46 protein-coding genes (2 of these 46 only partly in view) are annotated in these 57,671 nt (G+C 71.6%); 20 read left to right on the top strand and 26 right to left on the bottom strand.

The genetic code is table 11. From position 1 onward, the window contains the following. Both EV371_RS22365 and EV371_RS22360 read right to left on the bottom strand, forming a co-directional pair. Positions 1-70, bottom strand: the beginning of a protein-coding gene (locus EV371_RS22365) for an ATP-binding cassette domain-containing protein (protein WP_130466130.1). Its footprint begins 704 nt before the window's first position; only the first 70 of its 774 coding nucleotides appear in the window; its start codon is at positions 68-70; the stop codon falls past the left edge of the window. Between the two features lie 22 nt (positions 71-92). Next, a complete protein-coding gene (locus EV371_RS22360) occupies positions 93-989 on the bottom strand; it encodes an ABC transporter permease (protein ID WP_130463785.1) in 897 nt (298 codons plus the stop codon). 153 nt (positions 990-1,142) lie between these two features. Between EV371_RS22360 and EV371_RS22355 the strand changes: the two genes are divergently transcribed. The 5 genes from EV371_RS22355 to EV371_RS22335 all read left to right on the top strand — a co-directional run bounded on the left by EV371_RS22355 (position 1,143) and on the right by EV371_RS22335 (position 7,333). After that, positions 1,143-1,790 carry a TetR/AcrR family transcriptional regulator C-terminal ligand-binding domain-containing protein gene (locus EV371_RS22355; protein WP_130463784.1) on the top strand — a complete coding sequence of 216 codons (648 nt, stop codon included), beginning with the start codon at positions 1,143-1,145 and terminating at the stop codon, positions 1,788-1,790. Between the two features lie 108 nt (positions 1,791-1,898). Continuing rightward, positions 1,899-3,008: an aminotransferase class I/II-fold pyridoxal phosphate-dependent enzyme gene (locus EV371_RS22350; protein WP_130463783.1), complete on the top strand. Its 1,110-nt coding sequence runs from the start codon at positions 1,899-1,901 to the stop codon at positions 3,006-3,008. After that, positions 3,005-4,051 carry a Gfo/Idh/MocA family oxidoreductase gene (locus tag EV371_RS22345; RefSeq protein WP_130463782.1) on the top strand — a complete coding sequence of 349 codons (1,047 nt, stop codon included), beginning with the start codon at positions 3,005-3,007 and terminating at the stop codon, positions 4,049-4,051. Before EV371_RS22350 ends, EV371_RS22345 begins: the two co-directional genes overlap by 4 nt. 25 nt (positions 4,052-4,076) lie before the next feature. After that, positions 4,077-5,681, top strand: coding sequence for a glycosyltransferase family 4 protein (locus EV371_RS22340; protein WP_486484750.1), 1,605 nt, complete (start codon positions 4,077-4,079; stop codon positions 5,679-5,681). Between the two features lie 236 nt (positions 5,682-5,917). Next, a complete protein-coding gene (locus tag EV371_RS22335) occupies positions 5,918-7,333 on the top strand; it encodes a N,N-dimethylformamidase beta subunit family domain-containing protein (RefSeq protein WP_486484749.1) in 1,416 nt (471 codons plus the stop codon). A 51-nt stretch (positions 7,334-7,384) separates the two neighbouring features. Here the strand turns inward: EV371_RS22335 and EV371_RS22330 are convergent, their stop codons facing one another. From EV371_RS22330 to wecB, 3 genes are all read right to left on the bottom strand, one after another. Further along, positions 7,385-9,517, bottom strand: a complete 2,133-nt coding sequence (locus EV371_RS22330; protein ID WP_130463780.1) for a glycosyltransferase family 1 protein — start codon at positions 9,515-9,517, stop codon at positions 7,385-7,387. 7 nt (positions 9,518-9,524) lie between these two features. Next, positions 9,525-10,868 (bottom strand): glycosyltransferase, encoded by a 1,344-nt coding sequence (locus tag EV371_RS22325; protein WP_486484748.1) that lies wholly within the window; start codon positions 10,866-10,868, stop codon positions 9,525-9,527. 166 nt (positions 10,869-11,034) lie between these two features. Next, positions 11,035-12,123, bottom strand: coding sequence for a non-hydrolyzing UDP-N-acetylglucosamine 2-epimerase (gene wecB, locus EV371_RS22320; RefSeq protein WP_130466128.1), 1,089 nt, complete (start codon positions 12,121-12,123; stop codon positions 11,035-11,037). A gap of 433 nt (positions 12,124-12,556) precedes the next feature. Here wecB and EV371_RS22315 point away from each other — a divergent pair, with 433 nt between their 5' ends. The 6 genes from EV371_RS22315 (at position 12,557) to EV371_RS22290 (ending at position 22,010) form a co-directional block, all read left to right on the top strand. After that, complete coding sequence (locus tag EV371_RS22315) at positions 12,557-14,236, top strand: glycosyltransferase family protein (RefSeq protein WP_130463778.1); 1,680 nt, start codon at positions 12,557-12,559, stop codon at positions 14,234-14,236. Positions 14,237-14,333: 97 nt separating this feature from the next. Further along, positions 14,334-15,881: a glycosyltransferase family protein gene (locus EV371_RS22310; protein ID WP_486484747.1), complete on the top strand. Its 1,548-nt coding sequence runs from the start codon at positions 14,334-14,336 to the stop codon at positions 15,879-15,881. A 138-nt stretch (positions 15,882-16,019) separates the two neighbouring features. Beyond that, positions 16,020-17,276, top strand: coding sequence for a nucleotide sugar dehydrogenase (locus EV371_RS22305; RefSeq protein ID WP_130463777.1), 1,257 nt, complete (start codon positions 16,020-16,022; stop codon positions 17,274-17,276). A 245-nt stretch (positions 17,277-17,521) separates the two neighbouring features. Beyond that, positions 17,522-19,150 carry a glycosyltransferase family 4 protein gene (locus EV371_RS22300; protein WP_130466126.1) on the top strand — a complete coding sequence of 543 codons (1,629 nt, stop codon included), beginning with the start codon at positions 17,522-17,524 and terminating at the stop codon, positions 19,148-19,150. Next, positions 19,150-20,721 (top strand): glycosyltransferase, encoded by a 1,572-nt coding sequence (locus EV371_RS22295; protein WP_130463776.1) that lies wholly within the window; start codon positions 19,150-19,152, stop codon positions 20,719-20,721. The genes EV371_RS22300 and EV371_RS22295 overlap by 1 nt, the downstream gene beginning before the upstream one ends. 5 nt (positions 20,722-20,726) lie before the next feature. Beyond that, positions 20,727-22,010 (top strand): nucleotide sugar dehydrogenase, encoded by a 1,284-nt coding sequence (locus tag EV371_RS22290; protein ID WP_130463775.1) that lies wholly within the window; start codon positions 20,727-20,729, stop codon positions 22,008-22,010. Between the two features lie 245 nt (positions 22,011-22,255). Here EV371_RS22290 and EV371_RS22285 read toward each other — a convergent pair whose 3' ends face one another. Next, positions 22,256-22,813, bottom strand: coding sequence for an acyltransferase (locus EV371_RS22285; RefSeq protein ID WP_130466125.1), 558 nt, complete (start codon positions 22,811-22,813; stop codon positions 22,256-22,258). 45 nt (positions 22,814-22,858) lie between these two features. Continuing rightward, positions 22,859-24,610, bottom strand: coding sequence for a hypothetical protein (locus EV371_RS22280; protein WP_130463774.1), 1,752 nt, complete (start codon positions 24,608-24,610; stop codon positions 22,859-22,861). 179 nt (positions 24,611-24,789) lie between these two features. Here EV371_RS22280 and EV371_RS22275 point away from each other — a divergent pair, with 179 nt between their 5' ends. Then, positions 24,790-25,845 carry an App1 family protein phosphatidate phosphatase gene (locus EV371_RS22275; RefSeq protein ID WP_486484959.1) on the top strand — a complete coding sequence of 352 codons (1,056 nt, stop codon included), beginning with the start codon at positions 24,790-24,792 and terminating at the stop codon, positions 25,843-25,845. 63 nt (positions 25,846-25,908) lie between these two features. Here the strand turns inward: EV371_RS22275 and EV371_RS22270 are convergent, their stop codons facing one another. Next, entirely contained in the window at positions 25,909-26,262 is a 354-nt protein-coding gene (locus tag EV371_RS22270; RefSeq protein WP_130463773.1) for a metalloregulator ArsR/SmtB family transcription factor, read from the bottom strand. A gap of 140 nt (positions 26,263-26,402) precedes the next feature. Between EV371_RS22270 and EV371_RS22265 the strand changes: the two genes are divergently transcribed. Beyond that, positions 26,403-27,272 carry a PhzF family phenazine biosynthesis isomerase gene (locus tag EV371_RS22265; protein ID WP_130463772.1) on the top strand — a complete coding sequence of 290 codons (870 nt, stop codon included), beginning with the start codon at positions 26,403-26,405 and terminating at the stop codon, positions 27,270-27,272. Positions 27,273-27,484: 212 nt separating this feature from the next. Here the strand turns inward: EV371_RS22265 and EV371_RS22260 are convergent, their stop codons facing one another. After that, on the bottom strand, positions 27,485-28,006 hold the full coding sequence (locus EV371_RS22260) for a hypothetical protein (RefSeq protein ID WP_130463771.1): 522 nt from the start codon (positions 28,004-28,006) through the stop codon (positions 27,485-27,487). A 204-nt stretch (positions 28,007-28,210) separates the two neighbouring features. Here EV371_RS22260 and EV371_RS22255 point away from each other — a divergent pair, with 204 nt between their 5' ends. Then, a complete protein-coding gene (locus tag EV371_RS22255) occupies positions 28,211-28,816 on the top strand; it encodes a hypothetical protein (RefSeq protein WP_130463770.1) in 606 nt (201 codons plus the stop codon). Positions 28,817-29,024: 208 nt separating this feature from the next. Here EV371_RS22255 and glgB read toward each other — a convergent pair whose 3' ends face one another. The 4 genes from glgB to EV371_RS22235 all read right to left on the bottom strand — a co-directional run bounded on the left by glgB (position 29,025) and on the right by EV371_RS22235 (position 35,340). Then, on the bottom strand, positions 29,025-31,181 hold the full coding sequence (glgB, locus tag EV371_RS22250; protein ID WP_130463769.1) for a 1,4-alpha-glucan branching protein GlgB: 2,157 nt from the start codon (positions 31,179-31,181) through the stop codon (positions 29,025-29,027). Continuing rightward, the gene (locus EV371_RS22245) at positions 31,169-33,217 is read right to left on the bottom strand and encodes an alpha-1,4-glucan--maltose-1-phosphate maltosyltransferase (RefSeq protein WP_130463768.1); all 2,049 of its coding nucleotides are present in this window, start codon (positions 33,215-33,217) and stop codon (positions 31,169-31,171) included. Before EV371_RS22245 ends, glgB begins: the two co-directional genes overlap by 13 nt. A gap of 143 nt (positions 33,218-33,360) precedes the next feature. Further along, positions 33,361-34,587 carry an alpha-maltose-1-phosphate synthase gene (glgA, locus tag EV371_RS22240; RefSeq protein ID WP_486484746.1) on the bottom strand — a complete coding sequence of 409 codons (1,227 nt, stop codon included), beginning with the start codon at positions 34,585-34,587 and terminating at the stop codon, positions 33,361-33,363. Between the two features lie 33 nt (positions 34,588-34,620). Next, on the bottom strand, positions 34,621-35,340 hold the full coding sequence (locus tag EV371_RS22235) for a winged helix-turn-helix transcriptional regulator (RefSeq protein WP_130463767.1): 720 nt from the start codon (positions 35,338-35,340) through the stop codon (positions 34,621-34,623). A 125-nt stretch (positions 35,341-35,465) separates the two neighbouring features. On the opposite strand from EV371_RS22235, the gene EV371_RS22230 reads away from it, so the two are divergent. Then, positions 35,466-36,086 carry a dihydrofolate reductase family protein gene (locus EV371_RS22230; protein ID WP_130463766.1) on the top strand — a complete coding sequence of 207 codons (621 nt, stop codon included), beginning with the start codon at positions 35,466-35,468 and terminating at the stop codon, positions 36,084-36,086. Positions 36,087-36,117: 31 nt separating this feature from the next. Here the strand turns inward: EV371_RS22230 and EV371_RS22225 are convergent, their stop codons facing one another. After that, positions 36,118-36,726, bottom strand: coding sequence for a LysE family transporter (locus EV371_RS22225; RefSeq protein ID WP_130466122.1), 609 nt, complete (start codon positions 36,724-36,726; stop codon positions 36,118-36,120). 104 nt (positions 36,727-36,830) lie between these two features. Here EV371_RS22225 and EV371_RS22220 point away from each other — a divergent pair, with 104 nt between their 5' ends. From EV371_RS22220 to pgm, 3 genes are all read left to right on the top strand, one after another. Further along, positions 36,831-37,721 carry a LysR family transcriptional regulator ArgP gene (locus tag EV371_RS22220; RefSeq protein ID WP_130463765.1) on the top strand — a complete coding sequence of 297 codons (891 nt, stop codon included), beginning with the start codon at positions 36,831-36,833 and terminating at the stop codon, positions 37,719-37,721. Between the two features lie 116 nt (positions 37,722-37,837). Continuing rightward, entirely contained in the window at positions 37,838-39,070 is a 1,233-nt protein-coding gene (glgC, locus tag EV371_RS22215; protein WP_130463764.1) for a glucose-1-phosphate adenylyltransferase, read from the top strand. Positions 39,071-39,157: 87 nt separating this feature from the next. Further along, complete coding sequence (gene pgm, locus EV371_RS22210; RefSeq protein ID WP_130463763.1) at positions 39,158-40,804, top strand: phosphoglucomutase (alpha-D-glucose-1,6-bisphosphate-dependent); 1,647 nt, start codon at positions 39,158-39,160, stop codon at positions 40,802-40,804. 83 nt (positions 40,805-40,887) lie between these two features. Here pgm and EV371_RS22205 read toward each other — a convergent pair whose 3' ends face one another. The 10 genes from EV371_RS22205 to EV371_RS22160 all read right to left on the bottom strand — a co-directional run bounded on the left by EV371_RS22205 (position 40,888) and on the right by EV371_RS22160 (position 52,496). Further along, the gene (locus EV371_RS22205) at positions 40,888-41,349 is read right to left on the bottom strand and encodes a hypothetical protein (protein WP_130463762.1); all 462 of its coding nucleotides are present in this window, start codon (positions 41,347-41,349) and stop codon (positions 40,888-40,890) included. Positions 41,350-41,439: 90 nt separating this feature from the next. Continuing rightward, positions 41,440-42,693, bottom strand: coding sequence for a S8 family serine peptidase (locus EV371_RS22200; protein ID WP_486484958.1), 1,254 nt, complete (start codon positions 42,691-42,693; stop codon positions 41,440-41,442). A 26-nt stretch (positions 42,694-42,719) separates the two neighbouring features. Then, entirely contained in the window at positions 42,720-44,126 is a 1,407-nt protein-coding gene (locus tag EV371_RS22195; RefSeq protein WP_130463761.1) for a hypothetical protein, read from the bottom strand. After that, positions 44,119-44,595: a hypothetical protein gene (locus EV371_RS22190; protein ID WP_130463760.1), complete on the bottom strand. Its 477-nt coding sequence runs from the start codon at positions 44,593-44,595 to the stop codon at positions 44,119-44,121. Before EV371_RS22190 ends, EV371_RS22195 begins: the two co-directional genes overlap by 8 nt. A gap of 126 nt (positions 44,596-44,721) precedes the next feature. Continuing rightward, the gene (locus EV371_RS22185; RefSeq protein WP_130463759.1) at positions 44,722-45,351 is read right to left on the bottom strand and encodes an O-methyltransferase; all 630 of its coding nucleotides are present in this window, start codon (positions 45,349-45,351) and stop codon (positions 44,722-44,724) included. 123 nt (positions 45,352-45,474) lie between these two features. Further along, positions 45,475-46,602 (bottom strand): DegT/DnrJ/EryC1/StrS aminotransferase family protein, encoded by a 1,128-nt coding sequence (locus EV371_RS22180; RefSeq protein ID WP_130463758.1) that lies wholly within the window; start codon positions 46,600-46,602, stop codon positions 45,475-45,477. Positions 46,603-46,689: 87 nt separating this feature from the next. Continuing rightward, positions 46,690-47,754, bottom strand: coding sequence for a Gfo/Idh/MocA family oxidoreductase (locus tag EV371_RS22175; protein WP_165436808.1), 1,065 nt, complete (start codon positions 47,752-47,754; stop codon positions 46,690-46,692). Positions 47,755-47,927: 173 nt separating this feature from the next. Then, positions 47,928-49,829, bottom strand: a complete 1,902-nt coding sequence (locus tag EV371_RS22170; RefSeq protein ID WP_130463756.1) for a polysaccharide biosynthesis protein — start codon at positions 49,827-49,829, stop codon at positions 47,928-47,930. A 170-nt stretch (positions 49,830-49,999) separates the two neighbouring features. After that, complete coding sequence (locus EV371_RS22165) at positions 50,000-51,295, bottom strand: hypothetical protein (protein WP_130463755.1); 1,296 nt, start codon at positions 51,293-51,295, stop codon at positions 50,000-50,002. Between the two features lie 118 nt (positions 51,296-51,413). Further along, complete coding sequence (locus EV371_RS22160) at positions 51,414-52,496, bottom strand: glycosyltransferase (RefSeq protein ID WP_130463754.1); 1,083 nt, start codon at positions 52,494-52,496, stop codon at positions 51,414-51,416. Positions 52,497-52,715: 219 nt separating this feature from the next. Here EV371_RS22160 and EV371_RS22155 point away from each other — a divergent pair, with 219 nt between their 5' ends. Beyond that, entirely contained in the window at positions 52,716-54,122 is a 1,407-nt protein-coding gene (locus EV371_RS22155) for an O-antigen polysaccharide polymerase Wzy (RefSeq protein WP_130463753.1), read from the top strand. Positions 54,123-54,208: 86 nt separating this feature from the next. Further along, on the top strand, positions 54,209-55,642 hold the full coding sequence (locus EV371_RS22150; protein ID WP_130463752.1) for an oligosaccharide repeat unit polymerase: 1,434 nt from the start codon (positions 54,209-54,211) through the stop codon (positions 55,640-55,642). Positions 55,643-55,717: 75 nt separating this feature from the next. Here EV371_RS22150 and EV371_RS22145 read toward each other — a convergent pair whose 3' ends face one another. Together EV371_RS22145 and EV371_RS22140 are read right to left on the bottom strand one after the other, a co-directional pair. Then, positions 55,718-56,935 (bottom strand): glycosyltransferase, encoded by a 1,218-nt coding sequence (locus EV371_RS22145; protein ID WP_130463751.1) that lies wholly within the window; start codon positions 56,933-56,935, stop codon positions 55,718-55,720. Between the two features lie 24 nt (positions 56,936-56,959). Then, positions 56,960-57,671 carry the 3' portion of an NAD-dependent epimerase/dehydratase family protein gene (locus EV371_RS22140; RefSeq protein WP_349339052.1) on the bottom strand. It continues 278 nt past the right edge of the window, so the window shows 712 of its 990 coding nt (coding positions 279-990); the start codon falls outside the window, past its right edge — the gene reads right to left on this strand; its stop codon occupies positions 56,960-56,962.

Genomic DNA, 57,671 nt, shown 5'->3' with positions numbered 1-57,671 from the left:
GCACCCGGTAGATCAGGTGTACGTCCTCGGCGATGACCGTGGGGATGCGCTGGCCGGCGATGCTCGCCATGCCCGGGTGGACCTGGTGTTGTTCAGCCACGGCCGTACTCCTGTTCCCCGCGCCAGAAGTAGACGTATCCGGCGACGACCGACACCAGCGTCCAGCCGACGGCCAGCAGCCACAGGCGGGGTGCCGTCGAGGTGATCGGCGCGCCCTCCAGCAGGGCGTGTCGAACCAGCTCGATGAAGACGAGCAGCGGGTTCGCCTCGACGATCGTCGAGGCCCAACCCGGCAGGTTCTGGGAGAAGAACTCCACGCTGTAGAGCACGCCGGAGGCGTACATCCAGGTCCGCATGAGAAACGGCATGAGCTGCTTGAGGTCGGTGATCTTGGCGCCGAGCCGGGCCATCCCGAGCGCCAGCCCGGCGTTGAACACCGACTGGAGCAGCAACGCCGGTACCAGCATCAGCCATTCCAGGGTCAGCGGTTCGCCGGTGATCAGCACGATGGCGATCAGCACCACCATCGCGGAGATCAGGGTCTGGAACTGGGTCAGGGTCACGGCGATCGGCAGGGCGGCCCGGGGGAAGTGCAGCGCCCGGATCAGTCCGAGGTTGCCGATGATCGACTGGGTGCCGCCGGTCACCACGGTCTGGCTGAAGGTGAAGACGAAGAGGCCGACGCAGAGGTACGCGATGAAGTTCGGGACGCCCCGCTGGGTGTCGAGGATCACGCCGAAGATCAGGTAGTAGATCGCGGCGTTGGTCAGCGGCGTCAGCACCTGCCAGATCCGGCCCAGGCGGGCGTTGGCGAAGGTGGCGACCAGCCTCGCCGTCGCGTACGCCGAGATGAAGTGGCGGTAGGACCACAACTGCTTGGTGTAGGCGATCAGCGTGGGTCTCTCGCCGGCGACGGTCAGGCCGTACCGGGCGGCGAGTTGTGCCCCGGTCAGGCCCGAGTCGGGATCGGCTACCGCCGTGGGGGCCATAGCTGGGCGCTCCGATCTGTTCGGGCTGCAAGATGGGTGCGACAAAGCGACCGTGGCCGGAGGTAAGGGGCAACGGTGGTCGTCGCTTGCGTGGAACGTAGTCGATCGTACGTCGGGACGCAACCGTACCGTCGTCGCGCTATATTGGCCGACGTGGCGACCGACAACCGGCGTGCTCCAGCGGGAGCGGCGGTGCTCCGAGGGGAGATCACCGACGCGATCCGCCGAGCCGTGATGAAGGAACTCGCCGCGGTCGGCTACGGACGGCTCTCGATCGAGGCAGTCGCGCGCCGGGCGGGAGTCGGCAAGACGGCGATCTATCGCCGGTGGCCCTCGAAGCTGGAGATGGTACTGGAGATCGTGTCCCGGGTTGCGGGGCAGAGCCTACCGTTGCCGGACACCGGCACCCTGCGCGGCGACCTCGAGGTGCTGTTGCGGATCCTGGCCCGGGCCCTGCGACACCCACTGGCCTCGCAGATCATCCCCGATCTGCTGGCCGAGGCGGCCCGCAATCCGCAGATAGCGCTGACCCTGCAAGAGGCGCTGCGGGCGAACCAGCGAGACATCGGCATACTGTTGCTCGGCCGGGCGGTCGACCGTGGGGAGCTACCCGCGGGCGCGGATCCCGACGAGGCCGTGGACCTGATCGTCGGCCCGCTCTACTGGCGGCTCGCCGTCGCCCGTACCCCCCTTCCGGAGGCATACGTACCACGATTGGCCGCCGCCGTCGCGGCCGGACTCGGCGCCATCGAGCCGGTGCCGTCGGGCGACGCGGTCGCCGCGTCCGCACACCCCTCGTGACCTACCCCGCACACCCCTCGTGACCTACCCCGCACCACTCGTTCCCGCTACCCCGCAACGAGCTAGCATCGCATGCCGATTGCGATCCCCCACCGAAGGAGGATGCCCATGGCCGGGCAGAACGCAGACCTGATTCCACCCGCGAAACCAGTCATCGGAGACGCCGAGATCGAAGCGGCGGTCCGGGTGCTCCGCAGCGGCCGGGTGGTGCAGGGCCCGGAGGTGGCGGCCTTCGAGGAGGAGTTCTCCGAGCTGGTGGCCGGCCGGCACTGCGTCGCGGTCAACTCGGGCACCTCCGCGCTGCACCTGGCCCTGCTGGCGCTGGGCCTCGGCCGGGGTGACGAGGTGATCGTCCCCTCGTTCTCCTTCGCGGCCACCGCCAACGCGGTTCGGCTGGTCGGCGCCGAGCCGGTCTTCGTGGACATCGAGCCGGGCAGCTTCTGCGTGGACCCGGCCGCGGTCGAGGCGGCGATCACCCCGCGCACCAAGGCGATCATGCCGGTGCACCTCTACGGCCACCCCGCCGCGATGGACCGGCTGATGCCGATCGCGCAGCGGCACGACCTGGCGGTCGTCGAGGACGCCGCCCAGGCGCACGGTGCGGCGCTCGGCGGTACCCCGGTCGGCGCCTTCGGCATCGCGGGCTGCTTCAGCTTCTACCCGACGAAGAACATGCACGCCCTGGAGGGCGGCATGATCACGACCCCGGATCCCGAGTTGGCCCGTACCCTGCGGCTGCTGCGCAACCAGGGCATGGAGCAGCGGTACGCCAACGAGATCGTCGGCGCGAACATGCGGCTCACCGACGTGGCGGCGGCGATCGGCCGGGTGCAGCTGCGGCAGCTGCCGGAGTGGACCGAGCAGCGCCGGTCGAACGCCAAGTTCCTCGACTCCCGGATCACCGGAGTGGTCACCCCGCCGGTCGCCGACGCGGCGCGGCACGTCTACCACCAGTACACGGTGCGGGTGACCGGGGACCGGGACGCCGCCCAGCGGCAGCTGCTGGACCGGGGGGTGGGCAACGCGGTCTACTACCCGACCCCGATCCACCGGCTCCGGCCCTACCTGGACGAGAACGGCAGGCCCGGTCCCTGGGACCTGCCGGAGACCGAGCGGGCCGCCCGCGAGGTGGTGTCGCTACCGATCCACCCGGCGCTGACCGAGCACGACCTGGCGCGGATCGCGGACGCGGCGAACAGCCTGGGCGGTGCCCGGTGAACGCGGCCTCCCGTACCCTGCGGGCCGGGCTGATCGGTCTCGGCGCCATGGGGCGCAACCACGCCCGAATCCTGTCCAACCTGGACGGTGTGCGGTTCGTCGGTGTGGTGGACCCGGCCGGCGACCCCACCGGCGCGCTGCCGGTACCGGTGGTCTCCACCGTCGCCGAGCTGATCGAGATGAAGATCGACTATGCGGTGGTGGCCTGCCCCACCGCACTGCACGAGCCGGTCGGCATGGAGCTGGCCGCCAGCGGCATCGGTGCGCTGATCGAGAAGCCGCTCGCCCAGTCGGTCGAGGCGGCCACCCGGCTCGTCGAGGCGTTCGAGTCACGCGGGCTGGTCGCCGGGGTCGGACACATCGAGCGATACAACCCGGCATTGCAGAACCTGCGGCTCCGGCTGGAGGCGGGGGAGCTGGGCGAGGTCTTCCAGGTGGTCACCCGCCGGCAGGGACCGTTTCCACACCGGATCGCCGACGTGGGCGTCGTGATGGACCTGGCCACCCACGACATCGACCTGACGAGCTGGGTGACCGGACAGGAGTACACCTCGGTGTCGGCCCGTACGGTGTCCCGCAGCGGTCGGCTGCACGAGGACATGGTGGCCGCCGTGGGGCAGCTCGGCAACGGCACCATGGTGAACCACCTGGTGAACTGGCTCAGCCCGCTCAAGGAGCGGTCCACGGTGATCACCGGCGACCGGGGCTGCTTCGTTGCCGACACCCTCACCGCCGACCTGACCTTCTACGCCAACGGGGCCATCGACACCGAGTGGGAGGCGCTGCGGGCGTTCCGGGGCGTCGCCGAGGGCGACATGGTCCGGTACGCCATCCCGAAGCGGGAGCCGCTGCTGGTCGAGCACGAGCGGTTCCGGGATGCCGTCGAGGGCAAGGAGACCGACATCGTGACACTGCGGCAGGGTCTGCGTACAGTGCAGGTCGCGGCCGCCCTGCTGGAGTCGGCGACGACGGGCGCGACCGTGTCGGTGGCGCCGTTGGTGAGCGACGCGATCGACCGCGCTCCGGGCGCCGTCTCCGTCTGACGACAGTTCTTCAGGGGGCTTACAAATGCACAACGAGGGCGTCCAGGATCCCCGATCCGGCCGGGGCCGCGTGGTGATGCTTGTCGACAACGCCGTGCAGGGCGACTCCCGGGTGCAGAAGGAGGCGCGGTCCGCCGCGGCGGCCGGCTGGGACGTCACCCTGCTCGGGATCCTCAGCAACGCGTCGCCGCAGGAGACGTGGACCATCGGCGAGGCGACGGTCCGGCTCGTCCGGGTGCCCCGGCCACTCGGCCAGCACCCGATGCTGATGCGGCGCTCGCTGCGCCGCCCGCTGGCCTACCGGCCTGGCCGGTACGCCACGCAGCGGGTCAACGCCGTCAAGGCCTGGCGCTGGGAGATCCAGCAGCGAAGGGCGGCCCTGGACGCGGACCGACGGGCCGGTGGTAGCCGGGTCCGACACGCGATCGGCAGATTGCTGCTCCTGCCGCCCCGGGTCGCGGCCAAGGTCCTCGCGCTGTGGGTGAGGTTCCGTGCGGGCGAACTGCACCGGCTCCAGCAGGGCCGGCAGAACCCGGAGACCCTGATCACCCGGATGTCCATGGGCTTCTGGCAGAAGCTCATGGGTCATCGGAGCTGGCGCCGGCTGGACCCGGGTCTGTGGGACTACGAACTCGCCTTCGGACGCGTCATCGACTCGTTGCGACCGGACCTCATCCACGCCAACGACTTCCGGATGGTGGGTGTCGGCGTTCGCGCCGCGGAACGGGCCCGGGCCCGGGGGCGCGAGGTCAAGGTCGTCTGGGACGCGCACGAGTACGTCGCCGGTGTGACCGGCCGGGCGGACAACCCGCGCTGGCTGCCCGCGCAGATCGCCTACACCGCGGAGTACGCCCCGCGGGCCGACGCGGTCGTCACCGTCTCCTCGACCCTGGCCGAGCTGTTGCAGGAGGTGCACGGGCTGCCCGAACGACCGGCGGTCGTGCTCAACGCGCCGGACGGTGCGCCGCAGGACGTTCCGGGCGACGGTTCGACGCCGGATCTGCGGGCGCGGTGCGGCATCGGCCCGGACACGCCGGTACTGGTCTACTGCGGGGGGGTGAACCCCTCGCGCGGAGTCGACCTGATGGTCGACGCGCTGCCGCACCTGCCCGACGTCCACATCGCACTGGTCACGCTGCATCCGAGCGGCAACAACTCCGCCTCGGAGGAGCTGCTGGCCCGGGCGGTGGAGATCGGCGTTGGTGATCGGGTGCACCTGCTGCCGTACGTGCCGCACTGGCAGGTCTCCACGTTCCTGGCCACGGCGAACGCCGGGGTGGTGCCGATCCACCACAAGCCGAACCACGAACTCGCACTGATCACCAAGTACCTCGAGTACTCGCACGCCCGGCTGCCGATCGTCTGCAGCGACGTCCGGACCATGGCGGAGACGACCCGGTCGACCGGGCAGGGTGAGGTGTTCCGGGCCGGTGACCTGGCCGACTACGTCCGGGCGGTCCGGGCGGTACTGGCCGACCCCGAGCATTACCGGGCGGCGTACGACCGGCCGGGCCTGCTCGCGGGATGGACCTGGGAGGCACAGGCGGAGGTGCTCGACGGGGTGTACCGGCGGTTGCGACCGGACGTCGCGCCGAGGCCGGCGGTGCGGGAGCCAGCGGTGCTCGGCTGACGGGGCAGCGCCACTTGCCACGGTGATTTAGGGTGCAGTCCTCTACGCATCCGCCTGCCGGCACCATCGGTGTCGCGCTGGGCTGGTGGCGCTGACTCTGGCAGAAAAAGAGGAAAGAGATGTCGCATGTCTCGCGGCGATCAGCGCTTGGCATCCTGGCGGCCGGTCTACCGGTCACCGCCCTGGCTCTCGCAGCCTGCCAGGGGTCGAGACCAGGACCGAAGGGTGCGGCGAAGTTGACGTACCGGGACGACGTGGTGCGGGTCGAGAACAAGCGTGCCGGCACGGACGCCTGGCGGTCCGGGAGTGGAGGCCTGCGCGACTCCGACGACGAGCGGATTCAGGTCCAGGGGTACGCCTCCACGACCAGTGTCGCACCCGGCGAAGTCATCGACTTCCACGTCACCGTGGACGTGCCGCAGAGCGTCACCATCTCGATCTACCGACTCGGCTGGTACGACGGCCAGGGTGGCCGGCTCGTGTACACCAACCCTCCTCTTGCCTGTCAGGTCCATCCGGTGCCGCCGGCCGATCCGCTGACCGGGACGATCGAGTGCCGTTGGCCGCCGATCCTGCGGCTCCGGGTGCCCGCCGACTGGGTGTCCGGACTCTACGTCGCGACCTTCACCAGCCAGAGTGGCACTCGCGGCTGCACGCCGTTCGTGGTTCGGGACGACCGGAATCCCGCGGAACTCTGCGTCGTGTTGCCGTTCTCGACCTACCAGGCCTACAACCAGTGGCCCAAGGACGGGCGGCGGGGCAAGAGCCTCTACTACGGATTCCCGTCGCCGGGCGCCCCGATCGACCCCGACGCCCGCGCCTTCCAGGTCTCCTTCGACCGTCCGTACTCCGACCGGGGGTGGCCGAAGCAGTTCGACCGGGACCACGACTTCGTGCAGTGGGTCGAACAACGCGGTTACGACGTGACCTACGCGTCCACGGTCGACATCCACACCGGCCGGATCGATCCGGGGCGCTACGCCGGGCTAATCTTCTGCGGTCACGACGAGTACTGGTCGGCGGAGATGGTTCGGGCGGCGGACCAGGCGGTGCAGCGGGGCGTGAGCCTGGCGTTCCTGGCCGCCAACAACGTGTACTGGCGAATCCGGCTGGAGCCGTCCACCGACGGGCGCGAGAACCGCATCGTGACCTGCTACAAAACCGCCCCGGATCCGACGGCCGGCGTCGACGGTCTCGGCGCCACGATGCGGTGGCGAGATCTCGGCGGCCAGGGCGAGCACGCCGAGCAGCGGCTGCTCGGCGTGCAGTACAACGGCATCGTCGCGGCCCCGAGTCCGCTCGTGGTGCGCAATGCCGACCACTGGTTCTGGGAGCGTTGCAGGGTGACCGACGGCCTGGAGCTGCCGCGGTTGGTCGGCGGTGAGGCCGACGGCTACGATCCGGCGATGCCGGCACCGGTCGGGGTGAACTCCACCATCCTGTCCGCCTCGCCCTACCGGTTGCGCAACGGCACCGTGCACGAGCAGAACACCCACCTGTACGAGACGCCGGGCGGTGCGCTGGTCTTCGACGCGGGCACGCTGCACTGGACTCTGGCGCTCAACCGGCGGGGCTTCCGCAACCAGAAGATCCAGATCGCCACCCGGAACCTGTTCGACCGCATCGTGCGGCAGAAGTCCAGCGGCCGATAGCCCAGGCCGGGGCAGGGCGGTCGACCCGGCCCCGGCAGATGGTCTGTGTGCTCAGTGCACCGGGTGGCGCAGTGGAATCCGGAGCACCTCGGCGAGGCGCTGGCCGCCGCTGCGCCAGTCCCAGGTGGCCCGGGCGTAGGCGGCCACCTCCGCACCGTTGGCCCGCCAGCTCTCCTCGCTGGCGGTCAGCTCGCGGATCCGGTCCGCCGCCTGCTGCGGCGTGTCCGCGACCCACTCCGTCGGCACGAGTGCCCGGACACCGTGCACCGAGCCGGCGAGGGACGATCCGCGCAGCACCGGTACGGCGCCACCGGCCGCGCCCTCGACGTGTGCGTGCCGGAAGGTCTCCCGGATCGGGCTGCTCAGGATCACCCCGACGCCGGACAACGCCTCCGGGAACTCGTCGGGAACCCGCTCGACCCGGGCCACCGCTCCGGACCGTTCCAGCTCGACCAGCTCGGCGAGGAGTTCCTCGTGGTAACGCCGGACCACCATGCCCGGCTCGGGGGTGAGTTCGGTACCGATCAGCACCAGGCGGTACCGGGTGTCGCCGGCCCGAAGCTGCCGGAGGACCTCGACGGCCCACCGGGTGTCGACGGCGTTCACACCGAGCAGGCCGAGGGTGAAGCGACTCTGCGGCTCCTTGGGACGAGCGGGTGCGCGTAGGTCGAGCGCGTCGCCGACGACCGACAGCGTCGGTGCCGTCTCCGTGCCGAGCTGGGGCAGCACCGCGGTGGCCAGCTCCCGCACGGCCTCCGCGGCGACGACCAGTTCGTCCACTCGCGAGTAGTCGACCAGGTGCGCCCATGGACGCAGCAGGTCGGCCGGGTGCGTGCGTACCACGATCCGGGTGGTGCCCGGGTCGAACAGCGTCACCGCTGCGGCGGGCTCGGTGCCGTCGGCGAGGAGGACGTCGGCCCACTCCAGCCGGGGCTGCAACCACTCGCGCATCCGGTTGCCGTACTCGCTCGACCCGGCGAGCAGGTGACCCACCTGCGCGGCCGGATCGGTGCGTACCGCCCCGGCGTCCGTCTCGTCGCCGAGGTCGACGTACTGGACCTCGACGTCCGGCCGGTCGTCGTAGCGACCCCGGATCGTCCGGGAGCGTCGCGCTTCGCCGTCGGTGAGGACCAGCAGCCGCAGCGCCCGGTCGGTCGGCGGTGGCTCGGCCGGTGTGGCCCGGCCACGCGGGGTGGCGAGAGCGCGACCGACGGCGCTGTCGCGCAGCGGCGCCAGGAACTCCGCCGGGCGTTCGGCGAGTGGGGAGCAGGGCTGTTCGAAGTGCGCCACCCGATGGAACAGCAATTTCAGCGCCCTGTGCGTCGACTGGGTCGCCCGGGCGGTGTTCTTCTTGCGGAGCCATCCGTCGGCGACGGCCAGTTCGGTGGCGACCGCCGCGTGCAGGGCGACCGGGACGCGGCCGATGGCCAGTTCCCAGGTCGCCTCCCTGGTCAACAGGTTGGCCCGGGAGGCGACGTCCTCCAGCCGGGCCGAGGCGGCGGCCGAGGCGGCGGCCGCCTGCTGCGGGCGGTCCGCTTCGATCGCGCGTTGGTGCACCCGGTACGCGACACCCGTCCGTACCCGGTCGGGCAGGGCCGGCACCGCCACCGCGGTACGCCAGAACCAGGCCCCGGCACCGCTGCGCATCACGGCCGGGGCCATGCCGATCCGCATGGCCCGGCGTACCTTGCCCTGCGCATCCCGGCGGGTTGCCCGGGCGACGATGCCGGCACGGGTCGCGACCGCCGCACGTAGCCCTCTCCTTGGCCGGGGCGCCCCGGCGAGGCGGGCCTGGACCGCCCGGGCAGCCGGACCGAGGCCGTGGCAGGCGTCCGCGTCGAGCTGCCGCTGTGCCATCTCCCACACCGCGTAGACGGCGACCATGTCCATCGACACCAGCACGTCGGCCTCGCGGACCCAGCGCCGGACCACCTCGTCGTGCCAGGCACGGACCCAGATTGCGCGGGACGGCTCGCCGCCGAGGGACCGGCGCAGCCGGTCGTCCGGTTCGGTCTCGCGGAGCCCGCGCACCTGCGCCGGGGCCGGATCGAAGGTGAGCCGGCTCAGGTCGAAGTCGCAGACCAGGCGAACCTGGACGCCCTGCTTCCGGAACCGCTCCAGGGCCTCAACCAGCACCGTCTCCTGCCGGGGCACCGTGCCCGCGACGAGAAGTACGTTGATCATAAGGAATTTACCTGCCTCGGTCGGCGTAGGCGGGGGTCGGTTTCCCAGTGGCGGGATTCGAGGCCAGCCGGGCGGCCTCGGCGACGGCGGGGGCGAGTTGGGCGCCTCGGGCGAAGTGCTCGGCGTGGACCCGGGCGGCCTCCCGCTGGGCGTCGGTCGCCTCGACCGCCAACCGGGCGGCCTCGCGGAAGGCGGCAGCCAGCGCCGCCACGTCCAGGCCGACAGCTCCGGTCCAGAGCGGATGTCCGGCGAGCACGTTCGCGGCGTCGTGGTCCACCTCGTGGGCCGACATCACCGGCAGCCCGCTGGCGGCGTACTCGTAGACCTTCCCGGAGGTCACGTACTTGCCGCCGACGAGCATGAGTACCAGCGCGTCCCACCGCCCGAAAACGGCGGCGACCTCGGCCTTCGGCACCGGACCGCCGAACTCCACGTCATCGGGGGCGGCCGCGCGCAGCAGTTCACTGTGCGCGTTGGCCTCGCGCAGCGCACCGGCACCGATGTGTCCGCGTACCTCGAACCGGCTGCGGGCGAGTACCGGGTCCACCCGGCGAGCCATCCGCCAGGCGGTGAGCACCGAGTCGAGCAGGGCCGGCGCGAAGTTGATCGAGCCGAGGTAGCCGAACGTCAGTCCGGCGGCGGGATCCGCCCGGTGCGGCGCATCCGGTACGCAGTCGGGGTCGTAGCCGTTGCGGACCACCCGGACCCGGTCGGCGACCACCGGATACCGGTCCCGGTAGAACTGTGCGATCGGCTCGTTGACGCACCAGATCGCCCCGGCCTGCTCGAGGACCCGCTTCTCCCACTGCCCGGCGGGGGACTTCTCCGGGAACGCCGTGCCGCCGCCGATCACGTCGACCGACCAGCCGTCCCGGAAGTCCACCACGTACGGCACCCGGTGCTCCTGCCACAGCCGCCACGTCGCGGCCAGGTTGACGTACGGCGCGCAGGTCGTCATGAGCAGGTCGGCGGCGTGTGCCCGGTGCTCCCGCAATACCGCCTTCTCCAGGGCGTACCGCCAGCCGCCGAAGACCGGCTCCGGGAAGATCTTGAGTTCCTGCCTGCGCTGCCGCTCGATCCACTCCCGAGGGCGCAACGCCCGCGCCTCGGAGAAGTTGCGGATGTCGGTCTCCAGGTCGACGCGCATCAGCGGCAGCTCGACCACCTTGACCCTCGGGTCGACGCCGGCCGAGAGGCTGTGGTCCAGGCCGTACTCGCGCTCCCACGCCTCCTGGCAGATGGTGATGACGGTGACGTCCCAGCCGATCGCGCAGAACTGGTTGGCGGTCTCGCGCAGCCGGTAGGCCGAGCTCTTCGCGGCGGGCGGAAACCCGATCGCAAGGTAGATCACGTGCGGTCGATCGCCGGGGCGAGGCCGGGGACGGATCGCGCGGGTCAGGTTGGTGAGCGAGGACGGGAGAGGGTTATGCATCCTGCTGCTGCCGATCTTCCTTGCGTCGGGGCTGGTCAGGGAAGCGTTCGCGGAGCGCGTCGGAGGTCGTTCGCCGGGCGGACGCTCAGGTCGAAGTGCTGGCCAGTGCCTCCACCACCCGCTGCGCCGCCCGTCCGTCGCCGTAAGGTTCGCTCCGCGCGGTGGTCGGCGCGTCCCGGGTCGCGGTGCGGACCCACTCGTCCGCGACGATGGCGCGAGGGTCCGGGACGAGCCGGTTCCAACCGCCGTCGAGGGTCTCCGACCACTCGGTCTCGGTCCGCAACGTGGTGCACGGGCGACCGAGCAGGTAGGCCTCCTTCTGGAGGCCCCCGGAGTCGGTGATCACACCTGCCGAGCCGAGCACCGCGGCCACCATGCCGGCGTAGGGCAGCGGTCGGCCAACCCGGATCGCACCCTGAGCCAGCTTCACGCCGTGCTCGTCGGCCCGGGCCAGCAGCCTCGGGTGGGCGAGCAGCGCCACCGGCACCGGCAGCACGGCGAGCGCGTCGACCAGGGCGGCGAGCCGATCCGCGTCGTCGGTGTTCTCGGCCCGGTGCACGGTGGCGAGCAGGTACGGTGCGTGGACGTCGATGCCCTCGGGCAGCTCGCCGGGGTGCTGCTCGCCGGCCAGCACCGAGTCGCGTACCCGCAGGCAGACGTCGACCATCACGTCGCCGACCATCCGCGCCCGCGCCGCCAACCCCTCGTCGGCGAGATGCCGCATGGCCTCCTCGGTCGGGGCCAGCAACAGGTCGGCGGCGTGGTCGGTGAGGACCCGGTTGTGCTCCTCCGGCATCGCCCGGTTGAACGAGCGCAGCCCGGCCTCCAGGTGCGCCACCGGCAGGTGCTGCTTCACGGCGCTGACCGCACCGGCGAGGGTCGAGTTGGTGTCCCCGTAGACCAGGACCCAGTCCGGGCGCTCGGCGGCGAGTACCGGGTCCAGCGCCGCGAGGGTCCGACCGGTCTGTACCCCGTGCGTGCCGGAGCCGATTCCGAGGTGTACGTCCGGTTGCGGGATGCCGAGTCCGGAAAAGAACACGTCGGAGAGGTCGGCGTCGTAGTGCTGGCCGGTGTGCACGATGACGTGCCGGTGTTCGGTTCGCGCGAACGCGGCGGCCACCGGCGCCAACTTCACCAGTTGGGGGCGGGCCCCGACGATGCTTACGACCTTCACGTGGCGATACTCCAGGTTGTCGACGGAGAACGCCGGCGAACCGGCGGTGGCGCGACGTACCGGACCCGCTGCGGCCGGCGGTTGGAGTGTAGCCACTGGCGGGGCGAGGCTGTCGTGAGCGGCAGGGTACGGCAATCGGCGTCCGGGGGATTATGGGGGATATCGTTTCGCCCGTCCTGTTGCGGCCGGCGCCGCCCCCGCCATTGAGTGAGTGCCTGGTCACGGACCGCAGGTTTGACGTGCCCGCTGAGGTTTGCCGGCGCTTTGTTCGTTGTGGCAGACTCCGACGCGCTCAATACCATGGGATCGCCGTCGAAACGCCAGCATCAGGGGGCCATGCCGCAATGATCCTCGATCCTTCGCGGGTACCGGTGACCCGGTCCGAGGTCCGGCGATGACCCTGGGGCGCACTGCCGCCCGGAGGGTCCGGCGGATGGCTGCCCGCTCCGCATCGGCCGGGCTGGGCTGGACGATCTCGCCGGCGTTCGTGCGCCTCCGACTCGGTTCCGGACTCTGGGGTGCGGTGCTCGCAGTGCCGGGCCTGCCCGAGCGGGCCCGTGGTCGGCTCGCCGGCAAGGTCCAGGCGAGCCTGCTGCGGGCCGGTCGCCCGGAGCAGGCCGCGCGGACCTCGGGCGTCGCGCTGCGCCGGATCCAGAACCGTCGGCTCCGGGCCGACCTGCTGATGCGCCAGGTGAGCGCCGAGCTCGACTCCGGCACTCCGCCGAGCCTGCCCGCCGCCGTCGCCGCCGAACTGGCGATCGCCGACAGCGTGCTGACGAAGGGGAACGCCCGGGCGGCGGCCGCCTCGCTGCAGACCGCTCACCGACAGTTGTTCCATCGCCGCCTCCAGTTCGACCGGATGACGTCGCCGCTCGCCGACGATCCGGCGGGCTACCTCGCCCAGTGGCACGCGAGCGCGGCGGTCGGGGCGCTCTCGGCACCGCGCGGCCGGAGCGGGACCCCGGGGCCGGTCCCCACCGACCGGCCGTTGCGGCTGTTGATCGCTACCTACGGCAACCATGGTTTCCTCGCCGCCATCCGGCGGCACTTCACGGAGCGACCGGACGTCGAGGTGCGGTTCCTGGACCCGGGGGAGGACGGCGGCACGCACGTTCCGCTGCTCAACAACAGCCGGGCGATGATGGAACACGTCCTGTCCGGGCGCTCCAGCTACGGCGACCGGGTCAGGGAGTGGCTGAGGCCCCAGCTGGAGTGGGCCGACGTCGTCTTCGTCGACTGGTGCGCGGCGATGGCCGTGCTCTTCTCGCTGCTGGATCCCGGGTCGACCCGGGTCATCGTCCGGCTGCACAGCTTCGAGGTCTTCGCGCACTGGCCGCACCTGGTCGACTTCTCCCGGGTCGACGACCTGATCTTCGTCTCCGACCACCTGCGCGACCTCGCGGTCGCCGCGGTGCCGGCGATGACGACGGCCGGAACCCGGCTGCACGTGATCAGCAACGCGATGGACCTGCGGGCGTACCGGCGGCCGAAGAACCCGGACGCCCGGTTCACCCTGGCCGTGGTGGGGATCAAGGCGGTGGCCAAGGACCCGGGCTGGGCGGTGCGGGTGCTCCGGCACCTGCGCGCGTCCGACGACCGGTACCGGTTGGCACTGTTCGGTCAGGACCTCAACGCGGACGCGAGCCCCGACGCCCGGCGGTTCTGGGACGAGTTGCTGGCCGAGATGGCCGATCTCGAGGCGACGGGCGCGGTGGTCCGGATGGGGCAGACCGAGGACATGCCGGAGGCGTTCCGGGACGTCGGCGTCATCGTCAGCAGCTCGGTCCGGGAGAGCTTCCACTGCGCACTGGTGGAGGGTGCGGCCAGCGCGGCCGTACCGGTGGTCCGGGACTGGCCGTTCTTCGCCGGACGGCCGGCGAGCGCCCGGACCCTGTTCCCGGTGGACTGGGTGGTCGACTCCCCGGAGGAGGCCGCCGAGCGGATCCGTTCGGTCACCGCCACCGAGGAGGCCTGGCGGTCGGCCGGTGAGGCCGCCGCGGACCACGCCATCGCCACCTGGGACTGGGAGATCGTTAAGCACCAGTTCGATGAGGTCGTGTACGGTATGGCCGTCGCGGCGACGGGCAGAGGCCCGAGCAGCAGCGCGAAATAGCGCGGTACATCCAACTCTTGCACAGCGTGGGCGTACCAGGTCGCGCCCCGTCCGCACATCGGCGCGGTGGTCGACCTGCATGAAGAGGAGAGGGCCAATGGTCGCGACGGGGACGAACGAGCCGGCGGGGCCCGCACGCATCGTGATGCTCGTCGACAATGGAGTCAACGGTGACTCGCGGGTACAGAAGACGGCGCGGTCGGCCGCCGAGGCGGGGTGGGATGTCATCCTGATCGGCCGGTCCCCGAACGGTCAGCCGCAGAGCTGGCAACTGGGTGATGCCAAGGTCCAGCTCGTGCGGATGCCAAGCCCGCTCCGGCAGCGGCGGCACGAGTTCCGGCGCCGCTGGATCATCGGGCCGCTGGCCTATCCGCCCACCGGCATCGCGGCGCACCGCGCGCAGGCGGTCAAGGCGTGGCAGGCGGACCTGGCGGTCAAGCGGGCACTGCTGGCCACCGACCGGTCCGCCGGGGTGGCGGTGCGACGGCGGTTGCTGCGGGTGCAGGAGCTGGCCGCCAAGGGCGCCAAGAAGTGGGTGTCGTTCCGCTACTGGCAGCTGACCAGGGCGCAGGGATACCGCGGCAAGTTGCGCAGCCCGTGGGACCGCGCGTACACGGTGTTCTGGCGGCGGCTGCTCGGCGACCGGTCGTGGCGCAGGCTGGAGCCGCAACTGTGGGACTACGAGCTGGCCTACGGTGCGACCGTCGACCAGTTGAAACCGGACATCATCTACGCGAACGACTTCCGGATGCTCGGCGTCGGCGCCCGCGCGAAGATCCGGGCCCGGAGCAAGGGTCGGACGATCAAACTCATCTGGGACGTGCACGAGTACCTGCCCGGGGTGAAGCCGAGGGCGGACAACGCCCGGTGGATGACGGCCAACCAGGCGCACGAGCACGAGTTCGCGCCGTACGCCGACGCCGTCATCACGGTCTCCACCCAGCTCGCCGAGCTGCTGAAGCGGGATCACTCGTTGCCGGAGCTGCCGTCTGTCGTGCTCAACACGCCCAACGCCGGTGACGTCGAGTGGGATGCGACGGCTCCCGACATCCGCAGCACGTGCGGGCTCGGTCCGGACGTGCCGCTGCTCGTCTACAGTGGAGCGGCGGCGGTCCACCGCGGGATGGGCGTGATGGTGGAGGCGATGCCCCAGCTACCCGAGGCGCACGTGGCATTCGTGGTGAACGACCCGCAGAGCGCGTACCTGAAGAGCCTGATCGCACGGGCCCGGGAGCTCGGTACGGCGGACCGGCTGCACGTCCTGCCCTACGTCGCGCACTCCCAGGTGGTCGGTTTCCTCTCCACGGCGGATGCGGGCGTGATCCCGATCCACCACTGGCTCAACCACGAGATCCAGCTCATCACGAAGTTCTTCGAGTACTCGCACGCGCGGCTGCCGATCCTGGTCAGCGATGTGGAGACGATGGCGGCGACGGTCCGGGAGAACGACCAGGGCGAGGTCTTCCGGGTGGACGACGTCGACGGGTACGTGCGGGCGGTCAGGGCGGTACTCGCCGATCCCGAGCGCTACCGCACGGCGTACAAGTCGATGGATCTCGCGGCCTGGACCTGGGAGGTCCAGGCGGAGGTACAGGCCGGCATCTATCGTCGGCTGGCCCCGGACCGGGCGCCCAGCCGAGGCTGATCGGCCCGGAACGACGTGGTGTGCGTCTCGGTCCGACCGCGATTGCGGCCATCCGGAAGCGGCGGCATCGTGGGATAGCATTCGCAGGTTGTTGTAGGCGGAGTTCGAACAGATCCACCGCGGCTTGAGGGACGAGCAATGACAGATGTCGTAATTCTGGGACTGGGCTACGTGGGACTTCCGCTTGCGCGAGAGGCGGTGCGTTCCGGGGCGTCGGTTCTCGGGTTCGACGTCAGCTCCCGCGTGGTCGAGGAGCTCAACGCCGGCAATTCCCACGTCGACGATCTTTCCGACGCCGACATCGCCGAGATGGTCGCCGGGGGATTCCGGGCCACCACGGACGAGACCGAGATCGCGACGGCGTCGACCGCGTTGATCTGCGTACCGACGCCGCTCGCCGAGGACGGTGGGCCGGATCTGACGGCGGTCGAGTCCGCCGCGCGTTCCGTGTCGCGGAACCTCCGGGCCGGCATGCTGGTGATCCTCGAATCGACCACCTATCCCGGCACCACCGACGAGATCGTCCGTCCGATCCTCGAGGAGTCCGGGCTCAAGGCCGGGGTCGACTTCCACCTCGCCTTTTCGCCCGAGCGGATCGACCCGGGCAACCGGGACTTCGGCCCGCGGAACACTCCGAAGGTCGTGGGCGGGCACACCCCGGCCTGTACGGAACGCGCTGCCGAGTTCTACGGTCGGTTCATCGAGACGATCGTCCGCACCAGGGGAACCCGCGAGGCGGAGACCGCGAAGCTGCTGGAGAACACCTACCGGCATGTCAACATCGCGCTGGTCAACGAGATGGCGCGGTTCTGCCACGAACTCGACATCGACCTGTGGGACGTGATCAGGGCCGCGAGCAGCAAGCCGTTCGGCTTCCAGCCCTTCTATCCCGGTCCCGGGGTCGGTGGTCACTGCATCCCCATAGATCCGAACTACCTCAGCCACAACGTCAGAATGCGGCTGGGATACCCGTTCCGGTTCGTGGAGCTGGCCCAGGAGATCAACGCCACGATGCCGAGCTACGTGGCGCGGCGGGCCCAGAACATCCTCAACGATGCCGGCATGGCCACCAACGGCGCCAACATCGTGCTGCTCGGCGTGACGTACAAGCCCGACATCGCCGACCAGCGGGAGTCGCCGGCCGTCCCGCTGGCCCGGCTGCTCGCCGGACTCGGCGCCAAGCTGAGCTATCACGACCCGTACGTGACGAACTGGACCGCGTCCGGGGTCGACGTGCGACGGGTGGAGGACGCGGAGACCGCCGTCGCCGAGGCGGATCTCGCCATCCTCGTGCAGAACCACCGCGGCTACGACGCGGAGAAGTTGGCGCGGCAGGCGCGGCGGTTCTTCGACACCCGCGGGGTCACCAGCGGCGAGGGCTCCTACCGGCTGTAGCAGCGGTCCCACCGGGTGCGGGGGATCGACCCGCCCGGGGTGGGAACACGCTGTCCGGAACGGGCGACCGGAGGCTGTCGCGCACGCTCGCGGCACTGGTTGCCCCGACGGTACGGGCACCGGGCAGATCGCCGGCGGTGACGTAGACTCGCCCGCGTTCGCGGCGGGACCGGAAGAGGCGGAGCATGGGCGAAACGGATTCTGGCGGCGCGGTCGAGGCGCGGAGTGTTCGGGGTCGGATCGTGATGCTCGTGGACAACGGCGTCAACGGTGACTCCCGGGTGCAGAAGGTCGCGCGCTCGGCCGCCGAAGCCGGCTGGGACGTGACGCTGCTCGGCAGGTCACCGCATGGCGCCGCGCAGACCTGGCGACTCGGTCCCGCCGAGGTCCGGCTGCTGCCCATGCCCGATCCGCTGGCCCGGCGCCGGCACGAGTTCCGGCGGGCCTGGTTGCGCTGGCCGCTGGCGTACGCGCCGAACGGCATCGCCGCGCACCGGGCCCAGTGGGCAAAGGCCTGGCAGGCTGACATCCGGCAGCGCGAGGCGGAGTTGACCCTGGCCGTCCGGGCCGGGACGACCGATCGCCGGCTGGAGCGGCGGCGGCGCCGGCTGCGGCTCGAACGGAAGGCCGCGCATCTGCTCCGCCGGTGGGTGTCGTTGCGGTACTGGATGCTGACCCGGGCCCGGAAGGGCCGCAGGCTGACCAGCTGGTGGGACCGGCTCTACACCTGGTTCTGGTCCACCGTGCAGGGTGGCCGGGCGTGGCGCCGGCTGGAGCCGGGGCTGTGGGACTACGAGCTGGCCTTCGGGCCGGTCGTCGACGAGCTGGCACCTGATCTGATCCACGCGCACGACTTCCGCATGATCGGGGTCGGCGCCCGGGCCAAGGTCCGGGCCGCCGTGGCGGGCCGGGAGCTGAAGCTGGTCTGGGACGCCCACGAGTTCCTGCCCGGGGTGCAGCCGTGGCAGGACAACGCCCGCTGGCTTCCCGCACACCGCGCACACGAGCGGGAGTACGTGCCGTTCGCGGACGCCGCCGTCACCGTCTCGGCGAGCCTCGCCGAGCTGCTGCGCCGGGAGCACGGGCTGGCCGAGTTGCCGGCGGTGGTGCTCAACGCGCCGGACGTCACGGGCGACCCGGCGGGGGAGACCGGACCGGCACCGGAACTGCGCGACCGGTGCGGGATCGGTCCGGAGGTGCCGCTGCTGGTGTACAGCGGCGTGGCCGCCCCCAAGCGGGGCCTCGGCACGATGATCGAGGCGTTGCCGCAGTTGCCCGGGGTGCACGTCGCGCTGGTGGTCAACAAGCCCGACGGCCCGTACGTCCGGGAGTTGCTGGCCCGGGCCGGGGCGCTCGGCGTGGCCGACCGGCTGCACGTGCTGCCGTACGTCGCGCACTGGCAGGTGGTGGCGTTCCTGTCCGGCGCGGATGTCGGGGTGATCCCCATCCAGCACTGGCCGAACCACGAGATCGCGTTGATCACGAAGTTCTTCGAGTACGCGCACGCCCGGTTGCCGGTGGTGGTCAGCGACGTGCGGACGATGGCGGAGACGGTCCGGTCGACCGGCCAGGGTGAGGTGTTCCGGGCCGAGGACGTCACCGACTACGTCCGGGCGGTCCGGGCGGTGCTGGCGGACCGGGAGCGATACCGGGCCGCATACCAGCAGCCGGGGCTGCTGGCGGGCTGGACCTGGGCGGCCCAGGCCGAGGTCCTGACCGGGGTCTATCGCCGGCTGCTGGACGGCACTGCCGAGCGGTCGGCGGCCGGTGCCGGCGCCGGTCCGGCCGGCCCGGTCGGCTCCGTCTCGGGGCCGACCGGTCCGGAGTCCGTCGTGAGCCCGGGCAGCCGGCCGGCCGCAGGGGTCACCGCGTGATGACGGAACCCGACGTCAGCGTGGTGGTGGCGGTCTACAACACGATGCCCTACCTCACCAAGTGCCTGAACTCGCTGGTGCGGCAGAGCATCGGCCGGGACCGGATCGAGGTCGTCGCGGTCGACGACGGCTCGACCGACGGCAGCGGCCGGGAGTTGGACCGCTTCGCCCGGCTCTACCCGGGTACGGTCAAGGTGATCCACCAGGCCAACTCCGGCGGCCCGGCGGCACCGAGCAACCGGGCCCTGGACCAGGCCACCGGCCGGTACGTCTTCTTCATCGGCGCCGACGACTACCTTGGCCCGGAGGCGCTGGAGCGGCTGGTACGGGCGGCCGACGAGTACGGCTCGGACGTCGTGCTCGGCAAGGCGGTCGGGGTGAACAGCCGCAACATCCACCAGGCGGTATTCGCCCGCAACGAGGTGGAGATCGACCTCTTCGACTCCGCCCTGCCATGGTCGCTGGCGAACACCAAGCTGTTCCGCCGGGAGTTGATCGAGCGCCATCACCTGCGCTACCCGGAGGACATGCCGGTCGGCAGCGACCAGCCGTTCACCCTGGAGGCGTGCTTCCGGGCGAAGCGGATCTCGGTGCTGGCGGACTACGACTTCTACCACGCGGTGCGCCGGCTCAACGCGCACAACATCACCTACCGGTCCCGGCACGTCGAGCGACTCCGCTGCGTCGAGTCGATCATGGAGTTCGTGGCCGGGCTGATCGAGCCGGGCGAGCGCCGGGACGCGGTACTGGTCCGGCACTTCGCCTGGGAGGTCGCCCGGCTGGTCGAGGACGACTTCCTGGGGCTGGACCGGGCGGTGCAGGAGCGGGTGCACTCGGGTGTCCGGGGCCTCGCCGACCGCTACCTCACCGACCGGATCCGGGCCCGCCTGGAGATCGAGCCCCGGCTGCGGATCGGCACCGCCCAGCGGGGCACCGTCGACGACCTGCTCGCGGTCATCCGGCAGGACGCCGAGCAGGGCGTACCGCCGACGATCATCGACGGCGACCGCTGGTACGCCGGCTACCCCGGCTTCCGTGACCCCCGGCTGGACCTGCCGGACGCCTGGTTCGACGTCTCGGACACCGCCGCCGACTGGCTCGCCCGGCTGGAGGTGGTCGCCGTCACCTGGGAGACCTGCGACGACGGTGAGCGGGCGCTGACCGTGACCGCGCGTACCCCCCGCCGGGACCTCGCGTCGCTGGCCTCCGGGCCGATCGGACTGACCGCCGGCGATGTCACGGGCACCACGCTGGAGACCACCCGGGACGGTACCGGCAGCACGGTCCGGGCCCGGTTCCGGGTGGGGCTGCTGCTGGCCGGCTCGGGGGCCGGCGGTTCGCTGCTCGGCGTCCGGTGCCAACTGCCCGCTTTCGGCGAGGTCGGCTCCGCGGCGGTACGCGCACCGGCCCGGCCGACCGTGTCACGCTTGATGTACCGCCGGGGAATGCGGTTCTTCGTGATCACCCCGACAACGAGTCACCGAGGCCAACTCGTGATCGCCATCGCACCTGTCACCCCCCGTCGGGTCCTGGCCCGACTGCGGCGCAGGTTGCCCCAGGGAGGAAAGTAGAAGGCATGAAAATCTGCGTCGTCGCTCTCGGAAAGATCGGCCTGCCGCTCGCCGTCCAGTTTGCCGACAAGGGGCACACGGTGGTCGGCGCCGACGTGTCCGAGCGGGTCGTGCAGCTGGTCAACGACGGCGCCGTGCCGTTCCCGGGCGAGACCGACCTCGACGTCAAGCTCAAGGCGGCGGTGGCGGCGGGCCGCTTCTCCGCCACCACCGACACCGCGGCGGCTGTCGCCGAGTCCGAGGCCGTGGTCGTGGTGGTGCCGCTCTTCGTGGACGCCGAGGGCGTGCCGGACTTCGGCTGGATGGACGACGCGACCCGGGCCATCGCCGCCGGGCTCAAGCCCGGCACCCTGGTCAGCTACGAGACCACGCTGCCGGTCGGCACCACCCGCAACCGCTGGGCGCCGATGCTGGAGGAGGGCTCCGGGCTCAAGGTCGGCCGCGACTTCAGCCTGGTGTTCAGCCCCGAGCGGGTGCTGACCGGCCGGGTCTTCGCCGACCTGCGGCGTTACCCGAAGCTGGTCGGCGGGGTGGACGGGGCGTCGGCCCGGCGCGGTGTCGAGTTCTACGAGGCGGTGCTGGACTTCGACGAGCGTCCCGACCTGTCCCGGCCCAACGGGGTGTGGGACCTGGGATCGGCCGAGGCGTCGGAGCTGGCGAAGCTCGCCGAGACGACCTATCGGGACGTCAACATCGGCCTGGCGAACCAGTTCGCCCGGTTCGCCGACACGGTCGGGGTCGACGTGATCAAGGTCATCGAGGCCTGCAACACCCAGCCCTACAGCCACATCCACTCCCCGGGGATCGCGGTCGGCGGGCACTGCATCCCGATCTACCCCCGGATGTACCTGTGGAACGACCCGACGGCCACCGTCGTACGCTCGGCCCGGGAGGCGAACGCGGCGATGCCGGAGTACGCCGTCGACCTGCTCGCGGCGGCCGCCGGTGACCTGACCGGCGTCGAGGTGCTGGTGCTGGGCGCCGCCTATCGCGGCGGGGTGAAGGAGACAGCCTTCTCCGGCGTCTTCCCGACCGTCGAGGCGCTGCGCCGCCGGGGCGCGAAGCCGTACGTCTCGGACCCGATGTACACCGGCGAGGAGCTGACCGCGCTCGGCCTGCCGGCGTACGCCGGTGAGCCGGTGACCGCGGCGGTGATCCAGGCGGACCACGCCGAGTACCGCACCCTCTCCAGCGCCGACCTGCCGGCGGTCGAGGTGCTGGTCGACGGCCGTCGGGTGACCGACCCGGCGCGCTGGTCCAACGTCCGCCGGGTCGTCATCGGCGGCTGAATCGGCGGCTGAGCCCGCACGGGTTGCGGCTGAGCCCGCACGGGTTCCGGGCCCGCCCGGGTCCGGTGCGGTGGTGGGGCCGCTCGGGACCTGGGAGACGCGTCGAGCCCTGACCGGACCGGAAGGGATCGGTCAGGGCTCGTCCGTCGGCACCGCGCGGCGTGGCCGAGGGGTCGGACGAGTTGTTGCTCAGGCCCGGAACACCCCGTCTACGGCGGTGGCGGCGGCCGCGTCGGCGTAACCGGTCAGCGGGGGCCCGCCTCGGCCTGGGCCGGCGGCCGCTCCGGGTCGCGCGAGACGACCTCGCCCCGGGCGTTCACCCAGCCCTTGGGCCGGGCCGGGTTCCCGACCACCAACTGGTACGGCGCGACGTCCCGGGTCACCACCGAGCCGGCGGCGATCATCGCGTACGAGCCGATCTCGACCCCGCAGACGATGGTGGCGTTGGCGCCGATCGAGGCGCCCCGGCGTACCGTCGTCGGGGTGATCTCCCATTCCGGGTTCTGGGCCCGGGGCCGGAGGTCGTTGGTGAAGACCGCGCAGGGACCGACGAAGACCTCGTCCTCGATCGTCACGCCCTGGTAGACGGAGACGTTGTTCTGGATCTTCACCAGGTCGCCGACAACGACGTTCGCGTCCACGTAGACGTTCCGGCCGATCACACAGTCGGCGCCCACCCGGGCGGTCGAGCGGACGTGGGCGAGGTGCCAGACCTTGGTGCCGTCGCCGATCCGCGCACCCTCGTCGACCTCGGCCGAGGGGTGCACGAAGACCGTGTCGGGGAGAGCGGGGGGCTCGTTCATCGCTTGAGTCACGGCTTGGCAGGATACGCCGAGGTGCCGGGCCGGTCAGCCCGGGGGACGGAGGGTCGACTCCGGCAGGTAGACCGTGTGCCGTCCGACCCGGGTCACCCGGGCCGGGACACCCGAGCGGCGTAGGTGGGCCCGGAACGCGGTGTCCGCGGGCGTGCCGGCCTCGAAGACGTAGCCGGGCCGGTCGGCGGCGGCGACCCGCCTCGGGTACGCCGGATAGCGGTCCTGTCCCGGCCGCAGGTCCGCGCCGAGCACCGCGCAGGCGACCCGTTCCCGGGTGACGAAGACCAGCCGGTTGCAGGTCCAGTATTCGGCGTACACGGCGGAGGTCCCGGTCCGTTCCAGGGTGCGGGCGAGCTGCCGCTGCTGCCGCTCCTCGGCTCGGATCGTGCCGATCTCGCCGATCAGGTGCCCGGTGGTGCCGAGCAGCAGCACGAGCAGCAGGGCGAGTACGGCGGTGCCGAGTACCCCGGCGAGCCGGGTCAGCGCACCGGTGCGCAGTCGCCCGGACCAGCGGGCGACCAGCCAGAGCGGCCAGAGTACGGCGGGCAGCGAGATCTGCAGGATCGACAGGTACCGGGCGCTGGCCAGCGGTGCGCTGCCGGCGAGTGAACTGCGGGCGTACGCCGCCACGGTGAGCGCGGCGCCGAGTACCAGGGCGAGCCGGCCGGCCTGGCTGATCCGGGCGGCCCGGACCATGTCACCGGCCTGGACTTCCTCCGGCGTGCCGCCGGACCCGGCGCTGCCCGGCGTCTCCCGGCGCCCGGCGCTGCCCGGAGTTCCACGGTGCCAGGCGTCGCCGGACGGTGCGGCGGGTCCGGTGCCGTCACCCGGCACCGTAGGCGCTCGACCGGCCCGGACCAGTCCGACCACCGCCAGCGCCCCGGCGGCGAGCAGCAGCGCCAGGTAGAGCCCGGCCCAGGACATCTCGACGGCGTCGCAGCCCTCCGGGCGGCACAGGCCGCTGGCGAGCGGGATGCCGACCAGCAGCGCGCCGTGCAGCCGGCTACCCGGGGTCGTCTCCGCCTCGCCCTCGCTGACCTGCCGCAGTACCGAGATCGAGTCCTGCCCGGCCGGTGCGGTCAGGTTGTCCACGAGCAGCGGCGCGACCCCGAGCAGGAATCCGGCGACCAGTACCGCGCCGGCCGGGCCGAGCAGGTCCCGCCAGCAGCCGACCAGCAGGACACCGAATGCGACCACCAGGTAGGGCAGGACCAGCCAGTCGTCCCAGACGCAGACCCCGGTGACCAGGCCGAAGAGGCCGAACGCCAAGAGCCGGTGCCGGGTCCGCCGTTGGCCGAGGGCGAGCGCGATCAGCAGCAGGCCCAGTACGGCGGGCTTGACCTCGGGGCGGCCGCCGACGGCGGTGATCTGGTCCCGGATCACGCGTTCGCCGCCGAGCGCGAGTACCCCGACGGTGAAGGTGGCCAGCCAGGGGGAGTAGAGCCGCCGGGTGAGTCGGTACGCCAGGTAGAGGAAGGCGGCGTACAGGAACAGCAGGGGTATCCGCAGCGGAATCCAGCCGGCGCCGAAGAGCAGGAAGATCGGCGCGGCGAGATAGCTCTGCACGGTGCCCATGTAGTGCTGGCCGTAGAGGAAGACCGGCAGTTCGCGGCCTTCGGCGATGTGCAGGGCGGCGAGCCCGAAGGTGGCCTCGTCGCTGTTGGAGCCGGGTACGGTCAGCAGGACCAGCGCCAGCCGGTAGCCCAGGGCGAGCAGGCCGAGGCCGAGTGCCACCGCGCCCGGCCGGTCGAGTGCTCGCCACAACCGCCGCCCCCTGCGGGGCACCGCCACCGACACCCCCGTGCCCCCGTCGCCGTCCCGCCTCGAAGTCTCGCACGGCCTTCCGGGTCACGGGCTCGGATCGGCGCAGGTCGGGGCGGTTCCGCCCCCGCCGCGGGCGGGCCCCGGAGGGTCAGTTGATCTGTCTCGTAGCCGGACCGGGCGTGCTGTGGCAGGGTGGCAAGGTGTCGCTGATACCCGCCGGTCCAGCGCCCGCGCCCCGGCTGCACCGAGCGGCCCGGATCGAGGACGCGGTGCACCAGTTCATCGAACGCCGCCTGGGGCAGGGTGGATGGGATGTCACGGTCGTCCCGTACGCCGGCTACGGTGCGCCCGGCTGGACCCGGGTGCTGGGTCGGGTCCTGCTGACCCGGTTGGGTCGCCGTCCCCGCCGCCGGCCGGAGAAGGTGCGTGGCTGGCGCAGTTTCGCCACCCTGCCGGTGCAGCACGCTCCGGTGGTGATCGAGGCGGGTGGTCGCCGGCACGAGGCCCTGGCCGACCGGAGCGGATTCGTCGACCTCGTCGTCGAGGCCGACCTGGCACCCGGCTGGCAGAGCGTACGCCTGTCCAGTCCCGGTGCCGAGCCGGTCGACGCGCCGGTCCGGATCGTCGACCCGGCGCTGCGGATCGGCGTGCTCTCCGACATCGACGACACGGTGATGGTGACGGCGCTGCCCCGGCCGCTGCTGGCCGCGTGGAACACCTTCGTGCTGGACGAGCACGCCCGGATGGCGGTACCCGGGATGGCGGTGCTCTACGAGCGCCTGGTCAACGCGCATCCCGGCGCACCGGTACTCTACCTGTCCACCGGTGCCTGGAACGTCGCTCCGACCCTGACCCGGTTCCTGTCCAGGCACCTCTATCCGGCCGGCCCGCTGCTGCTGACGAACTGGGGCCCGACGGCGGACCGCTGGTTCCGCAGTGGACGGGAGCACAAGCGCGCCGCCCTGGCCCGGCTGGTACGCGAGTTCCCCGAGATCCGATGGTTGCTGATCGGCGACGACGGCCAGCACGACCAGGAGATCTACGCCGAGTTCGCCGCCGAGCACCCGGACAACGTCGCCGGAGTGCTGATCCGCCGGCTGTCGCCGACCCAGGCGGTGTTGGCCGGCGGTTTCCCGGCTCCGACGGGCAGCACCGACGACAGCACCCCGGCGGCCGGGCTGCTGGGCGAGCGCTGGTTCTGCGCACCTGACGGCGCCGGGCTGTGGCGGCTGCTCCGGGACGCGAACCTCGTCTGAGCCGCAGCGCCGGATCCGGGCCGGGCCGCGCGAGCAGCGGTACCGCCGCGCCGCTGCCCCGGTTCAGTCCTCGCCGCTCGGTTCCTCCGCCCGGCGGCGTTCGCGTCTGCCCCGGGTGATCTCCGTGCCGAGGGCGTCCAGCCGTTGGGTCCAGAATCCCCGGTAGCGCTCCAGCCACCGGTCGATCTCCTGGAGTGGGGCGGGGTCCACCGCGTAGAGCCGCCGCGTGCCGGCGGCGCGTACCGTGGTGAATCCGTTCTCCCGGAGCACCCGCAGGTGTTGTGATACGCCCGGCTGGGAGATCCCGAACTCCCGCTGGACCACCGCGCTGACCTCGCCGGCCGACCGCTCCCCGTCGACGAGCAACTCCAGGATCCGTCGCCGGACGGGATCGCCGAGAACGTCGAACGCGTGCACGCCGCCACCTTTCAGCGCTCACTTATATAACTAGAGTCTACCCAACCCGGGGAGGGTCCGGACGACCCTATCGGCCCGAGCCCGCCCCGGGCCGGCCACCGGTCCCGACGACCCCGATGCGGTGCTGGTAGACAGGGGCGATGCGACTCCGCTTGATCCAGATCGATGCTTTCGCCGACCGGGTGTTCACCGGTAACCCGGCGGCGGTGATGCCCCTGCCCGGCTGGCTGCCGGACCCCGTCCTGCAGGCCCTCGCCGAGGAGAACAACCTCTCGGAGACCGCCTTCTACACCGCGGAACTGCCGACCGACGCCACCCCGCCGCCGGGTGCCGACCCCGCCTACCACCTGCGCTGGTTCACTCCGGCGGTCGAAGTGGACCTCTGCGGGCACGCCACCCTGGCCACCGCCGGGCAGCTCTTCGACGACGTGCATCCGGACGCGTCGCGCCTGCTCTTCTGGACCCGCAGTGGCTGGCTGCCGGTGAGCCGGTCCGGCCGGAAAGGCGAACTGGAGCTGGACTTCCCGGCCGGACGGCTGGGGACCGTACCGGACGGTGACGAGGTCAGCGCCGCCGCCGTGGCCGCACTCGGCATCGAGCCGGAGCACTGCTTCCAGGACACCGACCTGGTCTACGTGCTCCGCAGTGCCGCCGAGGTCCGGGCCGTCACGGCGGACTTCACCACGCTGGCCCGGCTACCGGTGCGCGGCGCGATCGTCACCGCCCCGACAGCCGCCGATGGCACCAGCGGCGCCGGAGGCGTCGACTTCGTCAGCCGGTGGTTCGGGGCCGAGGCGGGCGCCTTCGAGGACCCGGTGACCGGTTCCGCGCACAGCCAGATCGCGCCGTACTGGGCGGAGCGGCTCGGCCGGACGACGCTGAGCGCCCGGCAGCTCTCCGCCCGGGGCGGGGCGGTGCACTGCGTGGTCGACGGCGACCGGGTACGCCTGCGCGGCGGTTACCGCCGCTACCTCGACGGCACCGTCACACTGCCGGAGCCGCTCGGGTAGTTTCCGGGCGGCCGGCGGCGCCGGAGTCCAGAGCGGCTGGCGGTGCCGGAGCCCAGGGCGGCCGGCGGCGCCGGAGTCCAGTGCGGCTGGCGGTGCCGGAGAGTCCACGGCCAGCCGCCGAGAGCCGCCCGCCGGTCCGCGTGCCCGACGGCCACCCCGGGGGGCGTCGCGGACCAGCCGGACGGCGCCCCGGGGCGGTCGTCACCGGCTGGTCAGCTCCAGTGCAGCGAATAGATCTGGGGCGTCCCGCAGTATCCGGCCGGAATCGGCAGCGGGGTCGGTGCGTTCGCCGTGGCGGCCCGGCAGACCTGGACGACGAGGGTGTCCACACCGATCGACGGCTCCCGAGGGCCGAGTTGGAAGCTGTACTTCGTGATGTCGTTCTCCACCCTCGCGGCGGCCTCCGTGATGAGGCGGCCGCTGCCGTAGGCGTAGAAGGTGGCGAAGCTGAACAGCCCGTCGTCCCGGCAGACCGGGCCGGGATCGCGCTCGTAGGGGCGGTCGGCGATGGTGCCGGTGACGGTCACCGAGCCGAGCCCGGGAGGTGCGGAGATCGGAAGGAATTCGAGGGTTCCCTCGGCGACCCCGTACCGACAGCTGTCGCCGCTGTCGGCGGCGAACGGCTGCGGGGCGAGGTCGGCGTCGGTGCCGGCCCGGGCGGGGCTGGCCAGGGTGGTGAGGGTGAGCAGGGCGGCGGCGAGCAAGACCGCCGACCGGCGGATCGGTCGCGGCATGGCGATTCCTCCTGACTGGACGGACTGTGCGGGTGGCGGTGCCTGTCTCGACGATGGCGGAGCGGGCGCGGGTGCCCGGCGGCTGGAGGCCCGCACGCGGGTGGGCGGGACCTGCCGGCCGCCGGTCGGGACGAAATCTCAGCCCGGCCAGCCATCGAAAGCCATTGTCACACGTCTATCTGCTATCTCCAGGAGCTGCGCCGGATGTTGCCGCATCCGGCAGCCCGGGACGAGCGGGTACGCGGCCGGCGCCGGCACGGTCGCGGCGTGGCTCGGTCCCCGGAGCCCGGTGCGGTCCGGCCGCGGCCGGTCGGCGGTGTGCCGGACCCGGTGTCGGCCGCCACCGCTCGACGCGGAAATCTCTGGCCGGTCGCCGTGGCCGGGGTCAGCAAGCGGGAGGCGTACCTGCTGATCGAGCCCCCACCGCCGCCCGGCGCCCAGCCGATGGAGCGCGACGGCCCGTCCCAACTGCTGCAAACCACGGACGGTGGAGTGACCTGGCAGGACGCCGGAACTGATCTGCCGGCGTCGCCGGCGAACAGGCTGTTCACCATCGGCTCGGACGGCTCACTACTGGTCGCCGAGTCCGGCGCCCTGGCATCGGTGCTCACCTCGTCCCTGTGGGTGAGCCGGGACCGGGGGCGGCACTTCTCCAACCAGCACGGGCCCGGCGGGAAGGAAGGATCGGTCGGGGTCGCTCCCGGTCACGCGTGGCTCTACGGCCGGGACGACATGTCGGCGGTCGGCCCGGACCACGCCCTGATCACCGAGGACGGTCTCTCCTGGAGCCGGTTCGCACTCCCCGAGTGAGCCCGGTGCGTCGGTGCGACCGGACGGTTGCACCGACGCACCGGCGGGACATCGGGCGGCGCTGGACGGCGCGGAGCCCGTACTCCGCCCGTTCCGAGTTGACCTCAACCAAGCTCCAGGTCCGACCCTGTGTTCACGACCACCACCCGGGAACACGCCGCGACCCCGCAGCACCGTGTCGGGGCCGGTCGTGCCGGCCGGCCGGCGCTCAGCCCGGGCGGAGCCAGAGCACGCCGAGCGGCGGCACCCGCAGCGCCGCCGAGGCGGGCAGCCCGTGCCACGGCTGGTCCTCGGCGGTGACCGCGCCGAGGTTGCCCACCCCGGAACCGCCGTAGCAGTCCGCGTCGGTGTTCAGGATCTCGGACCAGCGCCCGGCCACCGGCAGCCCGATCCGGTAACCCTCGTGCGGCAGCGCGGCGAAGTTCGCCACGCAGACCAGCAACGAACCGTCGGCGGCGATCCGGGTGAAGGCCAGCGTGTTGCCGGCGGAGTCGTCCGGGACGATCCACCGGAAGCCGGCCGGCACCGTGTCCTGGGACCAGAGCGCGGAATTGTCCCGGTAGCCGCGGTTCAGGTCCCGCAGCAGCCGCTGCACGCCGGCCCGGCCGGCATCGTCGACCAGGTGCCAGTCCAGCCCGCGGGTCTCGCTCCACTCCCGGTCGTCGCCGAGTTCGCAGCCCATGAAGAGCAGTTGCTTGCCCGGGTGCGCCCACATGTACGCCAGCAGCGCGCGTACCCCGGCCAGCCTGCGCCACTGGTCGCCGGGCATCTTGCCGAGCAGCGACCCCTTGCCGTGCACCACCTCGTCGTGGCTGATCGGCAGCAGGTAGTTCTCGCTCCAGGCGTACACCAGGGAGAAGGTCAGCTCGTCGTGGTGGTGCTGGCGGTGGATCGGGTCCCGGCCGAGGTAGCCCAGGGTGTCGTGCATCCAGCCCATGTTCCACTTGAAACCGAAGCCCAGCCCGCCGGAGTCGGTCGCCCGGGTCACCCCCGGCCAGGCCGTCGACTCCTCGGCCACCATCAGCACCCCCGGATGCTTCCGGTAGACGGTCGCGTTGACCTCCTGGAGCAGCGCGATCGCCGCCAGGTTCTCCCGGCCGCCGTGCTCGTTCGGCAGCCACTCGCCGTCGGAGCGGGAGTAGTCCAGGTAGAGCATCGAGGCGACCGCGTCCACCCGCAGGCCGTCCACATGGAACTCCTCGAACCAGTAGAGGGCGTTGGCCACCAGAAAGTTGCGGACCTCGGGGCGGCCGTAGTCGAAGACGTACGTGCCCCAGTCCGGATGCTCGCCACGGCGCGGGTCGGGATGCTCGTAGAGCGGGGTGCCGTCGAACCGGGCCAGCGCCCAGTCGTCGCGGGGGAAGTGCGCCGGTACCCAGTCCAGCAGGACCCCGATGCCGGCGGCGTGCAGCCGGTCCACCAGGTGGCGGAAGTCGTCCGGGTCGCCGAAGCGCGCGGTCGGGGCGTAGTAGCCGGTCACCTGGTAGCCCCAGGATCCGCCGAACGGGTGCTCCATCACTGGCAGGAACTCCACGTGCGTGAAGCCCAGGTCGAGCACGTACGCGGTGAGCTGGTCGGCCAGTTCCCGATAGGACAGACCCGGCCGCCACGAGCCGAGGTGCACCTCGTAGACGCTGATCGGCTCCTGGTGCGGCTGCCGTCGGGCCCGTCGGGCCAGCCAGTCGGCGTCGGACCACTCGTAGCCGGACCCGTCCACCACGGAGGCGGTGCGCGGTGGCACCTCGGTACGCCGGGCCAGCGGATCCGCCTTGTCCCGCCACTGCCCGTCCCGGGACAGGATCCGGTACTTGTACCGATGCCCGGCCGCCGCCTCCGGGACGAAGATCTCCCACACCCCGCTGCGGCCCAGCGACCGCATCGGCCATCCCTGGTGCGCATCCCAGCCGGTGAAGTCGCCGACCACCCGGACACCCTGGGCGTTCGGCGCCCAGACCGTGAACGACACCCCGCCGCCGTCGGCGGGTGGTTCCCCGTCGCCGCCGGCCGGTGCCGGGCCGCCGCCCTCGGTCGGTCGGGCGCCGAGCGCCGTCCAGAGCCGTTCGTGCCGGCCCTCGGCGATCAGGTGCAGGTCGAGTTCCCCGACGCTCGGCGGGAAGCGGTACGGGTCGTCGCGCGGCTCGCCGCCGTCCACCGCCACCCGGTAGTCGAGCACCGTGCCGGGGACCGTCACCTCGAAGATTCCCTCGTCGTGTACCCGGCGCATCGGCCGCTGTTCCCCGCCGAGCAGCAGATCGACCCTGCCGGCACCCCGACGCAGGGTACGGATCACCGTCCGGTCACCGTCGGGATGGGCACCGAGCAGGGCGTGCGGGTCGTGCACCGCACCGGCGATCAGCTCGTCCATCCCGGTCCCTCCGCCCCGCCGGGGCTGCCGCTCAGGTCGGCTCCGGTCCCGGGCGCGTCGTCCGGCCGGCCGCCGTGCCGGTGCACGGTGAAGACGTGCGCGGGGGAGAGGGCCGGGTCGAGGCGTACGGTGTTGTGCTGTCCCCAGTCGTACCGGGTACCGGTCAGCTCGTCGTGCACGGTGAACCGGTCGTGCCAGTCGAAGCCGAGCGCCGGCATGTCCAGTACGGTGTTGCCCCACTGCACCTGTCCGGGGTCGACGGCGCAGACCACCAGCACAGTGTTGCCGCTCCGGTCGTCCCGTTTGGACCAGCAGAGCAGCGTCGGGTTGTCGATCTCGTGGAAGACCAGGTTGCGTAGCCAGTGCAGGGCGGGGTTGTCCCGCCGGATCCGGTTGAGCTGTGCCAGGAACGGAGCCAGCGAGCGGCCCTGCGCATCGGCCGCCGCCCAGTCCCGGGGACGCAGCTCGAACTTCTCGTTGTCCAGGTACTCCTCGGCGCCCGGCCGGGCCACGTGCTCGAAGAGTTCGTAGCCAGCGTAGATCCCCCAGGAGGGGGAGAGCAGGCTGGCCAGCACCGCGCGGATCCGGAACATCGGCGGCCCGCCGTGCTGGAGGTGCTCGGGCAGGATGTCCGGGGTGTTCGGCCAGAAGTTCGGTCGCATGTGGTCGGCGGCGGCGACCAGCTCGGCGCAGTACTCCCGCAGCTCGGTGCTGCTGGTCCGCCAGGCGAAGTAGGTGTACGACTGGGTGAAGCCGATCTTGCCGAGTCCGTGCATCACCGCCGGTCGGGTGAACGCCTCGGCCAGGAAGAGCACGTCCGGGTGGTGCCGTTTGACCTCCCAGATCAGCCAGTGCCAGAAGTCGAACGGCTTGGTGTGCGGGTTGTCCACCCGGAAGATCCGGATGCCCTGCGCCACCCAGTGCAGCACCACCCGCAGCACCTCGGCCCGGATCCCCTCCGGATCGTTGTCGAAGTTGACCGGATAGATGTCCTGGTATTTCTTCGGCGGATTCTCCGCGTACGCGATCGAGCCGTCCGCCCGGGTGGTGAACCACTCCGGATGATCGGACACCCACGGGTGGTCCGGCGCGGCCTGCAGCGCCAGGTCCATCGCCACCTCCAGACCGGCCTGACCGGCGGCGGCGACGAACGCCCGGAAGTCGTCCAGCGTGCCAAGGTCGGGGTGGATGGCGTCGTGCCCGCCCTCGGCGGCGCCGATCGCCCACGGCGAACCGACGTCGTCCGCCTCGGCGATCAGGGTGTTGTTCCGGCCCTTCCGGTTGATCCGGCCGATCGGATGGATCGGCGGCAGGTAGAGCACGTCGAAGCCCATCGCGGCGACCCCGGGCAGCCGTTCGGCGGCGCTGCGGAAGGTGCCGGAGCGGACCGGTTTCCCGTCGCCGGCCAGCACCGCGCCCTCCGAGCGCGGAAAGAACTCGTACCAGGCGGAGAAGAGTGCCCTCGGCCGGTCCACCCAGATCGACCGGGCCGGCGCGCTGGTCAGCAGCGTCCGGACCGGATGCGCCCAGAGCAGGTCGGCCAGGTCCAGCGCCGGGGAGACCCGCTCCGGCAGTGGCCGGTCCTCGTCGCGCAGCGCGGCGGCGGCCTCCCGGACCCGGTTTCGCTCCTCCCCGGGTACGCCGTCGGCGGCCCGCTCCATCAGCTCGGCGCCCTCGGCCAGATCGTTGCCGAGTTCGGCCGCCCCCTGCCCGGCGTCCAGCTTCTTGACGACCGCATCCCGCCAGGTCAGGTACGGATCCTCGAACGCCTGCACGGTGAAGCTCCAGTCGCCCACCGCGTCCGGCCGGATGCCGGCGTGCCACCGGTCGTCGAAGTGCGGGCCGGGACGCATCCGGACCACCGGACGCTCGGCGCCATCCGGACCCCGCCAGGAGACCTGGCAGCCCATCGCCGCGTGCCCCTCCCGGTACGACCGGGCGCTCACCGGCACCAGCTCGCCCACCACCGCCTTGGCCGGGTACCGACCGCAGGCCACGGACGGCGTCACGTCCTCGATCGGAATCCGCCCACTCACCCTGCCAACCTACTGTGACTGATCGACGGGCGCGCGGCGTAGCTGTTCCGACCGCGCCCCCGGCCATCCTTGCCCAGCAGCGGAGGCCATGAGCGGCGTAACGTGACGTCCGGGCCGGCCCGGGCCGGCGGGACTCTTCGGGATCACGCGAGGAGCTCGCGGTAGACCGCCATGGTGCGGTCGGCGATGGCGTCCCAGGAGAAGTGCTCGACCGCCCGGCGCCGGCCGGCCCGGCCCAGCTCGACCGCGCGTTTCGGATCGTCCAGCAGTTCGGTGATCGCGTCGGCCAGGTCGGCGACGAAGCGCTCCGGGTCCAGCGGGGTACCGGTGCCGTCGGAGGCCTGGGCGATCGGCACCAGCAGGCCGGTCGAACCGTCGGCCACCACCTCCGGGATGCCGCCGGTCCGCGTCGCCACCACCGCGGTCTCGCAGGCCATCGCCTCCAGGTTGACGATGCCCATCGGCTCGTAGACGGAGGGGCAGACGAAGACGGTGCTGTGGCTGAGAATCTGGATCACCTCGGGCTTGGGCAGCATCTCGGCCACCCAGACGACCCCTTCCCGGCTGGCCCGTAGCTCGGCGACCAGCTCCGTCACCTCGGCGGCGATCTCCGCGGTGTCCGGGGCACCGGCCAGCAGCACGAGCTGGGCGGCCGGTGGCAGTCGGCGGGCGGCCCGGAGCAGGTACGGCAACCCCTTCTGCCTGGTGATCCGGCCGACGTAGGTCACGCTGGGCCGCTCGGGGTCGACACCGAGCCGCTCCAGCACCTCCGTGCCGGAGTCGGGGGAGTACTGGTGGGTGTCGATACCGTTGTGCACCACCCGGACCCGGTCAGGAGAGACGGCCGGATAGGCGGCCAGCAAGTCCCGCATCATCCCGGCGGAGACCGCGATCACCGCGTCGGCGGCCTCCAGCGCGGTCCGCTCGCACCAGGAGGAGAGCGCGTAACCGCCGCCGAGCTGCTCGGCCTTCCACGGTCGCAACGGCTCCAGACTGTGCACGGTCACCACGTGCGGCACCCCGTGGAGCAGCTTGGCGACGTGCCCGGCGAGGTTGGCGTACCAGGTGTGGCTGTGCAGCACGTCGGCGCCGGCGGTACCGGCCGCCATTGCCAGGTCCACCCCCATGGTCCGCAGTGCGGCGTTCGCGTGGGCCAGTTCGGTGGGTTCCGGGTACGCGGTGACACCAGGCTCGGCGTACGGGGGCTGACGCGGTGCGCCGAAGCAGTGCACCCGGGTGTCGGCGCGGGAACTCAGCTCGCGGGCGAGGTATTCGACGTGCACCCCCGCCCCGCCGTACACCTCCGGGGGATACTCCCGGGTCAGCAGGTCCACCCGGAGCCGCCGGTTGCCAGGCAGAGTTTCGGTCACAGCCGGCACCCTAGTGCAGCCCACTCGGGGCTATCACCCCTCGGCGAGATGATCACCGGGGGTGGTCGGGCCGGCGCGGTCACCGTTCGTGGCGGGATCCGCGTAGGGGACTCGGAACACCGCGACAAACTCGGCGAGCAGCTTGTCGTCGCCATGCAGCGCCACCGCCCCGGCATCCACCGCTGCGTCGGGCTCGAGCTCTCCGGCGAGCAGGTCCCGAAAGTTCGGGCCGGCGACGAGGACCAGATCCGGGTCGGGGCATTCACCCGGCTCGACCGTGATCGAGGCATTGCGCACGGTAACGTGTGCAATGGCCGTGCCGGACCGCACGACGTAGACGACCTTCCGGATCGTGGACGGAATCCCGCCGGGGTTTGCGGCGGCCCGTAGTGCGGCCACCAGGGAGGCGTCCGTGACGACCTCGCCGTCACGCGGCTTGCGCATCGTGGCGGCGCCCCAGCGGCCCAGCTCGTCGAGGGCGGGGGCCAGTTGCCGGGCTCGCGGGGTCGCCCGGTAAACGACCGAACGAGGCTGCCCGGCCTGCAGCTCTCGGGTCACCAGGCCGTCGCCCTCGAGTTCTCTCAGCCGGGTCGAGAGCAGGTTGGTCGGTATGCCGGGTAGTCCGGTCACCAGGTCGGAGAAGCGACGTGGCCCCACCAGCAGATCCCGCAGGATCAGAAGCGTCCAGCGTTGCCCGAGCACTTCCGCGGCGCGTGCCAGACCGCAGAACTGGCCGTACTCCCGACTGCGCATGCCGCAACGCTACCCCGGTTGACTTTACTTTTGCAAGCGTGCTTTAGTTTGTGAAGTAAGCTGGTCGGCCCGCTGGGCCTCTCGACCCGGGTGGGTCCGACCTCGGCCCAAGGAGGGAACTCTCGATGCAGGAACTGTTGGTGGACTTCATCGTCTCGCTGGACGGCTACGGAACTGCGGAAGGCTGGCCCGGGTGGTGGGGGCTGGAGGGGCCCGAGTATCTCGGCTGGCTCGACCAGCAGCCCGAAGGCGAGTACACCGTCTTGATGGGAGCGAACACCTACCGGCTGATGTCCGGGATGTCCGCCGAGGCCGCCGCGGCGGAGGCGGACCGGCCGGGCCAGCCGAGCGACGAGGAGGCCAGCCTGACCGGGCTGGCCGCCCTGCCCAAGGTGGTCTTCTCGTCGACCTTGCAGGCACCCCTGTCGTGGCCGAACACCGAGCTGGTGAGCGGGGATGCGGTCGAGGCGGTGGCCGCGATGAAGCGGGACGGCGCCAGCCCGATGCGCACCATCGGCAGCATCAGCCTGTGCCGGTCGCTCCTCACGGCGGGGCTGGTGGACCGGTTCCGGTTGGTCGTCTTCCCGGTGATCACCGGGAAGACCGGCCGCGACCGCATTCTCGACGGTTATCCCGACGTCGCCCTCGACCTGGTGGCCAGCCGGACGTTCGACGGCAGGCTCCAGTTGCTCGAGTATGTCCCGACCGTGCTCTCCGGCCCGCCGAGCGCGCGACCCGACCGCTGACCGTGCCGGGGGTTCCGGCGCGGGCGCCGGCTCAACCGGCCACGACCAGCGCGACGCCGATGGTGAGCATCGTGGCCGCGATCAGCGCGTCGAGGATCCGCCAGGCGACCGGGCGGGCGAGGGCGCGGCCGAGCAGTCGGGCGCCGTAACCGAGCGCGGCGAACCAGGCGGTACTGGCGAGCGTGGCTCCGGCGCCGAACGACCACCGGCCGGCCGGACCGTGGGTGTTGGCGATCGAGCCGAGCAGCAGCACGGTGTCCAGGTAGACGTGCGGATTGAGCCAGGTCAGCGCCAGCATTGTGAGTAGGGCCGTGCGCGGCGTCGAGGCGCCGGCACCGTTGCCGGGCTGGAGGCTCTGGGTGCGGAAGACCCGACGGGCGGCGAGCAGGCCGTAGCCGACCAGGAAGGCGGCACCGGCCCAGCGGGTCACGGTCAGTGCTGCCGGTGCGCGTTCGACCACCGCCCCGATCCCGGTGATGCCGGCCAGGATGAGTACCGCGTCCGAGACGGCGCAGATCGCCACGATCGGCAGTACGTGCTCGGCGCGTACGCCCTGGCGGAGCACGTACGCGTTCTGGGCGCCGATCGCCACGATCAGGGAGAGGCCGACACCGAACCCGGTGGCGAGTACCGGCAGCACCCCGGTCGGGGTGGCGGTGGAGGAGAGGATCACGGACCGACCCTAGGCAGGTCCGCCGGACCACTCCAGCTAATCTTTCTTATGATTCATTAGCCTTGCTTAGCATGGACCTCCAGTTCGAGCAGCTCCGCACCTTCGTCACAGTGGTCGACCACGGCTCCTTCGAGGCGGCGGCCCGGCGGTTGCACATCACTCCCTCGGCGGTGAGCCAGCGGATGAAGGCGCTGGAGAGCGCCGTCGGTCGGGTGCTGGTCGAGCGCGGCAAGCCGGCCCGGCCCACCCCCTCGGGGCAGGTCGTGCTCCGGCTGGCCCGCCAGGTCGAGCTGCTCGCCACCGACACCCTCCGGGAGTTGGGGCAGGACCCGGCCGAACTGGCGGAGTTCAGCCGGATTCCGATCGTGGTCAACGGCGACTCGCTGAACACCTGGGTGCTCCCGGCGATGGCGGCGGCCGCCCGCGAGCGGATCTGCGTCGACGTCTACCGCGAGGACCAGGACCACTCCGTCGAACTGCTCCGCCAGGGTACGGCGATGGCGGCGATCACCTCGCAGTCCCGGCCGGTGCAGGGCTGTGCGGTACGCCCGCTCGGCCGGATGCGCTACCACCCGATGGCCAGTCCCGAATTCGTCCGGACCTGGCTGCCGGACGGTCCGACGCCGGAGGCGCTGGCCCGCGCCCCGATGCTGGTCTTCGACCGCCGCGACGACCTCCAGGAGCGCTACCTGAGGCAGCGGTCCCGCCGAGTCTGGAACCCGCCCCGCCACTACGTCCCGTCCTCCGGGGACTTCCCGGAGGCGATCCGGCTCGGGCTCGGCTGGGGGATGCTGCCGCCGCAGCAGAGCGACCGCTATCCGGCTGGCAGCCTGGTGCCGATCGACCCGGCGGCGGTGGTCGAGGTCCCGCTCTACTGGCAGCAGTGGCGACTCGACTCCCGACTCCTCGGCGTACTGGCCGACCGGGTCGCCGAGGCGGCCGCCGAGGCACTCGGCCGGTAGCGGCCCGCAGGAAGGCCGGAACCACGGAGCTGGTCGGATCGGGCAGTTGAAGATCTTGGCGGAACGAAGCAGACGAGCCCCGTGCGGTGGGCTGCCGGCTCCGTTACGGTCGGGACATGTCAGCCAAGGTGCTCGCGATCGTCCTGGCCGGGGGAGAGGGCAAGCGCCTGATGCCCCTGACCGCCGACCGGGCGAAACCTGCCGTCCCGTTCGGCGGCATGTACCGCATGATCGATTTTGTGCTGTCCAACCTGGCCAATGGCGGGTTCCTGAAGATCGTCGTGCTGACCCAGTACAAGTCGCACTCGCTGGACCGGCACGTCACCAAGACCTGGCGGATGTCGAACCTGCTCGGCAACTACGTGACACCGGTGCCGGCCCAGCAGCGGCGTGGACCGTGGTGGTTCGCCGGTTCCGCGGACGCGATCTACCAGAGCTTCAACCTGATCAACGACGAGCAGCCGGACTACGTCATCGTGTTCGGCGCCGACCACATCTACCGGATGGACCCCCGGCAGATGCTGGAGCAGCACATCTCCTCCGGTGCCGGGGTGACGGTCGCCGGCATCCGCCAGCCGCTCGCCGCCGCCGACCAGTTCGGCGTGATCGAGGTCGGCGCGGACGGCCGGCGGATCCAGGCGTTCCGCGAGAAGCCGACCGACGCGAAGGGCCTGCCGGACGCCCCCGACGAGATCTATGCGTCGATGGGCAACTACGTCTTCACCACCGGGGTCCTCTGTGAGGCGGTGGAGACCGACGCGGCCGACCGGGCCAGCAAGCACGACATGGGCGGCAGCATCATCCCGATGCTGGTCGAGCGGGGCGAGGCGAACGTCTACGACTTCCGGGACAACGAGGTGCCGGGCAGCACCGACCGGGACCGGGCGTACTGGCGGGACGTGGGGACACTGGACTCGTTCTACGAGGCGCACATGGATCTGATCGCCGTACACCCGGTCTTCAACCTCTACAACTACGAGTGGCCGATCTACACCGACCACCCGCCGTGGCCGCCCGCCAAGTTCGTGCACGGCCTGGAGGAGCGGGTCGGTCGGGCGGTGGACTCGATGATCTCCCCGGGCGTGGTGATCTCCGGCGCGCTGGTGGAGAACTCGGTCGTCTCGCCGAATGTCCGGGTGCACTCCTGGGCCCACGTGGAAGGCTCGGTGGTGATGGAGGGAGTGGAGATCGGCCGGCACGCCGTCGTCCGCAACGCCATCCTCGACAAGAACGTGGTGGTGCCGGAGGGCGCGGAACTCGGCGTCGACCTGGACCGCGACCGTGAGCGGTACACGGTCTCCGACCGTGGGATCGTGGTCGTCGGCAAGGGAGAACGCGTCGAGCCCTGACCCGTCGGCCAGCGCACGGGCGGAGCCGACGGGTTCCGCCCGCCCGTGCCCGTGCCCGTGCCCGTGCCCGTGCCAGAAGGAGGTCACATGTCGGTCCACGCCCGCGCCGGCCAGCCTGCCGAGCCCGAGGACCTGGTGGACGTGCCCCGGCTCGTCACCGCGTACTACGCCGAGCAGCCGGACCCGGCCGACCCGGCGCAGCAGGTCGCGTTCGGCACCTCGGGGCACCGTGGTTCGAGCCTGCGGGCCGCGTTCAACGAGCGGCACATCCTGGCGATCACCCAGGCGACCTGTGAATACCGGCGGGACCGGGGTGTCGACGGGCCGCTCTTCCTGGCCCGCGACACGCACGCGCTCTCCGAGCCGGCCCTGGTCAGCGCGCTGGAGGTGCTGGCAGCCAACGAGGTGACGGTGCTGGTCGACAGCCGGGACGGCTACACCCCGACCCCGGCACTGTCGCACGCCGTGCTCCGGCACAACACCGGGCGCTCCAGCGGACTCGCCGACGGGATCGTGATCACCCCGTCGCACAACCCGCCGTCGGACGGTGGGTTCAAGTACAACCCGACGCACGGCGGCCCGGCCGACACCGACGCGACCAGGTGGATCCAGGACCGGGCGAACGCGCTGCTGGCCGAGGGAGTGCGCGGGGTCAGACGGATCCCGTACGCCCGGGCGCGGGCCGCCGACACCACCGGGCGGTACGACTTCCTCGCCGAGTACGTCGACGACCTGCCCTCGGCGCTCGACCTCGCGGCGGTACGGGCCGCCGGGGTGCGGATCGGCGCGGACCCACTCGGTGGGGCGAGCGTGGCCTACTGGGGCGAGATCGCCGACCGGCACGGCCTGGACCTGACCGTGGTGAACCCGCTGGTGGACCCGACCTGGCGGTTCATGACCCTGGACTGGGACGGCAAGATCCGAATGGACTGCTCGTCCCCGCACGCGATGGCCTCGCTGATCGCCCGGCGCGCCGACTACCAGGTCGCCACCGGTAACGACGCCGACGCCGACCGGCACGGCATCGTCACCCCGGACGGCGGCCTGATGAACCCGAACCACTACCTGACGGTGGCCATCTCCTACCTGTTCGGCAACCGGCCCGACTGGCCCGCCGACGCCGCGGTCGGCAAGACCCTGGTCTCCTCGTCCATGATCGACCGGGTCGCCGCCGACCTGGGCAGGAAACTGCTGGAGGTCCCGGTCGGCTTCAAGTGGTTCGTGCCGGGGCTGCTGGACGGCTCGGTCGGGTTCGGCGGCGAGGAGAGTGCGGGAGCCTCGTTCCTGGCCCGCGACGGCCGGACCTGGACCACCGACAAGGACGGCATCCTGCTCTGCCTGCTGGCCGCCGAGATCATCGCGGTGACCGGGCGGACGCCGAGCGAACACTACGCCGACCTGGTGTCCCGGTTCGGCGAGCCGGCCTACGCCCGGATCGACGCGCCGGCCGACCGGGACCAGAAGGCCGTGCTCGGGCGACTCTCCCCGGACCAGGTCACCGCCACCGAACTGGCCGGGGAGCCGATCACCGCCACCCTGACCGAGGCACCGGGCAACGGCGCGGCGATCGGCGGGCTGAAGGTCGTCACCCAGTCCGGCTGGTTCGCCGCCCGCCCGTCCGGTACGGAGGACGTCTACAAGATCTACGCGGAGTCCTTCCGGGGGCCGGAGCACCTCGGCCGGCTCCAGGAGGAGGCGGAGACGCTGATCAGCGAGGTGCTGAAGGCCGGCTGACCTGGATGGTCGCGCCCGGAGGGCTGCTGCCGGGTCTGCCTCGGCGCTGGCCGGACCGGGCAGGGGTGTTCCGTCGGCCGGGGTCAGCCCGGCTCCGGCGGTGCCCCGGTCCCGGGCCAGCCGTCACCGGCGTCGAGCCGTTTGCGCAACAGCGCCGCCAGCGGCATCGACTGCCCGTCCGGCCCGCCCTCACCGAGGATCAGCTTCGGCGGCTGCGGCCGGGGCGTCGCACCGGTGAACCGGGCGCGTATGCTGGCCGGCATCATCAGCAGGTAGTAGTTTCCGGCGTCGTCGACCGCGTGGATCCGGGCCAGGTCCAGGTACCAGCCGGTGAGGCCGGTGCGATATCGGGTACGGCCGTTGTAGGCGAGCGCGGTCAGCCTGGCCTGCCGCAGCCCGCGCTTCCGGGCCTGCGCGACGAACGCCGCGACGAGTCGCCGGGCCTCCTCGTGCTCCGCCTCCCGACGTCGCCGGTCGGCCAGTGCCCGGGCGGTGATCGCCTGCCGTCGCTGCTCCGCCCAGTCGCCGGCCCCGTCCTGTCGCATCTGCAGGACGGTACGCCCACCCCGGTCGGCGGCGCCGGCCGAGCCCCGGCCAGCCCGTCGCCCGAGGGTGGCCCCGCCGCTGCCGACCGGCTATCCGCCGTGCGGCGGCCCGCCGGGAATCCCCGGTGGGCGCGACTGCCCAGGCGGGCGATAGCCGCCCGGATATCCACCCGACGGCGGATAGGGATCCGGCGTCCCGCCGTGGGTCCGGGGACGGCGCCGGGCGCGCACCAGCAACCAGCCGAGTACGCCGGCACCGGCCAGGACCACCAGCAGGCATAGCCCGCCGATGGCGTACGCGGCGGGGCTGAGCCGGAGTCCGGTCGGGCCGTCGCCCGGCGGGGGTACGGCCACGGCCGGTGACGTCCCGTCGGCAGTGGCCGTCGGTCCGGTGCCGGGGCTGGGCTGCGCACCGGCCGGCTCGACCTCGGCGGTCAGCGCGTCGACGAGGTCGAGCACTCCGTGGCCGTACTCGGGATCCCGTCCGGGAGCGCCCCGATCGGTGGCGGTCGCGGTGAGCCGGTGCACCACCTCGGCCGCGGAGAGGTCCGGATATCTCGCCCGGACCAGTGCGGCGGCCCCGGCCACGATCGCCGCGGAGTCACTCGTCCCGGTGGCGGACCGGTAAGCCCCGGTCCGACTGGTGGAGGCGATGTCCACCCCCGGGGCGACCAGCCCGACGGCGTCGCCGGTGACACTGACCGGGGCGAGCTTTCCGTCCCGTCCGGTGGCGCCGACGGCGAGGACTCCGGGAAACGCTGCCGGATAGCCGACGAAGGTGTCGTCCGGGCGGTTCCCGGCCGCGGCCACCAGTACGACGTCGGCGGCGAGCGCCTCCTCGACCGCCCGCTCCAGATCTTCGCCGGCACCGCCGGAGAGCGACAGCGACAGGACTCCCGCCTTGAGCCGTACCGCCTCGCGGATCGCCCGGGGCAGGTCGGCGCCGGCACCGTACTTCGTTCGCACGGCGCGGACCGGCAGGATCTTGGCCTTGGGGGCGATTCCGAGCACCCCGTCGGCATTGCCGGACCCGTGTCCGTGCCCCGCGATCAGTCCCGCCATCGCGGTGCCGTGTCCGTCGGTGTCCTGCCGACCGTCGGTGTCACCGCCGGTCACGTCGATGCCCGGCAGGACGTTGCCGGTCAGGTCCCTGTGGTCCGCCCGTACCCCGGTGTCGAGCACCGCCACCACCACCCCGGCACCCTCGGTGATCCGGTGCGCCTGTGCGACGTCGAGGGCCCGCAGGTGCCACTGCCGGTCCCGGGCGGCGTCCGCCGCTGCCGGCGGGGCGCCGACCAGTGCCGCGAGCAGACCGCAGATGGCCGCCGCACCCAGGCGCGACAGTCGTGCGGGGAACCGGACGGCTCGGCTCACCGGTCCTTCCCGAGCGTCGGGGCACCGGGCTCGTGTCGGCTGACCTCCCGGTTTGGCTCGATCTCCGGGGCGACGCCCTGCTCCACCTCCCACGGATTGTCGGGATCCCAGTGCCGCCGCTCGGGCTCGTCCTGGTCGCCACGGCCGCGCGCGCCGCCGGCCGCCCCGGGCCGGGCGCCGGTCCCACCGGCCGCGCCGGACCGGCCCCCCTGCGACCCGATGACGCCGCCGACCGGGTTCACTCCCCGCGGTACGCCGCCCGAACGGGCCGCGCCGACGGCACCGGGTGGCACCCCGGGACCGCCGGGCCGGGCACCGATCACGCCGCCCGGTGGTACGGCGGTCGGCCCGGACCCGAGCGGGCCGACCCTGACCGGCCCGGAGCCACCGCGCGGTACACCGCCGAGCCCCGGACCCGGGCTCGGCCTTCCACCGGGGCCCGGCGGCACACCGATGGTCGGCGGGACGACCGGCGGCACCGGGGCCGGCGTACCGACCGGTGGTCCGGGTGGAACCGGGGTCACGGGTGGCGGCGGCACGGTGACCGGCGGGGCGACACCGGTCAGGCTCGGGCCGTCGTCCACCGGATAGCCGGGCGGGGTGACCGGCTCCGGGGTCAGCTCGGTGTGCAGGGTCGGCGGTGGAGTCCCCTCGACGAAGCCGGGGCGGGAATCCTCCTCGGCCCTGCGGCGCGGCGGCGGCGGGACGACGGGTGGTCGGACCGTTCCGTCCGGGTCGTCGCCGAACTCCCGCGCGTTGTCGTCGGTCGGCAGGGGCGGGGGGAGGTACTCCGGTGGCGGTTGGATCCGGCCTCCGCCGTCCCGCGCCGCGCCGTCCAGCTCCGACTGCACCGCGCGGGCCCGGGCGACCAGCGCCGCCTGCTGGGCGTCGCTGACCGGCGGGTCGGTGAGCACCTTCATCGCGCCCTCGCCGAGGAAGTCCCCGGCCTTCTGCCCCAGGGCGGTCAGCCCGAAGCGCGAAGCGGCGGCTCCGCCCGCCGTCCCGCCGATGTCGCCGGCCAGCTCCACCTGCCGCTGGTAGTCGGCCAGCTTCTGCTGGTTCTCCAGGTATTCCCGGTAGATCGGCTCCAGCTTGGTCCGCGCCTGCTCGATGGCGTCCGCCACGTGCCCGATGTGCGTGGCGTTGTTCTGGGCCGCGGTCGAGGTCTGCCGGCTCGCCTCGATCAGCCTGTCCAGTTCGACCATGTACGCCGCGGAGGCTTCGTTCTGCTCCGGCGGCCACAGCGCGGCGAGCTGGTTACGGCAGTTCTGCAACCTGGCGGCGTGTCCGTTCAGCATGCCGGACGCCCGCTCCCAGGCCGCCACCTGCTCCCGGCTCGGCTGGAGCCTCTGCCGCGCCGCCTCGACCAGCCGCCACAGGTGCGGGATGTACGCCTCAGCCATTGCCGTCGCCTCCCGTCCCGAGGGTGGGTCCGGTCGGGTTCCCGCCGGATCCCGGCCGGGTCTGCTCGGTCGGCGGCAGGACCTCGTGCACGTCGCTCACGGTTGCCTGGGCGAACGCGTCTGAACCGCGGTAGTTGGCGGCGATCTGCTCCGCCGCCCGGGCCATCGCCTGGGTCCCCTTGTCCAGGTTGACGAGTGCCGCCAGGCTCTTGCGGATGCACTCGTCGTAGCGGTCCTGCAGGTGCAGCCAGTCGTCACCCTCCAGCCGGTCGCCGATGGTGGCGCCCTGTTGCATGGCGTCGTGCACCGGCGGGACCTGGGTGCGGTAGCCCTCCTTGAGTTCCTCGCGTATCGTCGCCGCAACGCTCGCCAGACCGTCGATCTCGACGTTGATCTGGCCGATGATTGCTGCCGCTGCCGCCCCGATCGCGCGGGCCGCCGCGCCGACCGGCGGACCAGCCAGGCTCATCGTTACCCCTCCCCGTGGATGGCTGGGTGACGTGGTCGCGGCTCATTGTAGTCGAGGCGCGACGGGGAGGACGTTGTCAAATCGGCCGGCGACGATGCCGAAGTGGACGATGCGTCCGCACCAGGGCTAGGGCTTCACGAAGATGGCGGTGTCCGCCACGTCGTCCGTCGTCCAGATGGTGCGCCACCCGCGGATGCTCCGGTGCACAGTGGTCCAGACCCGCCCGTCGGGTCCGGCTCCGTGCGGGCGGGAGGCGGGCGCGTGCGAGTCGCAGGGGAGATACCGATTCACGTTGTCGATGATCAGCAGTCCGCCCGAGGCGAGCTTCGACAACGCGAACCATGCGCAGTGGTCCCGGTACCTGCCGTCCACGAGGACGAAGTCGAGACAGCCGTCGGGGAGTTCGAGCAGCACCCGGGCGTACTCGCTCTGATCGCCGAGTTCCGGCGGCACGTCGAGCGGGGCGAACCGGTAGTCGACGTTGGTCAGCGAGTGCTTCTTGAGTTCGAGTGAGACCTTGTCGTGCCACGCCGCGTCGTGTTCCACGCTGATCAGATGGCTGACCCGGCGGGCGAACCAGACCGTACTCGAACCTGAGCCGAACTCCAGGCCATGGTCGGTCGGGACGAGCATCCTGTCCAGGGTCTCGACGGCCCGGGGCGTGAGCCAGGGAATGCCCGGGTGGGTCCGCCGGTAGAACTCGCTGCGGGCGCGACCGACCACGTAGCGCGGTGTCCAGTGCCGGATCGTGCGCACCGCCCCTCCTAGCTGTCCTGGCTGACTTCTCCGACGCCCCGGCGGACGTCGGAACGTATGGCTCAACGAGCGAACGGAGCATTGGTCTCGCCCGACGGGCAGCGGTGTGCCGCACCGGCCGGGTCAGCCGGCGGTCTCGAAGTAGCGGCGGACCTCGGCCGCCACGGTCTCCAGGTGCTCGTCGGGAAGTTCGGGGTAGATCGGCAGCGAGAGGCACTCCCGGGACCACGCCTCGGTCGCCGGCAGGTCGCCGGGTCGGTGACCGAGCGAGGCGTACGCGGGCTGCAGGTGCAACGGGATCGGGTAGTGCACCCCGGCGCCGATGCCCGCGTCCCGAAGGTGCGCCAGCAACCCGTCACGGTGCCGGGTGCGGAGTACGAAGAGGTGGTAGACGCTGCGCCGGTTCGCCGGCTCCGCCGGCAGGACCAGGTCACCCACCCCGCACAGCCGGGACCGGTACCCGGCCGCGAGGTCGCGCCGCCGCTGGTTGTCCTCCCGCAGCGTGCGCAGCTTCGCCCCGAGTACGGCTGCCTGGAGCGTGTCCAGACGTGCCGCGTAGCCGACGGTGAGGTGCTCGTACTTGCTGACGCGGCCGTGGTCGGAGAGGCGTCGGATCGTGTCGGCGAGGGTCGGATCCGAGGTGGTGACCGCTCCGGCGTCGCCGAACGCCCCCAGGTTCTTGCCGGGATAGAAGGAGAAGCAGCCGATCCGGCCGTACGCCCCGGCGCGGACCACCGATCCGTCGTCGTGGACGAACTCGGCCCCGTGAGCCTGGGCGGCGTCCTCGATCAACGGCACCCCGGCGTCCCGGGCGAGCGCACCGATCGCATCGAGGTCGACGGGGAGCCCGTACAGGTGGACGGGGACGACGGCCCGCACCCGGTCGATGACCGCCTTGAGCCCGTCGGGATCCATGCCGCCGGTCGCGGGGTCGACGTCCACGAAGCGTGGCCGGGCGCCGAGCCAGGTCACCGGCTCCGCCGTGGCGACGAAGGTGTGCGCCGGCACCGCCACCTCGTCACCGGGTCCGACGCCGAGCGCGGCGAGGCTCAGATGGATCGCCGCGGTGCCGGAGGAGAGGCCGACGGCGTGCCGGGTGCCGCAGAACTCGGCGAACGCCGCCTCGAACTCACCGACCTCCCGTCCGAGGATGAACCGGGTCTCTGCCAGCACGGTCCGGACGGCCGGCTCGATCGCGTGCCGGTGCCGGTCGTACGAGGCGGCCAGGTCGACCAGGGGAATTCGAGACATGCGGGCTCCTGTTCGGTACGGATGGCGGGCCGCTACCCGCGCCGGCCGGCGAGAGTGCCGGGGCGGATGGCGCGGCGGTGACCGGGCTCAGGGGATGGCGGGGGTCAGGTCGGGTTGCGGGTACCCAAACCGGGGCGGGGCGATCGGCGGTACCTCGATCGGCGGCACGGAGACGGTGGCGCCACCGGCCCGGAGCGAGGCGTCGGCCGCCTCCAGCACCGCCACGACCCGGGCCCCGTTCCAGCCGTCGGTGCGGGGCCGGGTGCCGGTGCGGACACAGTCGAGGAAGTGGGCGAGTTCCCGGGCGAGCGGCTCGGTTGTGGAGAGCTCCGGCACGTGGGTCGCCTCGTCACGGAGCCGGTACCGCCGTACCCCGTGCCGGTCCGGCTCCAGCGGCTCCGCGCCCTTGTCGAAGACGGTGAGCCGGGCCCCGGGCAGCAGGTCGTCGTAGACCAGCATCCGGCGGGTACCGACCACGGTCGTGCGGCGGGTCTTGGCCGGGTCCAGCCAGCTCACATGCATGTGTGCGACGACGTCTCCGGGATAGCCGACGGTGACGAAGACGACGTCCTCGACGCCGTCGTGCAGGTACCGGCCGCCCTGGGCGGCGACCCAGCGCGGTTCGGTACCCAGCAGGTAGTTGGCGATGGAGACGTCGTGCGGGCCGATCGACCAGAAGCTGTGCAGGTCGCTCTGGATGCGTCCCAGGTTGAGCCGCTGCGAGTGCAGGTGCAGGGGCTCGCCGATCTCGCCGGACCGGATGTACTCGCGCATCCGCTCCACCGCCGGGACGTACTCGAAGGTGTGTCCGACCATCAGGACGAGCCCGTTCCGGTCGGCGGTCTCGGCCAGCGTGACCGCGTCGGCGACCGACATCGCCAGCGGCTTCTCGACGAAGACGTGTTTGCCCGCGTCGAGGACCCGCCGGGTCAGTGCGGCGTGGCTGGGTGCCGGGGTGGCGATGAGGATGCCGGCCACCTCGTCGTCGTCCAGTGCCTCGTCCAGATCGTCGGTGGTCCGGACCCGCGGATAGAGTTCCGCGGCGGCGAGCCGCCGCTCCGGGACCGGGTCGACGAGATAGCGCCAGCGGGGACCTGCCAGCTTGTCGAGATTGCGGGCGATATTAGTGCCCCAGTAACCAAATCCGACCAATCCAATGCTTTTAGCCACAATCAGGTACTCCCGGAATCGGGGGTCAAGGCTGTCGTGCGCGTCGTCGTCGGCGCTGGACCCTGAAGTGTCAGCACCCCGATATGCGGTAATTCACCTGAATTTTTGTCCGGTGCTCTGCGACTCGCCAGCGATTTGTCTGTTTCCCGACCGTCTCACGGTGAGGGGAACGTCGAGGTCCATTGACCGGGGGTGGTCGGCACCTCCGGCGCGCCGATCCGGGTGCCCTGGTCCGGCTGGGCGGAGAGCCGGGCGAGGTGTTCGATCACCTTGTCCGGGTCGGCGTGCGGGTCGAGCGCGGTCACCTCGGCCGGGTGCAGCGCCGGTACCGGGACGTGGGAGATCAGCGGGTGCAGCGGCCGCACGTCGACCTCGCCCGAGCCGAACAGGTCCTCGTGCAGCTTCTCGCCGGGGCGCAGACCGGTGTAGATGATCTGGGGCGGCTTCGGCGTCTGGGCGGCGAGCTGCCGGGCGACGTCGTCGATGCGGACCGGCCTGCCCATGTCGAGTACGAGGGCCTCACCGTCGCGGCCGATCGCCGTGGCCTGGAGCACCAGGTGCACCGCCTCCTGCACGGTCATGAGATAGCGGGTCACGTCCGGATGGGTGACGGTGATCGGCAGTCCCGCCTCGATCTGCGCCCGGAACGCGGTGACCACGGATCCACGGCTGCCCAGAACATTGCCGAAGCGGACGCTGAGGAATGTCCCGGCGGAGTTCTGCGCGGCGTACGCGGTCAGCCGTTCGGTGATCCGCTTGGAGTAACCGAGAACGCTTATCGGGTTGGCGGCCTTGTCGGTCGAGATGTTGACGAACCTGGCCACTCCCCGACACGCCTCCAGGACTGCGAGCGTGCCCCACACGTTGGTCTGGACGGCCTCTCCGGGGTGCTGTTGCAGCAGGGGCAGGTGCTTCAGCGCGGCCGCGTGGAACACGATGTCCGGGCGGCGCTCGGTCATGATGCGGGTGATTCGGGCGGCGTCGCGCAGGTCGGCGAGGATCAACTCGGAGCTGTCCAGCAGGGCGCGGCCGGAGATCGACATCTGCAGACTGTGCAGTGCGGACTCGTCCCGGTCGAGCATGATCAGCTCGGCGGGATCGGCCTGGGCGATCTGTCGGCACAGCTCCGAGCCGATAGAGCCGCCGGCGCCGGTCACGAGGATGCGCCGGCCGGTGAGACCGGTGTCGGCGCTCTGTAGGTTCGCGACCACGTGCCTGCGGCCGAGCAGGTCGTTGATGTCCACGTCCCGTACGTCGGTCACGCTGATCTGCCGGTCGACCAGCTCACGTACCGGCGGAAGGACCTTGAAGGCGGCGCCGGCGGCCAGGGTGGCGGCCCGGACCTCCCGGATCAGCTCGGCGTCCGCGTTGGCGACCGAGAAGATGACGGTGCTGGCGCCGGACTCCCTGAGGGCGACGGCGATCTCGCGGCGCCCGCCACGCACCCGGACGCCGTCCAGGCGCAGGTGCTGCTTGTCAGGGTCGTCGTCGAGCAGCCCGACCGGCAGGTACCGGCTGCGCGGGTCGCTGACCATGGCGCGTAGCAGCGCCTGACCGGCCGAACCGAGCCCGAACAGCAGGACCGGGGTGGCCGAGGGAATGGTGGGGCGCAGCGACCGGTCGCGGTGGTAGCGGTAGGCCATCCGGAGGGACAACATGCCGAGCAGGGCCACGGTGCCGCCGACCGGCGGCACGCTGGCGGGGATCGGCCGCTCCGTCAGGAGCAGCAGGCCGGTCAGGAGCAGCGCGGCGGTGCCCATGGCGGTGTACGCCAGCACCCGGACCTCCGGCAGGCTACCCAGCGGATACCGTCCCCAGTAGCGGCGGCAGAGCCATGACGCCACGACATGCAGGATGCCGGCGATCAGTCCGACGGCGCAGACCCGGACGAGAGCGCCCGCGGTGAGGGCCAGTTCGTAACGCGCCCACGCGGCCACGGTGAATCCGGCGATCCACGCGGCCGTGTCACTGGCGATCAGCGCGACCGTCCGACGCCATGCCTGCCGTCGCACCGGGGGTGTGAGAACGGGGCGCGGAGTCTCTGCGGTGAGCGACATGTACTGGCTCCCTCATGCGGGTCTGGGCCGACGCGACCGGCCGATGCGGCACCTTCTGGCGGCTCCTACATATTTAGTGCTTGATTGACCCGAACACCCGATGTTTCATGTTTTTCCGAGAGCAAACTATTCACACCAGTTCTGGCGGTATTAGGAATACGATTTCTGATTCACCTTCTGGCCTCCTCCGGGTGCTCCCGGAGACCCTCGCCGGTGGTCGGGGAACCGGACCCGCCCGGCCGCCGGCGATCCTGGATCAGGCGGCCGGTTGCTCCCGACCTGACCCGCCGCACGTACCCGTACGCCGCCAGGCCGGCGAGGATGCCGAGGGTCACCGCCGCAGCTCCCAGGTGGGTACGAGCGGCGGACAGCGCGTCGAAGCCCGGAAACTGTCCAGCCAGGAGAAGAGCCGTGAGGACGGCGAGCAGTAGGGACAGCCGGGTGGCCGCACGGTAGTCGCCGTCGCCGATGCGGTTGAGGTTCATCGCGGACACGATCGTCAGGAAGGGCAGCGAGAGGGCGAGGAGCCGCAGCCAGGTGGCTGCCTCCGGGCTGGGCAGGGCGAGTACTTCCGTGGTGATCCACGGGGCCGCGATCATCACCGTGACGGCGGCGACGATGGACGCGGCCACGACCATCACCTCGCCTTCCCGGCTCGTCCCGCTGGTCGGTCCCAGGTTGTGGCGGCGGCGGGTCCGGATCGCCATCGGCACCCGCAGGCCGTCGTGGAACACCGCGGAGAGCGCCTGGATGCCGCCGACGATGGCGCCGAACTCGCCGACCACCTGTGGCGGGGCCGCCAGCGACAGCACGGTGCTCGGGCCGCGCCAGGTGAAGACGTTCGTGATGCCGACGACGAACAGTTGCCGGTTCATCAGAAACGCCCGTGCGGCCAGCCGGGCGGAGAGCGCGTGCCACATCGCTGGTCGCCGGAGGGAGCCCCGACACAGCAGTGTCTCGACGATGACGAACTGCGCGACCGACATCACGGCGAGTGCGATCGTGAGCGGCGTACCGGTGAGGACGAGCGCGAGCGCGACGATCTTCCCCCCACAGACCGCCACCGCCCCCAGGACGAACCGCAACTGCCGGACCAGATCGGCGGACTGCAGCTCGAAGAGACTGTTGCCGATCAACGCCACGCCTGCCGCGGCCAGGGAGACCGGACTGTAGCCGCGGCCGGTGTAGGCGATCGTGACCAGCGCGGTGGCGGCGATGAGGCTCGGCACGGCGATGAGCAGACGTTGGCTGCGGACCGCCTGCCGCTCCGACTCGTCACCCGTGGCGTAGAGGAGCGACGAACCTCCCGCCGTCGCGATCGCGACCCAGGCGAGGATCGCGGTCATCAGGGTGTACGCGGCGATCTCCGCGGTCTCACCCTGGCGCGCGCTGACCGCCAGCATCACCGCGTTCAGCCCTCCGTTGATGATGCTGGAGGACGAGGCGATGATGGTGTTGCGGCGCACGCCCGCGGGCTTCCTCCGATCCGTCCCCGGCGGGGCGCCGCCGGGTGCGGAGCTTTCGGATCGGGTGGAGTGCGCGGGCACCGGGGGCTGCGGGGTCTGAGGCATCCCGGCGAGTTGGTCAGGATTTCTCAAGGGTCGGCATCGGCTGCCGGAGCGGCGCGAGGTCGCGCAGTCGCTCCGCCATGGAGTCGGCGATGTTGACCGGGGCCAGCCGGGGGGCCCGGTGCGGCCCCATCGCGAACTCTGCCAGCATCGCCTCGGCGAGACTCGCCGGGTCGCCGGGGCGGCACCGTCGGCCCGTCGCGTCGGTGCACAGATCGTCGGCGGCGCCGACCACGTCGGAGACGATGATCCTGGTGCCGAAGCCGAGCGCCTCGTTCACCACCCAGCCCCACTGTTCGTAGGTCGACGGCAGCACGAAGACATCGGCTGCGGCGTACACCGAACCGACCTTGTGCTGCGGCATCGATCCGAGGAAGTGGCAGTCGTCGTGCCGCTGCGCGTAGCGGCGGATCTCCGGTTCCAACGGGCCCTGCCCGGTGATCACCAGGGCGGTGGCACCGGTCGGCGTCCGGGTGCGAACCGTGTCGTACGCCGTCAACAGGTCGTCCAGACCCTTGACCGGATCGAGTCGCCCGACGAAGGCGAAGACGAACCGTCCCTGCAACCCCAGCCGTTCCCGCAGGGCCGGTGCGTCCGCCGCGCCGTCGGGCAGCCGAGGCAGGGAGTACGGGATCAGATGGTGTCGGTGCAGGCCGAACGACTTCCAGTAGGCGGCGTTGGCCGAGCCGATCGTCCACACCTCCGGCTGCCCGAGCAACGTACGCAGGTACCAGCGCTTGGCGAGCCGCCGGGCGGGCGACCGGGGCAGTTCGAGATGCACGTTCGCGGCGGCGCGCAGCACCAGGGGGAGTCGGCGGAGTCGGGCCAGGAGGATCGCCATGATCCTCGCGGTACCGCGATAGCCGAACACGCACACCACCCGCAGCCCGGGCGCCAACAGCATCCGGCTCAGGGCGAGCCAGGCGCGCGGGTTGTCGAGGACCTCGCATTGGTGTTCGATGGCGACGTCGCCCCAGCCCCGCGTCTTGTCCGGACCGAAGAGATAGAAGACTCGAACGTCCTCGGACAATGTGCGGTGCAGTCGGTTGAGGGTCGGGGTGTGGTGCGGCGTCGGGCATTCCAGGATATAGATGATCATCTCGTCTTTGGCCTTTCCTGGCTTGTGCACGACCGTCGACCGGCGGTGCCAGGAGCGTGTCGTGTCGTCCCGTCGGCACCGGAGTTAACTTCCGGATAGGCCAAAGGTCACGGGAATCCGTGAATTGCGTGCGGGAAACGTTTTTTGCCGAAGTTTTCTCAACGTTTTTCCGGGCCGGGCCGCGGTACCGCTCGGCGGACAACTTTGTCGACGCGGCCGGTGGCTGTCCATTTTGTGTTTATTGTGGCGGTTGTGCAGGGCTCATTCCAGATCATGGTATTCGCGGCGGCCGTGGCGGTGGCCGCCCTCGGTGCCGTCGTGGGCTGTCGGCGCTCCCGCCTGGCGGGCCACGTGGACCCGTTTCACCCCCTCCTCTTCCCCTCGATCTATGTGGCCGTGGCATGCCTGGCCCCACCGCTGTGGCTCTCGCTCTCGGATATCGACCTCGGCTACCTCGAGTCGTCGCTCATCGCCCCGGAATCGCCGCAACTCATGGCGCTGGCGGTGCTCGGCTTCACGCTCGGCGCCGCGATCCCGTTCGCCCGCCGGGTCGCGCTCGCCGACGACGCGATCGACCCCCGGCTCCTGGAGCGGGCGGGAATGGTCATCATCCTCGTGCCGTTGGGGTTCGCCGCCCACAACTACCTCAACAAGGCCGTGCTCACCCGCGGCATCGGGCAGGACACCGTCACCCTCATGGACAGCATCTCGGTGGTGAACGTGATCCTCGGGCTGACGGCGGTGATCCTGATCCTCGTGGCCCGCTTCCAGCAGGGCAAGAGCGTGCTGTCGGTCTCCGAGGGCAGCCTGGTGGCTGCCCTCGTGGCGTTGAGCGGGCTGAACGGCCAGCGACATTCGGCGCTCGCCATCCTGATAGCAGTTCTCGTCTTCATGACCAGGAGGCGGGGTGCCAGCATCCGGGCCGTCCTTGGACTCTCCGCGATCCTGATCTTCGCGTACGTCGTCGTGCTCTACCGGGTGACCGTCATCCTGGGCCCTCGCCCGGTGCCGGTCACCTCGGCGTTCGTGCAGGACCTCGGCTCGGTGACCTTCACGACGGGGATCACCGCGACCCTGATGAGTGGTGGTCCGTACCTCGACGGCGCCACCATCTTCGCTGGCCTGATCCGACAGTTGCCCGGCCCGGTGGCCAACTCGATCTTCGGGCCGCCCGTCGACACCGGTGCCTTCCAGTTCCGGCTCCGCTCCGGCCTCACCAGCGACAGCACCGGCTACGGGTTCAGCCTGCCGGCCGAGGGAGTCATCAACTTCGGCACGGTGGGCGCGTTCATCGTGCCGTTCGTGGCGGGTGTACTGATCGCATGGATCTATGCCAGGTTCTCGCCGCTCGGCGGTCGGTCGATCAACGTGCTGTACGCCGTGGTTGCCAGCACCCTGCCCTACGGCTTCCGGTCGGACACCCTCGGCGCCGTCAAAGGGGTGCTCTATCCGGGTGTCCTTCTCGGCTGCGCGTTCGCCGGGGCGGCGGCCGCGCAACGCGCCCGTCGTCGACGTCCGCCGGCGGTCCGGACGGCGCCGGGCCGGTACCGGAGCGAAACCGGGTTCGCCGATCGGCCGGGCACCTCCGGAGCGGAGGTCGTTACGTGTGCCGTCTCCCGGCGTTAAAACCGTGGCGGCCGGGAAACGCGAACGGACTGGTCCGGCTCGCCACCCGTGCTCGGGGACCAGTTCGGTGAGGTGGGAGGCCCAGGGTGGAGCGGGGTACGCGAACGCCCGGCGCCTTCGCGGGTGCGCTGATCCTCGCGTTGCTGCTCGGTGGCCTGTTCCCTGCCCTTCTCGCCAGCGGCGCCGGCGGAACACCCGCCGCGCTCGCGGTCTGCGTCCTCGTGCTGGTCGGCGCGCGGCTCGGCTGGCTGATCGGGATCGGCGAACGGCGGCTCATGGAGTTCAGCTTCTGGACGTTCACCTATGTCTTCCTCGGGCTCGCGGCCCTCGTCCAGTTCCAGACCGCCACGTTCTCCACCTCCACCCCCTGGTTCGACACCGCCTACAACGACGACGCCATGTGGGCGGTGCTGATCGGGTCGTCGGCCGCGATGCTCGGCATTCGGTTGGCGGCCAGGGGACCCACCGCCGACGCACCGGCGCGCACCCCCCTGGTCGACGAGCGGCGCATCCACCATCTGGCCGCGCTCGGCCTGCTCCTGAACCTGTACTACCTGATCCGGGTCGGCCCGGGCACCGTCCTACTGACCCGGGAGGAGCTGTGGGCCGCCCAGGTGGCCAGGTGGCCGGGTAACGGGCTGACCGCTTTCGTGGTGGCCGTCTTCACCCTGCCGCTGCTCGTCGTCTTCATCGGACTGCTCGGAGTCAACCGCCAGCGCACCGATCGGGGAGAACCCCCGCGATACGCACTATTGGCCGTCGTCGGCTGCGTCCTGCTGTTCTCCGTCAATCCGATCAGCAGCCCGCGCTACTACAGCGGCACGGTGATTCTCAGCATGGCGGCGGCACTGGGCGCGTACGCCACGCCGTGGCGCGTCCGAGCCTCCGCCTCCGCCTTCCTGGCCGGCCTCACGCTGCTGTTTCCGCTCGCCGACGCGTTCCGGCGGCAGGGTGGCGTGGAGACTCGCTTCGCCCCGTTGCAGGCGTTGACCTCGGGAGACTTCGACGCGGTCATCCAGATCAGCAATTCGGTCGACATCATCGCCAGGAACGGGATCGAATGGGGATGGCAGTTGCTCGGCGTCCCCCTGTTCTGGGTGCCCCGGGACAGGTGGTCGGAGAAGCCGGCGGCCACCGGCAGTTACATCGCCGAGCAGATGGGATACCCCTTCACCAACATCTCCTCCCCGCTGATCGCGGAGTTTCTGATCAACGGTGGCTGGCCGCTACTGATCGTCGGGATGTTCGGCTTCGGCTGGTGGGTACGCCGCCGCGACGACCGCATGGTCCAGATCGGCCTGCTCGGCGGAAAGCCGTCCGGGATGGACTGGATTCTGCCGTTCTATCTGATCATCCTCCTGCGTGGATCGCTGCTCTCCGCCGCTCTCCAGTTCTCCGTCCTCTGGGCGGCGTCCTGGTTCATCCGGGGTCGGCGGTCCGCCGGGTCCGAGGGTGCCGCCGTGCCGGGCCGCACCGGTGCGCACGGCGGGTCCATCCTGACCCATCAGACCAGCGGGTAGGCGAGGCCCCGGGAGCGCCGGTGGCGCCGGGGGGAGGAGTCAACCCGGCGCCGCCGTTGTCGCGCGGATCGTCGTTCAGCCGACGGCGACCGGGCCGGGAACGCCAGCCCGATGTGCCCGCTCGGTCGCGGCCCGTACCTCGGCGTAGTAGGTGGCGCGGCGCCGGCCTGTCACCTCGCCGGAGTAGTCGCGGGCCCGGGCGAGGTTCCGCGCCGAGGCATCCGCCAGCCGCTCGGGATCCGCGAGTAGGCGTCGGATCAGCGCGGCCAGCCCGGGCACGTCGCCCGGGGTCACGAGGTAGTCGGCGGGCAGCAGCTCGGGGATTCCGCCAACGGTCGAGCCGATCGCGGGGAGTCCGCGCGCCATCGCCTCGATCAGTGCTCTGGGTAGGCCCTCGGTGCGGGACGGGAGGACGAACAGGTCCGCGGCGTCGAGCTGGTCACGTACCGCCTCGCCGGCCGAGAGCGTTCCGGTGAACACCACCCGGTCCGCCACGCCGAGCCGGGCGGCGAGCTGCTGGAGACGGGGGAGGCACCGGCCGTCGCCGACGTGTACCAGCCGCACCGGAGGATCCGTCGTGGTGAGCCGGGCGAGCGCCTCGACGAGGGTGTCGATCCCCTTGTACATCTGCTCGAGACTGCCGACCGAGATGAGCGTGGCCGCCCCACGGGTCCGTTCGACGGTCCGGGGGCGGTCGACGTAGGCCGAGGCCGGGAAGTGTCCCTCCGGTATCGACGCGGCTGTCGCGGACATCCGGGTCGGATACCGCGCCTGCAGGTAGGCGTCGGTCACGTACGCCGCACCGATCGCCGCCGCGCACTGGTGGCGCAACTGCGCGGTGTACCTCCGGCGGAAGAGGGGGCGCAGCGGATGACGCAGCACCCCGGGGGCGAACACGTCGTACGGGTCGGCGATGACCTCGAGGGCGTACGGCAGGCCGTGCCGGTCACGTTCCGCCGCCAGCAGGGAGCCGATGGGTGACGGTACCCGCAGGAGTACCGCGTCCGCCGGAGCTGCCGCCGCCCGTACCGCCCGCCGGATCCGGGTCAGCCGGCGCAGGTACTGGCGTGGACCGAGGTAGTACGGCACGGGCCAGAGTTCGACGGCCGGTCCGTCGACCCGCTCCGCCCCGTCGGGTGCGGTTGCCACGTCCATGGCCCGGGCGACGATCCGCAGACTGTCGAACGCCGACAGGTAGCGGGTCCAGAGCTGGTACGTCAGGCCACCCTGGGTCCACACGGCCCCGTCCGGCGTGCGTAGGAAGCGGGTCTCGTCCGTCACGACAACTCGCATGGTCCATCCTGTCCGTCGATCCGGTCACCGTCGGGAACGTGGTAGCGGTAGTGCCGCCGTCTCCGATCCGGCGCACAACGCCTCGTCCGATCCGGCCCAGAGTGCGGTCATCGAGTCGGCGAGGCCGTGCCGCGGCGCCCAGTCGAGCGCCTTTCCGGCCCGGGAGATGTCGCCGCACATCCAGGCCACTCCCGAGGAGCGGGCGGCGGTCGGGGAGAGCTCGTCGGAGCGGAACTCGCCGGTGAACCCGGCGGCCCGGGCGAGCATCTCCACCGCGTCCCGGGTCCGTACCGCCAGACCGCTGGCCACGTTGTAGACCCGTTCGGCCGGGTCGACCGCCCGCAGGACGGCCTCGACGGCCTGCGCGACGTCGCGCACGTCGACGAAGTCCCGGTGCGTGTCGAGCAGGCCGAGCGCGATGTGGTCACGCCCGTTGTCGACGGCGTCGCGGAGCAGCCGGGCGGTCCTGCCGAGCACGTTGGTCACGGGCAGCCCGGGGCCGACCGGATTGAACACCCGCAGCACCACCCCGTCGACCCGACCCGCGGCCGCGGCGATCTCGACGAGCCGGGTCGCGGCGAACTGGCTCACGCCGTAGTCGCTGATCGGGTTGGCCGGGTCGGTTTCCCGGACGGCTTCTCCGGGCCGGACCGGGCCGTACTCGGCCGCCGAGCCGAGCCGGACCAGTCGGGCGTCCGGGGCACCGGCGGCGACCGCCTCGATGAGCTTCCCGGTG

The organism is Plantactinospora sp. CNZ321, assembly GCF_004217235.1.
The sequence above is the reverse complement of the archived record's forward strand: the minus strand, read 5'-3'. Positions and strand labels throughout refer to the sequence as shown.

Bases quoted from the DNA above. Each gene is read 5' to 3' on its own strand.
- EV371_RS22360 (WP_130463785.1), bottom strand. From the start codon at position 989: ATGGCCCCCACGGCGGTAGCCGATCCCGACTCGGGCCTGACCGGGGCA.
- EV371_RS22350 (WP_130463783.1), top strand. From the start codon at position 1,899: ATGGCCGGGCAGAACGCAGACCTGATTCCACCCGCGAAACCAGTCATC.
- EV371_RS22340 (WP_486484750.1), top strand. From the start codon at position 4,077: ATGCACAACGAGGGCGTCCAGGATCCCCGATCCGGCCGGGGCCGCGTG.
- EV371_RS22330 (WP_130463780.1), bottom strand. From the start codon at position 9,517: ATGATCAACGTACTTCTCGTCGCGGGCACGGTGCCCCGGCAGGAGACG.
- EV371_RS22315 (WP_130463778.1), top strand. From the start codon at position 12,557: ATGGCTGCCCGCTCCGCATCGGCCGGGCTGGGCTGGACGATCTCGCCG.
- EV371_RS22310 (WP_486484747.1), top strand. From the start codon at position 14,334: ATGGTCGCGACGGGGACGAACGAGCCGGCGGGGCCCGCACGCATCGTG.
- EV371_RS22305 (WP_130463777.1), top strand. From the start codon at position 16,020: ATGACAGATGTCGTAATTCTGGGACTGGGCTACGTGGGACTTCCGCTT.
- EV371_RS22300 (WP_130466126.1), top strand. From the start codon at position 17,522: ATGCTCGTGGACAACGGCGTCAACGGTGACTCCCGGGTGCAGAAGGTC.
- EV371_RS22295 (WP_130463776.1), top strand. From the start codon at position 19,150: ATGACGGAACCCGACGTCAGCGTGGTGGTGGCGGTCTACAACACGATG.
- EV371_RS22290 (WP_130463775.1), top strand. From the start codon at position 20,727: ATGAAAATCTGCGTCGTCGCTCTCGGAAAGATCGGCCTGCCGCTCGCC.
- EV371_RS22285 (WP_130466125.1), bottom strand. From the start codon at position 22,813: ATGAACGAGCCCCCCGCTCTCCCCGACACGGTCTTCGTGCACCCCTCG.
- EV371_RS22265 (WP_130463772.1), top strand. From the start codon at position 26,403: ATGCGACTCCGCTTGATCCAGATCGATGCTTTCGCCGACCGGGTGTTC.
- EV371_RS22260 (WP_130463771.1), bottom strand. From the start codon at position 28,006: ATGCCGCGACCGATCCGCCGGTCGGCGGTCTTGCTCGCCGCCGCCCTG.
- EV371_RS22255 (WP_130463770.1), top strand. From the start codon at position 28,211: ATGTTGCCGCATCCGGCAGCCCGGGACGAGCGGGTACGCGGCCGGCGC.
- glgB (WP_130463769.1), bottom strand. From the start codon at position 31,181: ATGGACGAGCTGATCGCCGGTGCGGTGCACGACCCGCACGCCCTGCTC.
- EV371_RS22235 (WP_130463767.1), bottom strand. From the start codon at position 35,340: ATGCGCAGTCGGGAGTACGGCCAGTTCTGCGGTCTGGCACGCGCCGCG.
- EV371_RS22230 (WP_130463766.1), top strand. From the start codon at position 35,466: ATGCAGGAACTGTTGGTGGACTTCATCGTCTCGCTGGACGGCTACGGA.
- EV371_RS22220 (WP_130463765.1), top strand. From the start codon at position 36,831: ATGGACCTCCAGTTCGAGCAGCTCCGCACCTTCGTCACAGTGGTCGAC.
- glgC (WP_130463764.1), top strand. From the start codon at position 37,838: ATGTCAGCCAAGGTGCTCGCGATCGTCCTGGCCGGGGGAGAGGGCAAG.
- pgm (WP_130463763.1), top strand. From the start codon at position 39,158: ATGTCGGTCCACGCCCGCGCCGGCCAGCCTGCCGAGCCCGAGGACCTG.
- EV371_RS22205 (WP_130463762.1), bottom strand. From the start codon at position 41,349: ATGCGACAGGACGGGGCCGGCGACTGGGCGGAGCAGCGACGGCAGGCG.
- EV371_RS22195 (WP_130463761.1), bottom strand. From the start codon at position 44,126: ATGGCTGAGGCGTACATCCCGCACCTGTGGCGGCTGGTCGAGGCGGCG.
- EV371_RS22190 (WP_130463760.1), bottom strand. From the start codon at position 44,595: ATGAGCCTGGCTGGTCCGCCGGTCGGCGCGGCGGCCCGCGCGATCGGG.
- EV371_RS22180 (WP_130463758.1), bottom strand. From the start codon at position 46,602: ATGTCTCGAATTCCCCTGGTCGACCTGGCCGCCTCGTACGACCGGCAC.
- EV371_RS22170 (WP_130463756.1), bottom strand. From the start codon at position 49,829: ATGTCGCTCACCGCAGAGACTCCGCGCCCCGTTCTCACACCCCCGGTG.
- EV371_RS22160 (WP_130463754.1), bottom strand. From the start codon at position 52,496: ATGATCATCTATATCCTGGAATGCCCGACGCCGCACCACACCCCGACC.
- EV371_RS22145 (WP_130463751.1), bottom strand. From the start codon at position 56,935: ATGCGAGTTGTCGTGACGGACGAGACCCGCTTCCTACGCACGCCGGAC.